49 protein-coding genes and 1 pseudogene (2 of these 50 only partly in view) are annotated in these 57671 nt (G+C 65.1%); 31 read left to right on the top strand and 19 right to left on the bottom strand.

Annotated elements, in window-relative coordinates:
• A protein-coding gene (locus ACV229_RS27685) for an enoyl-CoA hydratase (RefSeq protein ID WP_448086326.1) crosses the window boundary here: on the top strand, positions 1–193 show its end. It extends 599 nt beyond the left edge of the window; the window shows 193 of its 792 coding nt (coding positions 600–792); the start codon falls outside the window, past its left edge; the stop codon is at positions 191–193.
• Entirely contained in the window at positions 190–1329 is a 1140-nt protein-coding gene (locus ACV229_RS27680; RefSeq protein ID WP_448086297.1) for an enoyl-CoA hydratase/isomerase family protein, read from the top strand. Before ACV229_RS27685 ends, ACV229_RS27680 begins: the two co-directional genes overlap by 4 nt.
• A gap of 130 nt (positions 1330–1459) precedes the next feature.
• Here the strand turns inward: ACV229_RS27680 and ACV229_RS27675 are convergent, their stop codons facing one another.
• Positions 1460–2365 carry a LysR family transcriptional regulator gene (locus ACV229_RS27675; RefSeq protein WP_448086296.1) on the bottom strand — a complete coding sequence of 302 codons (906 nt, stop codon included), beginning with the start codon at positions 2363–2365 and terminating at the stop codon, positions 1460–1462.
• Between the two features lie 189 nt (positions 2366–2554).
• Between ACV229_RS27675 and ACV229_RS27670 the strand changes: the two genes are divergently transcribed.
• The gene (locus ACV229_RS27670) at positions 2555–4093 is read left to right on the top strand and encodes an MFS transporter (protein WP_448086295.1); all 1539 of its coding nucleotides are present in this window, start codon (positions 2555–2557) and stop codon (positions 4091–4093) included.
• A gap of 126 nt (positions 4094–4219) precedes the next feature.
• Here the strand turns inward: ACV229_RS27670 and ACV229_RS27665 are convergent, their stop codons facing one another.
• Entirely contained in the window at positions 4220–4864 is a 645-nt protein-coding gene (locus tag ACV229_RS27665; RefSeq protein WP_448086294.1) for a hypothetical protein, read from the bottom strand.
• A gap of 309 nt (positions 4865–5173) precedes the next feature.
• Between ACV229_RS27665 and ACV229_RS27660 the strand changes: the two genes are divergently transcribed.
• Both ACV229_RS27660 and ACV229_RS27655 read left to right on the top strand, forming a co-directional pair.
• A complete protein-coding gene (locus ACV229_RS27660; RefSeq protein ID WP_448086293.1) occupies positions 5174–6589 on the top strand; it encodes a serine hydrolase domain-containing protein in 1416 nt (471 codons plus the stop codon).
• Between the two features lie 133 nt (positions 6590–6722).
• Positions 6723–7454 (top strand): ribonuclease T2, encoded by a 732-nt coding sequence (locus ACV229_RS27655; protein WP_448086292.1) that lies wholly within the window; start codon positions 6723–6725, stop codon positions 7452–7454.
• Positions 7455–7604: 150 nt separating this feature from the next.
• Here the strand turns inward: ACV229_RS27655 and ACV229_RS27650 are convergent, their stop codons facing one another.
• Positions 7605–8294, bottom strand: coding sequence for a TetR/AcrR family transcriptional regulator (locus tag ACV229_RS27650; RefSeq protein WP_448086291.1), 690 nt, complete (start codon positions 8292–8294; stop codon positions 7605–7607).
• Here ACV229_RS27650 and ACV229_RS27645 point away from each other — a divergent pair.
• The 3 genes from ACV229_RS27645 to ACV229_RS27635 all read left to right on the top strand — a co-directional run bounded on the left by ACV229_RS27645 (position 8285) and on the right by ACV229_RS27635 (position 13720).
• Positions 8285–10510 (top strand): alpha/beta hydrolase fold domain-containing protein, encoded by a 2226-nt coding sequence (locus tag ACV229_RS27645; protein ID WP_448086290.1) that lies wholly within the window; start codon positions 8285–8287, stop codon positions 10508–10510. The genes ACV229_RS27650 and ACV229_RS27645 overlap by 10 nt on opposite strands.
• 163 nt (positions 10511–10673) lie before the next feature.
• Positions 10674–12350: a long-chain-fatty-acid--CoA ligase gene (locus tag ACV229_RS27640; RefSeq protein WP_448086289.1), complete on the top strand. Its 1677-nt coding sequence runs from the start codon at positions 10674–10676 to the stop codon at positions 12348–12350.
• Between the two features lie 233 nt (positions 12351–12583).
• Positions 12584–13720 carry a porin gene (locus tag ACV229_RS27635; protein WP_448086288.1) on the top strand — a complete coding sequence of 379 codons (1137 nt, stop codon included), beginning with the start codon at positions 12584–12586 and terminating at the stop codon, positions 13718–13720.
• Positions 13721–13823: 103 nt separating this feature from the next.
• Here ACV229_RS27635 and ACV229_RS27630 read toward each other — a convergent pair whose 3' ends face one another.
• The 5 genes from ACV229_RS27630 to ACV229_RS27610 form a co-directional block, all read right to left on the bottom strand.
• On the bottom strand, positions 13824–14978 hold the full coding sequence (locus ACV229_RS27630) for a porin (protein WP_448086287.1): 1155 nt from the start codon (positions 14976–14978) through the stop codon (positions 13824–13826).
• A gap of 126 nt (positions 14979–15104) precedes the next feature.
• A complete protein-coding gene (locus tag ACV229_RS27625; protein ID WP_448086286.1) occupies positions 15105–15962 on the bottom strand; it encodes an SDR family NAD(P)-dependent oxidoreductase in 858 nt (285 codons plus the stop codon).
• 13 nt (positions 15963–15975) lie between these two features.
• Positions 15976–17280: an MFS transporter gene (locus ACV229_RS27620; protein WP_448086285.1), complete on the bottom strand. Its 1305-nt coding sequence runs from the start codon at positions 17278–17280 to the stop codon at positions 15976–15978.
• A 118-nt stretch (positions 17281–17398) separates the two neighbouring features.
• Positions 17399–18448 carry a 3-keto-5-aminohexanoate cleavage protein gene (locus ACV229_RS27615; protein ID WP_448086284.1) on the bottom strand — a complete coding sequence of 350 codons (1050 nt, stop codon included), beginning with the start codon at positions 18446–18448 and terminating at the stop codon, positions 17399–17401.
• Between the two features lie 26 nt (positions 18449–18474).
• Positions 18475–18870 (bottom strand): carboxymuconolactone decarboxylase family protein, encoded by a 396-nt coding sequence (locus tag ACV229_RS27610; protein ID WP_448086283.1) that lies wholly within the window; start codon positions 18868–18870, stop codon positions 18475–18477.
• Positions 18871–19035: 165 nt separating this feature from the next.
• On the opposite strand from ACV229_RS27610, the gene ACV229_RS27605 reads away from it, so the two are divergent.
• The gene (locus ACV229_RS27605; RefSeq protein WP_448086282.1) at positions 19036–20103 is read left to right on the top strand and encodes an AraC family transcriptional regulator; all 1068 of its coding nucleotides are present in this window, start codon (positions 19036–19038) and stop codon (positions 20101–20103) included.
• A 248-nt stretch (positions 20104–20351) separates the two neighbouring features.
• On the opposite strand, the gene ACV229_RS27600 is transcribed toward ACV229_RS27605, so the two are convergent.
• The 3 genes from ACV229_RS27600 to ACV229_RS27590 all read right to left on the bottom strand — a co-directional run bounded on the left by ACV229_RS27600 (position 20352) and on the right by ACV229_RS27590 (position 23595).
• Positions 20352–21275, bottom strand: coding sequence for a glutaminase (locus ACV229_RS27600; protein WP_448086281.1), 924 nt, complete (start codon positions 21273–21275; stop codon positions 20352–20354).
• Between the two features lie 354 nt (positions 21276–21629).
• On the bottom strand, positions 21630–22418 hold the full coding sequence (locus tag ACV229_RS27595; RefSeq protein ID WP_448086280.1) for an enoyl-CoA hydratase/isomerase family protein: 789 nt from the start codon (positions 22416–22418) through the stop codon (positions 21630–21632).
• A gap of 256 nt (positions 22419–22674) precedes the next feature.
• Entirely contained in the window at positions 22675–23595 is a 921-nt protein-coding gene (locus ACV229_RS27590; protein WP_448086279.1) for a LysR family transcriptional regulator, read from the bottom strand.
• A gap of 542 nt (positions 23596–24137) precedes the next feature.
• On the opposite strand from ACV229_RS27590, the gene ACV229_RS27585 reads away from it, so the two are divergent.
• From ACV229_RS27585 to hpaB, 11 genes are all read left to right on the top strand, one after another.
• Positions 24138–24476, top strand: coding sequence for a P-II family nitrogen regulator (locus ACV229_RS27585; protein ID WP_448086278.1), 339 nt, complete (start codon positions 24138–24140; stop codon positions 24474–24476).
• Positions 24477–24508: 32 nt separating this feature from the next.
• Positions 24509–26023 carry an ammonium transporter gene (locus ACV229_RS27580; protein ID WP_448086277.1) on the top strand — a complete coding sequence of 505 codons (1515 nt, stop codon included), beginning with the start codon at positions 24509–24511 and terminating at the stop codon, positions 26021–26023.
• A gap of 513 nt (positions 26024–26536) precedes the next feature.
• Positions 26537–26740 (top strand): hypothetical protein, encoded by a 204-nt coding sequence (locus ACV229_RS27575; RefSeq protein ID WP_448086276.1) that lies wholly within the window; start codon positions 26537–26539, stop codon positions 26738–26740.
• A gap of 125 nt (positions 26741–26865) precedes the next feature.
• On the top strand, positions 26866–28032 hold the full coding sequence (locus tag ACV229_RS27570; protein ID WP_448086275.1) for a porin: 1167 nt from the start codon (positions 26866–26868) through the stop codon (positions 28030–28032).
• A 178-nt stretch (positions 28033–28210) separates the two neighbouring features.
• The gene (locus tag ACV229_RS27565; RefSeq protein WP_448086274.1) at positions 28211–28921 is read left to right on the top strand and encodes a response regulator; all 711 of its coding nucleotides are present in this window, start codon (positions 28211–28213) and stop codon (positions 28919–28921) included.
• A gap of 107 nt (positions 28922–29028) precedes the next feature.
• Positions 29029–30147, top strand: coding sequence for an ATP-binding protein (locus tag ACV229_RS27560; RefSeq protein ID WP_448086273.1), 1119 nt, complete (start codon positions 29029–29031; stop codon positions 30145–30147).
• A 1157-nt stretch (positions 30148–31304) separates the two neighbouring features.
• On the top strand, positions 31305–31997 hold the full coding sequence (locus ACV229_RS27555) for a hypothetical protein (RefSeq protein WP_448086272.1): 693 nt from the start codon (positions 31305–31307) through the stop codon (positions 31995–31997).
• A gap of 85 nt (positions 31998–32082) precedes the next feature.
• Complete coding sequence (locus ACV229_RS27550) at positions 32083–33753, top strand: ATP-binding cassette domain-containing protein (RefSeq protein WP_448086271.1); 1671 nt, start codon at positions 32083–32085, stop codon at positions 33751–33753.
• 1 nt (position 33754) lies between these two features.
• Complete coding sequence (locus tag ACV229_RS27545; protein ID WP_448086270.1) at positions 33755–34627, top strand: JmjC domain-containing protein; 873 nt, start codon at positions 33755–33757, stop codon at positions 34625–34627.
• Positions 34628–34636: 9 nt separating this feature from the next.
• The gene (locus ACV229_RS27540) at positions 34637–34870 is read left to right on the top strand and encodes a DUF2164 family protein (RefSeq protein ID WP_448086269.1); all 234 of its coding nucleotides are present in this window, start codon (positions 34637–34639) and stop codon (positions 34868–34870) included.
• Between the two features lie 387 nt (positions 34871–35257).
• A complete protein-coding gene (gene hpaB, locus ACV229_RS27535; RefSeq protein ID WP_448086268.1) occupies positions 35258–36763 on the top strand; it encodes a 4-hydroxyphenylacetate 3-monooxygenase, oxygenase component in 1506 nt (501 codons plus the stop codon).
• A gap of 222 nt (positions 36764–36985) precedes the next feature.
• On the opposite strand, the gene ACV229_RS27530 is transcribed toward hpaB, so the two are convergent.
• Positions 36986–39331 (bottom strand): patatin-like phospholipase family protein, encoded by a 2346-nt coding sequence (locus ACV229_RS27530; protein WP_448086267.1) that lies wholly within the window; start codon positions 39329–39331, stop codon positions 36986–36988.
• Positions 39332–39630: 299 nt separating this feature from the next.
• On the opposite strand from ACV229_RS27530, the gene mreB reads away from it, so the two are divergent.
• From mreB to ACV229_RS27510, 4 genes are all read left to right on the top strand, one after another.
• Positions 39631–40665, top strand: a complete 1035-nt coding sequence (mreB, locus tag ACV229_RS27525; protein ID WP_448086266.1) for a rod shape-determining protein MreB — start codon at positions 39631–39633, stop codon at positions 40663–40665.
• Between the two features lie 366 nt (positions 40666–41031).
• Positions 41032–41646, top strand: a complete 615-nt coding sequence (locus ACV229_RS27520; RefSeq protein WP_448086325.1) for a YdcF family protein — start codon at positions 41032–41034, stop codon at positions 41644–41646.
• A gap of 128 nt (positions 41647–41774) precedes the next feature.
• Complete coding sequence (locus ACV229_RS27515) at positions 41775–44012, top strand: amylo-alpha-1,6-glucosidase (protein WP_448086265.1); 2238 nt, start codon at positions 41775–41777, stop codon at positions 44010–44012.
• A gap of 141 nt (positions 44013–44153) precedes the next feature.
• On the top strand, positions 44154–44405 hold the full coding sequence (locus ACV229_RS27510; RefSeq protein ID WP_448074834.1) for a hypothetical protein: 252 nt from the start codon (positions 44154–44156) through the stop codon (positions 44403–44405).
• 526 nt (positions 44406–44931) lie between these two features.
• On the opposite strand, the gene penR is transcribed toward ACV229_RS27510, so the two are convergent.
• Complete coding sequence (gene penR / locus ACV229_RS27505) at positions 44932–45822, bottom strand: beta-lactamase transcriptional regulator PenR (protein WP_448086264.1); 891 nt, start codon at positions 45820–45822, stop codon at positions 44932–44934.
• A gap of 115 nt (positions 45823–45937) precedes the next feature.
• On the opposite strand from penR, the gene blaPEN-bcc reads away from it, so the two are divergent.
• Entirely contained in the window at positions 45938–46840 is a 903-nt protein-coding gene (blaPEN-bcc, locus tag ACV229_RS27500; protein WP_448086263.1) for a PEN family class A beta-lactamase, Bcc-type, read from the top strand.
• Positions 46841–47251: 411 nt separating this feature from the next.
• On the opposite strand, the gene ACV229_RS27495 is transcribed toward blaPEN-bcc, so the two are convergent.
• The 3 genes from ACV229_RS27495 to ACV229_RS27485 form a co-directional block, all read right to left on the bottom strand.
• On the bottom strand, positions 47252–47452 hold the full coding sequence (locus tag ACV229_RS27495; protein ID WP_448086324.1) for a hypothetical protein: 201 nt from the start codon (positions 47450–47452) through the stop codon (positions 47252–47254).
• Positions 47453–48006: 554 nt separating this feature from the next.
• Positions 48007–49377, bottom strand: a complete 1371-nt coding sequence (locus tag ACV229_RS27490) for a sensor histidine kinase (RefSeq protein ID WP_448086262.1) — start codon at positions 49375–49377, stop codon at positions 48007–48009.
• Complete coding sequence (locus tag ACV229_RS27485) at positions 49374–50039, bottom strand: response regulator (RefSeq protein ID WP_448086261.1); 666 nt, start codon at positions 50037–50039, stop codon at positions 49374–49376. The genes ACV229_RS27490 and ACV229_RS27485 overlap by 4 nt, the downstream gene beginning before the upstream one ends.
• A gap of 344 nt (positions 50040–50383) precedes the next feature.
• On the opposite strand from ACV229_RS27485, the gene ACV229_RS27480 reads away from it, so the two are divergent.
• The 5 genes from ACV229_RS27480 (at position 50384) to ACV229_RS27460 (ending at position 54544) form a co-directional block, all read left to right on the top strand.
• Entirely contained in the window at positions 50384–50737 is a 354-nt protein-coding gene (locus ACV229_RS27480; RefSeq protein WP_448086260.1) for a YgiW/YdeI family stress tolerance OB fold protein, read from the top strand.
• Positions 50738–50792: 55 nt separating this feature from the next.
• Positions 50793–51653, top strand: a complete 861-nt coding sequence (locus ACV229_RS27475; protein WP_448086259.1) for a MurR/RpiR family transcriptional regulator — start codon at positions 50793–50795, stop codon at positions 51651–51653.
• Between the two features lie 131 nt (positions 51654–51784).
• On the top strand, positions 51785–52657 hold the full coding sequence (locus ACV229_RS27470) for an isocitrate lyase/PEP mutase family protein (RefSeq protein ID WP_448086258.1): 873 nt from the start codon (positions 51785–51787) through the stop codon (positions 52655–52657).
• A 333-nt stretch (positions 52658–52990) separates the two neighbouring features.
• Entirely contained in the window at positions 52991–53257 is a 267-nt protein-coding gene (locus tag ACV229_RS27465; protein ID WP_448086257.1) for a YodC family protein, read from the top strand.
• 81 nt (positions 53258–53338) lie between these two features.
• Complete coding sequence (locus ACV229_RS27460) at positions 53339–54544, top strand: cytochrome P450 (RefSeq protein ID WP_448086256.1); 1206 nt, start codon at positions 53339–53341, stop codon at positions 54542–54544.
• 21 nt (positions 54545–54565) lie between these two features.
• Here the strand turns inward: ACV229_RS27460 and ACV229_RS27455 are convergent, their stop codons facing one another.
• A complete protein-coding gene (locus ACV229_RS27455) occupies positions 54566–54889 on the bottom strand; it encodes a superinfection immunity protein (RefSeq protein ID WP_448086255.1) in 324 nt (107 codons plus the stop codon).
• An 84-nt stretch (positions 54890–54973) separates the two neighbouring features.
• Positions 54974–55399, bottom strand: coding sequence for a rhodanese-like domain-containing protein (locus tag ACV229_RS27450; protein WP_448086254.1), 426 nt, complete (start codon positions 55397–55399; stop codon positions 54974–54976).
• A 122-nt stretch (positions 55400–55521) separates the two neighbouring features.
• Here ACV229_RS27450 and ftrA point away from each other — a divergent pair, with 122 nt between their 5' ends.
• Positions 55522–56487 (top strand): transcriptional regulator FtrA, encoded by a 966-nt coding sequence (gene ftrA, locus ACV229_RS27445; RefSeq protein WP_448086253.1) that lies wholly within the window; start codon positions 55522–55524, stop codon positions 56485–56487.
• 142 nt (positions 56488–56629) lie between these two features.
• On the opposite strand, the pseudogene ACV229_RS27440 reads toward ftrA, so the two are convergent.
• Positions 56630–57671 (bottom strand): annotated as a pseudogene (locus ACV229_RS27440) (Orn/Lys/Arg family decarboxylase); its annotated part runs 53 nt beyond the window's last position; the annotation flags it as partial.

Below are 57671 nucleotides of genomic sequence, written 5' to 3'. Positions count from 1 at the left end.
CCCGCACGCGGTGGCGTTCAGCAAGGAACTGATCGGCCTCGCGCGCCGCGGCGTGCCGCGCAGCGCGGCGCTCGCGGTCGAGCGCGAGCGCTTCGTCGACCTGTTCGACACGAACGATCCGCGCGAAGGCGTCGCCGCGTTTCTCGGCAAGCGCGCGCCGCAATGGCAACCCGATGGAGAGCAAGACCGATGAGCACGCCGATGACCACGCACGACGCATTGGCCGACGCCGCGCCCGAAGTGCTGTTTCGCGTGCTGAACCGTGTCGCGCTGATCACGCTGAACCGGCCGGCCGCGCTTAATGCGCTGTCGCACGGGATGGTGCGCGAGCTGGCGGCGCTGATGGAACGCTGCCGCGATGACGACCAGATCGTCGCCGTCGTGCTGCGCGGCGCGGGCGAGAAGGGCTTCTGCGCGGGCGGCGACGTGCGCGCGCTGTACCGGATGGCGTCGCAGCGCGACACGTGGCTGCCGTTCTTCGTCGACGAGTACCGGCTCGACTACGCGATCCATACGTTCCCGAAGCCGGTCGTCGCGCTGATGGACGGCGTGACGATGGGCGGCGGGATGGGGCTCGCGCAGGGCGCGGCGCTGCGCGTCGCGACCGAGCGCAGCAAGATCGCGATGCCGGAGACGCGCATCGGCCTGCTGCCGGACGTCGGCGCGACGCATTTCCTGTCGCGCATGCCGGTCGAGCTGGAGCTGTACGTCGGCCTGACGGGCGCGATGCTGTCCGGCGCCGATGCGCTCACCGCGAAGCTCGCGGACCTGTGCGTGCCGTCGTCGTGGCTCGACACGTTCGAGACGCGCATCGAGAACGTGAAATGGGACGGCGATGCGCTGGCCGCGCTGCGCAGGGTGTTCGAGCCGCCGTGCAACGTCGTGCCGCACGCGGCGCTCGATACGCAGATGCCGTGGATCGTCCGGCACTTCGACAAGCGCTCGACGGTCGAGCGGATCGTCGCGACGCTCGCGCAGGATCTCGCGCGCGACGAGCTGTCGCGCGAGCATCGGCAGTGGCTGCAGGCGACGCTCGACGCATTGCGCGGCCATTCGCCGACGATGCTCGCGGTGACGCGCGAGGCGCTGCTGCGCGGGCGGCAGATGACGCTCGCCGAATCGTTCCGGATGGAGCTCGGGATCGTCGCGCGCGCGATCGAGGACGGCGATTTCCGCGAAGGCGTGCGCGCGCATCTCGTCGACAAGGATCGCAAGCCACGCTGGGCGCCCGCGTCGCTCGTCGAGTTGCGCGCGGAACGCGTGCGGCATTTCCTTACGTCGCCGTGGAAGCTGTTCGCGCATCCGCTCGTCGATCTCGGCGCGGCTTGACGCGCAAACACGCCGCGAAGCGTGCGGCGTGGCGATGCCGGTGCGAACGCGATGCGTTGCACCGGCATCGTTCATTCCGGGCGGGCAGGATGCCCGAGCGGCCGGCAACCGGACGACGAACGCGCGTCCGTCATCGCTCGATCATCGGCGGAATCTGCTGCGCGAGCGCGTCGATCACGCAGCGCGTCTTGCGCGGCAGGTAGCGTGTCTTCGGCCAGATCGCGTGGATGTCCCCTTCGCAGACGAAGCAGCGGTCGAGCACGACGGCCAGCTCGCCACGCCGCACGTAATGGGCGAGCAGCCAGCTCGGCAGCCACGCGATTCCGAACCCCGACGCGGCAGCCGCCGCGATCGCCTGCACGTCGTCGAAACTGAGCTGGTGCTGCATGTCGACGCGCACGGTCGAGCCGTCCGGCGCGCGCAGGTCCCACGGCTGCGGCACGCCCGCGCGCGAGTACGCGATCGTCCGGTGATCCTTCAGCGCGTCGAGCGTCGCCGGCATCCCGTGGCGCGCGAGATACGACGGCGCCGCACCGAGGCTGCCGTACTGCGTGCCGAGCCGCCGCACGGCGAGGCTCGTGCTGTCGGCAAGCGTGCCGATTCGCACGGCGAGGTCGACGCCTTCCTCGACGAGATCGACGAAGCGGTCCGTGATCGATACGTCGATCCGCAGGTGCGGGTAGGTGCGCGCGAGGTCGAGCACGATGGGCGTCACGCAGTGATGCCCGAACGCGAGCGGCACACTCAGGCGGAGCTTGCCGCGCGGCTCGTGGCGGCCGCAATCGAGATCGGCCTCCGCCGCTTCCAGCTCCGCGAGCGCGCGCACGCAGCGGTCGTAGTACGCCTGGCCGTCGTCGGTCAGGCTCTGGCTGCGCGTCGTGCGCTGCAGGAGCCGCGCGCCGAGCCGCTTCTCGAGCCGCGCGATCGACTTGCCGACCGCCGAGCGCGTCATGTCGAGCCGCTCCGCGGCGACCGCGAAACTGCCCGATTCCACCACCTGCACGAAAGTCGTCACACCGTCGAGTTTGTCGGTCATTGCGGGTCTCGCCGATTGGTTCCTCTGGGTCCCGAGTCATGAGAATCCGGTGATTCAATCGGGAACTAAATTCTCACTATAGTACCGATTCCCGTTCATCGCGTGCGACGCCGCGGCCGCGCGCAGCGAACGCCTTATTCGACCCTGGAGGCGTGCGCCGTCCGGCCGCCGGGCGGCGCCGCAAAATCGATGACGCTATCCGACACCCGCCGCAATGCGGTCGCGCTCGCGGCCGTCTGTCTCACTTCGCTGATGTTCGGCCTCGAGATCTCGAGCGTGCCGGTGATCCTGCCGACGCTCGAACACGTGCTGCATGGCGACTTCAACGGCATGCAGTGGATCATGAACGCGTACACGATCGCCTGCACGACCGTACTGATGGCGGCCGGCACGCTCGCGGACCGCTTCGGCCGCAAGCGCGTGTACGTTGCGGGCACCGCGTTGTTCGGTGCGACGTCGCTTTTGTGCGGGCTCGCGCCGGACGTGCCGGTGCTCGTCGCGGGCCGGCTGCTGCAGGGCGCGAGCGGCGGCGCGATGCTGATCTGCCAGATCGCGGTGCTGTCGCATCAGTTCCGCGAAGGCCGCGAGCGTGGCCGCGCGTTCGGCATCTGGGGGATCGTGTTCGGGATCGGGCTCGGCTTCGGGCCGATCGTCGGCGGCGCGATCGTCGCGCTCGCGAGCTGGCCGTGGGTGTTCCTCGTCCATGCGCCGCTTGCGGCCGTCGCGCTCGCGCTGATCGGCGGCGCGGTGCGGGAGTCGCGCGATCCGCACGCGGGCGCGCTCGATGTCGCGGGCATCGTCACGCTGTCGCTCGCGGTGCTCGGTCTCGCGTTCTACATCACGCAGAGCGCCGAACTCGGCCTGACGAGCGACGCCGGCCTCGGCGTGCTCGGCGCGACCGTGCTCGCGCTTGCCGCATTCGTTTTCGCCGAGCGCCGGAGCGCGCGACCGATGTTCGACTTTTCGGTGTTCCGGATCCGTGCGTTCACGGGCGCGATCTTCGGCTCGATGGGGATGAACTTCAGCTTCTGGCCGTTCATGATCTATCTGCCGATCTTCTTTCAGGTCGGGCTCGGCTACGACAGCGTGACGGCCGGTCTCGCATTGCTCGCGTATACGCTGCCGACGCTGATCGCACCGCCGTTCGGCGAGCGTCTGGCGCTGCGCCACGGGCCGGGCGTCGTGATTCCGGGCGGGCTGTTGACGATCGCGGCGGGCTTCGCGCTGATGCGGCTCGGCAGCGGGGCCGCGCATGCCGACTGGCTGACGATGCTGCCCGGCTGCGTGATTGCGGGCATCGGGCTCGGTCTGACGAACACGCCGGTCACCAACACGACGACAGGCGCGGTGCCGAGCGCGCGCGCCGGGATGGCATCGGGCATCGACATGAGCGCGCGGATGATTTCGCTCGCGCTGAACATCGCGATGATGGGCTTCGTGCTGGTCGCGGGGATCGTCGCGAGCCTGAAGGCGAGCGTCGCGGGCGGCGTCGGCGACACGGCGCTGCGCGCGCTCGCTCAGGAAATCGCCGCCGGACGCGTCGACGGGTTGCGTGCGCTGGCGCCGGAACTCGCGCGTGCGGATCCGTCGGGGGCCGCGTTGCACGCGGCGCTCGTGCATGGTTTCGGGTGGGTGATGGTGTACGGCGCGGTGGGCGTGGCCGTGCTGGCGACGGCGAGCGCGTTGGCGTTCGCGCCCGCGCGGCGGCGGGCGGCGGTCGCGGAGTGACGGATGAAGCGACGCGGCAGCCGCCAGCGTTTCAGCAGCGCGCCGAGCGGGGACGAATGCAGCGTCGGGTCGGCCATGTCGATGCTCCGGTTGCGGCCGTCGCGTCGGCGCGTGCGTCGCGAACGGTCAGGGGATGTGGAGGCCGCCTTGTGCCTGGATCACGACGAGCGCGACCGGAAGCAGCACGACGCCGCCGAGCACGAGCACGCCGTCGGCCGCGACGGTGACGGGCGTCGCCAGCAAACGAAGGCCCTTGTCGAATGCGGACAGCGGTTCCGTGATGGAGACCTGGTAGCGCTCGTTGAACGGCAGGGCGGCCGTTTTCTGCACCTGCGCGAAGCCGTTGGCGGAATAGCGCTTGCCGCTGATCTCGCCGTTGAGCGCGAGACCGTTCCCGTCATCCTTGAAACCGTCGGCGGCGGCCGCTTGCTGGGTCTCGGCAGATGCGTTGCGCGGCAGCGCGGTCTGGTAACGGCCCGTCACGGCGCTGCCGTCGGCGTAGAAGCTGTAGAACGACGAGCGCAGCGATTTCCGGTAGCCGGACAACAGCACCGGCCGCAGCTTGTCGGGCATGTCGAAGATGTAGTGGTATTGCTCGCCCAGCACGACGAGCTGCTTGCCGTCTTCGGTGATCATGAACGCGGACACGGATTCGAGATACTGCTTGTCCTTCCGTTCGTACAGGTCTGACGTGAAACAGCCGGACAGCGCGAAGCTGCTCGCGATCATGCCGGCGGCCAGCAGGCGCCGGCGCATCATCGATGTTTTCATTTTTCGTTGTTCCGTCTAGCGCGGTTAAGGTGGCTTTCGCCCTCGGAGGCGATGATTCTGGCGCATTTGCCGGATGTTGTCGAACGGAGCGCATTCGCTGTTGGAGCGGCGGGTCGCGCCCCGTGTCGCGACGCGCCCTAACGATGCGGCCGTTGCGCGGCCGTGCCGCCGTGTACCTCGCGCCTCCGTGACGCGCATTCTGTCACCGATAGCCTTTAGAATCGGCGCGCGGTAGCCGCTTGCCGCGACCGGCTCGCGCCGGTCCGTGCCGCCTTCGACATCCCCGCTTGCCGCGTACCCGAACGCCTCATGAACCGAATGCTCCCGCTCTCCGTGCCACGCCGTTTCGCGATCCTTGCGTTGTGCTTCGGCATGGCCGGCTGTGCCGGATCGGGTCCCGACCGCGCGCTGCATGTGGCGACCGGCACGGTCGCGCACAACCTGTGCTCGGAGACGTTCGTGAGCGGCCTCGATCCGGACCGCGCGTATGCCGAGGGCGTCGCGCCGATGCCCGGTTTCGGCCTGGTGCGCTGGGGCATCCGCTATCACGTGGACCGCACGCAGCAAGCCGTGCAGGCGACGTTTCTCGGCGGCTTCCGCAGTCGCGCCGTCTATCGCGGCGCGTACGGCTGCATGCTGACGTACACATCGCGGGATGCGTCGGCGGGCGTCGATGATGCGGCGTTCCCGCGCGTCGTGCGTCATGCTGAGCCGCCGCCGGTCGAGACGACCGATCCGCGCCTGAACGCGGCGCTCGACGCCGCATTCTCCGAATCGGCGGCGCCACCGTACAGCGGAACGAAGGCGGTCGTGGTGCTGCACGACGGCAAGCTCGTGGCCGAACGCTACGCGCCGGGCTATGCGCCCGATACGCCGCTCCTCGGCTACTCGCTGACCAAGTCGGTGACGAACGCGCTCGTCGGCATCCTCGTGCGCGAGGGCCGGCTGTCGGTCGACGCGCGCGCGCCGCTGGCCGCGTGGCAGCACGATGGCGATCCGCGCGGAGACATCACGATCGCGCAGCTGATGCAGATGACGAGCGGTCTCGATCTGGACGAGACGGGCAGCGGTTTCGATCCGTCGAACCGGATGTTCTTCGACGAGCCGGACATGGCGGGCTTCGCGGCGCGCGCGCGATTGATCGCAGCGCCCGGCACCCGATGGGCGTACAGCAGCGCGAGTACGCACCTGGTCGCGCGCATCGTCCGCGATACGGCCGGCGGCACGGGCGAAGCGGTCCAGCAGTTTGCGGCCAGCGCGCTGTTCGGGCCGCTGCAGATGCGCAACGTCACGCTTGAGATGGACGAGACGGGCACGCCGGTTGGCGCGCACTACATGCTGGCTTCCGCGCGCGACTGGGCGCGCTTCGGCCAGCTCTACCTCGACGATGGCGTGATCGACGGCAAGCGCGTGCTGCCGGACGGCTGGGTGCGGTGGTCGACGACGCCGGGCGCCGGCACGAACTACGGCGCCGGATGGTGGGCCAACCGGCGCGATACGCGTGCCACGCCTGCGCCGGGCGAGAAAACGGGCATGCCGTTGATGACGTCCGTGCCGCCGGACGCGTTCTACGCGCTCGGGAATCTCGGGCAATTCATCGTGGTCGTACCGTCGAGCCGGCTGGTTGTCGTGCGCCTCGGACGATCGCACCGGCCGTTCTTCGGTATCGCGGACGTCGAGCGGCTCGTCGCCGCGTGCGTGGCGGCGGAGCGGCCGGGCGGATAGCGCGTGCATGCGCGTCATCTCCGCGCGTCGGGCCCGTTCATATTCATGCAACGTTGCACAAGCAACAATCGGGCAGACGTACAACACTCTCGCGGCGCATCCGGCGACCGCGAGCCTTTTCCGACGGAATGCCATGTTCAAGACGCTCATCCGCGCCGCGGCCGCGCTCGCCGTGACGACTGCCGCGACGTTGGCCTGCGCGCAGACCAGCTACGACTACCTGTTGCTCGCCACGTCGTGGGAGCCGGGATTCTGCGCGTCGCACGATACGCCCGAATGCACGAACCTCGCGGGTTCGTACGCGGCGACCAGCCTGTCGCTGCACGGGATGTGGCCGAACAACTACAACGGCAACCAGCCGTTCTTCTGCGGGGTGCCGCAAAGCGACATCGACCTCGACAACGCGCACCAGTGGTGCAGCATGGACGCGTACCCGATCAGCGCCGCGACCCGCAACACGCTGTCGACCTACATGCCGGGCGTCGCGTCGTGCCTCGACAAGCACGAGTGGTTCAAGCACGGCACCTGTTCGAACGCGGCGTCGCCCGATGCGTACTGGAACCAGGCGACCGGCATGGTCAGCCGCCTCGCGAACACGTCGTTCAACGCATACCTGCAGGCGAATGCGGGCACGACCGTGACACGCAACCAGTTGCTGTCCGCGTTCGAAGGCGCGTTCGGCAGCAACACGCGCAGCGCGGTGTCGCTGAAATGCACGAAGGTCAACGGTGTCAGCTATTTCACCGAGGCGTGGATCGCAGTGCAGACGAACGCGACCGCGCAGTTTCCGAGCGCCGCGTCGCTCGTGACGGACGGGAATACGCAGGGGACGTGTCCGACGTCGGGGGTGTACATCGCGAAGTAGCGATGCACTGACGCCGGCGTATCCGGCAAAGGATCGGGGCGGGCGGCTTGACGTGAACACCGTGCAAGCAATCGCTCCCCCGCAACGCGTTGCGCTTTCCATCGGAAGCGTCACGACGCATCAACGGTCACCGGTCCGTCGGCGAGACGCTCAGCGCGCGCCGTCGGATCCGCCCAGCAGGGACTGCGTCTCCTCCGAGGGCTCCGCGCAAAGCACGCTCTCGAACGTGTCGATCATGCCGGATATCGCATAGCGCGGCGACCACAGCCGATCCGGTTCGGCGTCGTCCCGGCTCGCCTCCCAGGCCGCGAGTGCGCTGTTGCCGTAAATGCCGACGAGTGACAGCCGGTGATCCACGATCGCCGGCGGAAGATGCGGCAGCAACGTTCTCAGGTGCGCATTGCAGCGCTGATAACCGAGATTCCACTTGTTTTCCAGCGCCTCGCGCAAGAACGCCCGGTTGTTGAGTTGCAGATTCGCGATCATCCGGATGTACGTCGCCTGACCGGTGCGCTCCGCCAGATCGAGCATCGGAAAGATCAGTGCGCCCAGCACGGCCCGCAGCGTGATCCCGCCCGCCGCCTCCAGTTTGTCGAGCCGCGCCTGCCGGTCTTCGTCGATGAGCCGTGCGCCGTCGACGACGAGCTCGCGCGCCAGTTCGAGCTTGTTCCCGAAGTAATAGCGCAGCGACGCGCTGTTCCGCTGCCCGGCGGCGGAAATGATGTCCTGCACGGACACCCCGTCCAATCCACGTAGCGCGAAAAGTCGTTGGGCTTCCTCTTTCAGACGAGTCCGCGTCTCGGCCCCGTCCGACCGAAGGGTTTTCCCTGATGTGCTCATTACTTTACCGTGTCTTGTTAACTAACTACACTGAGATAACTAACTCAGTTGGAGAAACTAGCATGAAGGTGATCGTTGTCGGAGGCGGCATTGGTGGGCTCACGACGGCTCTGGCGCTGCTGCGCCACGGAATCGAGCCGATTGTACTGGAGCGTGCACCGCGATTGACGGAGGTGGGGGCGGGCGTCCAGATCGCGGCGAACGGCACGATCGTGCTGCGCGAATTGGGGCTGGAACCCGCATTGGCGGCGATTGCGACGGTGCCCGAGCGGTTCGACTATCTCGAGCTGTCGACGGGACGCCTGTTGTACGTGGCCCCGCTCGGCAAGGAGGCCGAGGCGCGCTACGGCGCGTTGCTCTACAACGTTCACCGTGCCGACCTGATCGACCTGCTCGCGAAGGCGTTGCCGCCCGACGTGGTGCGCCTCGGGGCCGAATGCGCGTCGATCTCGCAGGATGACGATGGTGCATCAGTCACGCTTCAGAACGGCGAGGTCATTCGGGGCGACGCGGTGATCGGCGCCGACGGCATTCATTCCGCCGTGCGGACGGCCCTCAGGGGGCCCGAAGAGAAGCAGTTCGCGAACATCCTGATGTGGCGCTCGCTGATTCCCGCAGACCGGCTCGCCGGGCTGAAGCTGCCGGTGGCGGGCAACAACTGGTTCGGCGTCGGCCGGAATATCGTGTCGTATTGGGTTCGCAAGGATCTGTACAGCATTCTTGCGTCGGTGCCGGCCACCGAGGTGAGCCGCGAATCGTGGACCCAGTCGGGGGACGTCGCGCAACTGCGGCGCTCGTTCGAGGGTTGCGAGCCGACCGTGCAGGCGATGCTGGAAGCCGTGGACTCGGCGTTCATTACCGGCATGTATCACCGCGATCCGATCGCCCAGTGGAGCACCGGAAGGATCGCGCTGCTCGGCGACGCCGCGCATGCGATGGTGCCGTACCTTGCGCAAGGCGCCTGCCAGGCCATCGAGGACGCGTGGGTCGTCGCTACCTGCCTGAAGCGGCACGGCCCGGCCGGCGTCCAGGATGCGCTGCTCGAATATGAACGGCGCCGCCAGCCGCGTACCACGCGCATTCAGGCGGGGGCGCGATTCGTCGTCGATTGGGCGCACGAACCCGACGAAGCGCGCGTACGCCAACGTAACGGACGCCTGAAGGGGCTCTCCCGTATCGATCCGCTGGCCGAGGCTTCGTGGTCGTTCGCTTGGGGGCACGACATCCTCGACGCAGTGAAATTGCCGCCCGGCGAAGTCGTGGGCTTGAGCGCGGCGCGCGAAGGGAAGCGGATGGCGCGCCCCGAGAGCCAGCGCGCGTTCGATCTGTGGAAGGGCGTGTTTGCGCCCGATGACATCGCGCGTGGCGACCGCGGGCAACGCGCGGCCTACGAACGGTTCCTGCTGGAGCAGTTCCCGGTGCCGGCCGGCACCGACGTGACGGATGTCGACCTTTACGGGACGAGCGCGGCGCGGGTGGCGGCTGGCGTGGGACTCAATGCCGCCAACAAGGCCGCCGCCAGGGCCACCGTATTGCACTTCCACGGCGGCGGCTATGTGCTCGGTTCGGCCAGGAGTTCGGTCGAATACGCCAGCCGCCTGTCGCGCGCGCTGAATGGCCCGTGCTACACGGTCGACTATCGACTTGCGCCCGAGCATCCGTATCCGGCGGCGTTCGACGACGCGTTCAGCGCGTACCGCGGCCTGCTCGCGTCGGGTGTCGATCCGTCGACGGTGTTCCTGAGCGGCGAATCGTCCGGGGGCGGCCTCGCGCTGGCGCTGGCGGCTGCGTTGCGTCGCGCGGGCATGCCGTTGCCGGCTGGCGTCATCGCGATCTGCCCGCTCACCGACCTGACCCTCGGCGGCCCGTCCGTCACGGCGAATTCAGGCAATGACCCGGCGGCGAATCGCGAGACGCTGTCCAACCTGGTCGCGTCCTACTTCCAGGGCCATGAGCCGACGGATCCGATGGTGTCGCCGCTGTTCGCGGATCTCGCGGATCTTCCGCCGGTATTCCTGTCGGCCGTGCGCGGGGAAGTGCTGGAAAGCGACACGACGCGCTTTGCGGAGCGGGCGCAGGCAGCCGGCGCCGACGTGACGCTGAAGATGGTGGACGACTCGGTGCACGTCTTTACGCTGTTCCCGTTCCTGCCGGAAACCGCCGAGACGCTGGAAGAAATCGGGCAGTGGAGCCGTCAATTGCTTCAAAAGCGTTGAACCGCGATTGCCCGGCGCTCGAAGCGTCGTCCATCGGCGGCCACGCTTTTCGTCTGGATGGATCGTGACTTCTGTCGCGGGCGCGTTGCCCGCGGCGGAAGCGATCCGGCTCGACGCGCGACGCCATCCCGCTGCATTTCATCGTTCTATGCCTGGAGTAGACATGACGGCAACATCAACGCGTCAGGAAGTCGGCGTGCCGCGCCATTTGTCCGTGCCACCGACGTCGCTGTACGCAAATCTCGAAGCCTGCGCAAGCCGCCATCCGGAAAAGTCCGCGATCCTTTACTACGGCAATTCCGTCAGCTATCGGCAATTGCGGCACGAAGTGGACGGGATGGCCGGCTTTTTGCAGCAGCACTGCGGCATCGCCCGGGGCGACCGCGTCGTGCTGTACATGCAGAACAGCCCGCAATTCGTCGTCGCCTTCCATGCGATCCTGCGCGCCGATGCGGTCGTCGTGCCCGTCAATCCGATGAACCGGACTTTGGAACTGGAACACATCCTGGAAGACAGCGGCGCCCGCGTCGCCTTTGTCGGCGACGAACTCATGGAACACGTCCGGCCGCTGTCGGGCCGCCACCTGGACCATGTGATCCGCGCACGTTACGCCGACTATCTGCGCAGCCAGACCGATCTGCCGCTACCCGAAGTGCTGACTCGGGCCGAGCCGCAGCCTCATGCCGCGCCGGTCGATGACCAGGTGGCCGTCACCGACTGGCGCAACGCACTGACGCGTGAGTGCATGCCGCGTCCCCACGGCTCCGGGCCCGAAGATCTGGCGGTCGTTCCCTACACGTCCGGCACCACCGGACGTCCGAAAGGGTGTATCCATACCCATCGAAGCGTGATGCATTCAACGGTTTCGTGCGCGGAATGGCCGAACCTCGCGAGCGACAGCGTGATGCTGTGCTCCGTGCCGCTGTTCCATGTCACCGGCATGCAGAACTGCATGAACATGCCGATCTTCATCGGCGCGACGATGGTGATCATGACCCGCTGGGATGCGGGATGCGCAGCACACCTGATCGAACGCCATCGGGTCAGCACGTGGGTCACGGTTCCCACGATGGTGATCGACCTGCTGAACCTGGCGGACATCGACGCATTCGACCTGCGTTCCATCACGTACCTGAGCGGGGGCGGTGCCGCGATGCCGGCGGCCGTTGCGCAGCGGATTCAGGCGCGTTGGGGCATCCCGTACATCGAAGGGTACGGCCTCACCGAAACGATGGCGGCGACCCACATCAATCCGCCGCGGCACAGCAAGCCGCAGTGCATGGGCGTTCCCGTTTTCAACACGCAGTCGCTCGTCGTCGATCCGGACACGCTGAAGCCGCTTGGCGAAGGAGAAACCGGTGAAATCCTGGTGAACGGGCCGCAAGTATTCGACGGGTACTGGAATGCGCCGGAAGCCACGCGCGATGCGTTCGTATCGATCGACGGCAAGCGGTATCTGCGGACCGGAGATCTCGGCTATTTCGACCGGGACGGCTACTTCTTCGTCGTCGACCGGCTGAAGCGCATGATCAACGCATCCGGCTACAAGGTGTGGCCGGCCGAGGTCGAGTCGATGCTGTTCGAGCATCCTGCCGTACAGGAGGCATGCGTGATTGCGACTCACGACCCGCGTCGAGGCGAGTCGGTCATGGCTGTCGTCGTGCTGCGCAACGGTGTGCATGCGACGGCGGAGGAGATCGTGTCGTGGGCTCGCGAGCGCATGGCGTCCTACAAGGTTCCGCGCGTGATCCGGTTCGCCGACAGCCTGCCCCGTACGGCAAGCGGGAAAATCCATTGGAGGCTGCTGCAGGAAGACGAGAAGCGGCATCGGGAACCGTGATCCGGAGGCGGGCAGGGACGCGATACCGCAAAGTGAAATAGATAATTCGCAGTACGACATAATCACAAGATCGGAGTCTGTGCATGAGGATGGTTCGGAGAGTGTTCAGCGGGTTCGTTCGGAGCAGCGGAAATCGGCGTGATGGAGCGGAAAATTGCCGCACGGCAATGCCTTGCCAGTCGGGACGGGCAGCGTCGTTGCGGGCCCGGTTGCCTGACCGACGGCACGCCCGCTTGCGCGCGCTCGGCGTATCGTGTTCGGGCAAGGCCGGGCTATTGGCCGGCGTGATCTCCACGGCGGCGCTTTACTCCGTTTCGGCGGCAGCCCAGTCGTCGGTCACGCTCTACGGGCTGGTCGATGCGGGGATCCGCTATACGACGCATGCGAATCCGGCAGGCGATTCGCAGATCCGGCTCACCAGCGGCGAAAGCGAGAGCCACTTCGGAATCAAGGGCGTCGAGGACATCGGCGGCGGCACGAAGGTTCTGTTCCAGCTGGAAGATCGCTTCTTTCCGAATTCGGGGGCCAGCGATCCCGCCTATCCGTTCTTCAACACGGCGATCGTCGGCGTGCAATCGAACCGCTTCGGAACGCTGACGATGGGACGGCAGTTCAATCCGCTTTCCGACGTGGTGATGCGCGCGTTTGTGACCAATCGCTGGCTGCCGACGTTTTACCAGTTCCGGCCGGAAGTGATGATGGCCCAGGGCGTATGGACAAGCAACATGGTCAAGTACGCGGCGCGATGGCAATCGCTGACGGTCGAGGTGTCGTATGCGTTCGGCGGCAATGCCGGCGCGTTCGGCGCAGGGAGCCAGATCGGGGCGTCGGTGCTGTATCTGCCGGGCGCACCGTTGAGCCTTGGGGCCGCGTACCTCGACTCACGGGATGCCGTAAACGGTTCCGCGCATTTCAAGTCCTGGGCTGCCGGCGGGTCATATACGTTCGACAGTACGACGCTCATTGCCGGCTGGGCCGTGAACCGGCAGGACGCCGGCTTCGTCGGCAACTTCCCCAACGGCCCGTTCAGTGGGCCCGAATTGACCGCAATCAAGTTCAATACATTCAGTTCCCGGCAAATGTTCTTCGGCGGGGTGACGCAGGCGGTAGGCCATGCCGCTCGTTTTTCTGCCAATGTGTGGCGCACGATCCAGACCGGGAAGAACCAGCCGGCCGATGGCAACGCGACGCAATTCCAGCTGCTCGCGGACTACAACTGGTCGAAACGGACGGATACATATCTCGAAGTCGATTACTCGCTCTACCGGGGCGGCCTGGTCGGCGCGCAGTTCCAGGGCGTGAACGCGCCGAGTTCCGCGTCCGGTACGACCCAGTTGGGCGTCATGGCCGGCTTGCGGCATCTGTTCTAGGTTGCCGGCGGCAGGATCGTTCACGTCACGCCGGGGACGCGCCGTGCGATCTCGGCGCCCTTGTTTGAGTCATGAAATGCCCCGGTTGTCGGGTTGACGGAGATCAGAAGCTGTGGCGAATGCCAATCATCGCTGCGGTGGTCGAGCGGCCCTCGGGAACCGGCGAGCCGTACGTGATCGTCTGGCTCATGTTGCCGTGGTTGTCGACATACCCGGCCTGCACGTAGGCGAGCGTGCTCTTCGAGAGGTTGTATTCGGCGCCCACGGCGAATGCGTCGGAGTGATTGGCCGAGTTGTTGCGGTCCTTCAGGTAGTAGAAGCCCGACGTGACGCGCAAGAACGGGCTGAACTTGTACCCGACGCCCGCGGAGATCATCTCCAGGTTGACGCCTTTGGGCCCGCTGCTGTTCGACGGGTTCTTGCCGATGCTGTAGGAGGTCGACACGGAGAAGTCGTGGAATGTATACATCGCGCCCAGATACCAGAAGCGGTTGTTGTTCACACCGGTCGAGGGCGCGGTGACGAGCGCCCCGGTGGCCGTCTGCATGGTGGGGTTCGTGTCGTGTCCGTTGTAGTACACGGCGGCAAGGTTCAGGCCTTCGTTCGAGTACGTAAGCACGGCCGACTCGCGCGTGCCGCCCTGGAACGTGCCGGGGACACCGCCCGGCGCATACTCGAGCGCGAGCGCGGCGCCGTAGAGCCTGGGCGACTGGTAGACGATGGCGTTGTCGTCATAGAGCGCCCCGATTGGGCCGTTCGTGCTGAGGCCCTGCCAGTTCGCGGCCTGGTTCAGGCCGAGCCAGGCGGTCAGGATGGAGCCGAAGTACTTCGCGTTGCGAACGTCCGTGTTGGCCATCGCGTAGATCATCGGCACGATCTGGCGGCCCGCGTCGATCGAGCCGAACGGGCCGGAGACGCCCACGGTCGTCTGCTGGTTGAACATCGCGGTGGCACCCGGCGTGTTGGACAGTCCGGTCTTGCCGTTGCCGCTGTTGAAGGCCCCCTGAAGCTTGAAGTTGACCTTGTAGCCTCCACCGAGGTCTTCGGTGCCCTTCAAGCCCCAGATGCTCGAATAGATGCCGCCGTCCTTGAGCCCGTAGACATGCCCGAGATTGACTTTGGACTGGAAGTTCGCGGCGTTTGCGCTCTGATAAAGGAAACCGGTATCGATGACGCCATACAGCGTCACCGACGATTGCGCGTGTGCCGCACTGGCGAACACGACAAGCGCTGCAGCGCCACTCCATTTGAATTTCATTTTGTCTCCAATATTAATTAGATATGCAGATTGAATCAGGCGAACTGGTCGGCCAGTGTTGCAATGAAACCGGGCCGGCTGTTTGTGCCGGCAGCAGATGGACGGAGCGCGCAGTGGCTCCGGTGCTCAGATCACCGCTCCGCCATTCGGGCTGATCACCTGCCCGACCAGATAGTGATCGCCGGCCAGATGGACGACGGTGGCTGCGTATTCCTCGGGCGTACCCAGGCGGCCCGAAGGGACCATTTGCCAAAGCCGGTTGCGAGCCTCGTCGCCCATCGAGCCGAGATACGCGTTGAACTCCGGCGTCGCGACCCCGCCGGGCGCCAGCACGTTGACGTAGACATTTGCGCCAGCCACCTCCGCCGCCAGCGCCTTGCTGAACGCTATCACCGCGCCCTTGGTCGCGCTGTAGTGCGGGCTGTGCGCGCTCATCGCGCTGATGCCCGCAATCGAGGCGACATTGATGATCCGGCCGTAACGCTGAGGCTCCATCAGCCTGAGCGCTTCCCGAACGCAATAGAACACGCCATCGACGTTCACGCCCCAGTAGCGATGCCAGTCCTCGTCGCTCATGCTGCTGGTGAAGCCCAGCGACTGCCGCGGCACGGGCGTCGTGATATAGCGGTAGTGAAGATTGCGCCGGCGCGTATCCTCCGGCCGGTTCGGCGTCAGGGCCGCATTGTTCACGAGGATATGAAGCGTGCCGAAGCGCTCGACCAACTGCGAGAACATGCGTCGCATGTCGACACTCGACGACACGTCGCAGCGAACCGCGAGACATTGCGCGCCCTCGGCGACGACCGCGGCGCGCGTTGCCTCCAGGGTCTCGGTGTCGACATCGCAGATCGCAACGTGGGCGCCGGCTTGGGCCAATGCCACTGCGCATGCCCGGCCAAGGCCGGGGCCGACGCCCGTCACCAGTGCCACGCGCTCCGCCAGCGGACCAGCGCTGGGTCGGGATTGCTCGATGGCGCTTTTCATGATTGGACCTTCTTCAGTTTTGGGGTTGCTGCCGGGACGACCTGGTGCACGCTTTCTCCCGCTCTGCGTCGCCGTGCGCCTCCCGCGAGCGGGAGCGTCGAGCAAGTGCGAGGAAGCATGGCAACGACGCAACGGCAAGCAAGTCGGTCCCGAGCAGAACCAGGGTCAGCGGCCCGTGAATGCCAGCCGTCGCAAGCCGGTCGCTCAGCGCGCCGACAGCAAAGTTCCCGAGTGCGATTGCGAATATGTTGATGAGCGTCATCGTCAAGCCCGTGATCGTCGAGCGCATTCGCGTCGGCACGTGGCCCTGGATAACGGTAATCGCCGGCCCGTAGAGCGCAAGCGGCAGGAAGGCGCCCGCGCACATCCCGGCGTAGAACAACGGTGAGCCCGCCGGCGCGAAGCGGTATGCAATCATCAGCGGTGCGCAGATGGCTACGAGCATCGCCATGAAGCCCTCGTGCCCGCAGGCGAAGCGCCGCGCGAAACGATCGCCGGCTGTGCCGCCAACGACTGCGCCGAGCGTGCCGAAGACGATCTGCACGTCGCCGATGATGTGCGTGATCCCGGCGGGATCCAGTCCCCGTTCGCGCACCAGCCACAGCTGGGCGAACGAGAGGCTGGCAAATACCAGATGCGCAAGGACAAACCCGGTGATCGCCAGTTGGAGTGCGTGGTTGCCGCGCACCATGAGCAGGACTTCGCGCAGTTGCTCGGCGAAGGGCGCTCCGCGATCGGCTGCCACGTCTTGCGCGCGATCGTCCTTGAGGAATGCGAGGCACACCGCCATGACGGCGCCGATTGCGCCGAGCGCATGGAACGTCGTGCGCCAGCCGTAAGCGACGCCGAAGGTTCCGGCCAGCAGGAAGCTGAAGCCGACCCCGAGCGGAATGCCGATGAAGAACAGTCCGAGCGCGGTGCTGCGGCGACGCGCCGAAAAGACTTCCGCAAGGATGCCGACCGCTGCCGGGACCAGCGCCGCTTCGCCGGTCGCCACCAGAAAACGGGCGGCCACCAGTTGCTCGAAGCTATCAGCGGAGCCGGACGCAGCTGTACAGAAGCTCCAGACGAGCAGTCCTGACGCGATCACGCGGGTGCGGCTGAAGCGATCCGCGAAGGCGCCGGTCACGACGGCCATCACCGCATAGCTGAGGACCCAGACAGCCCCCACGAGAAGCCCGTACTGCGCGTTGCTGAGCCCGAGGTCGGCGATCAGGCTCGATGAGAAGCCCAGCAGGATGTTGCGGTCGATGTGCGCGAGGATATGCGTGAGCAGCAGTGTCGCCAATGCCGCGCAGGGGTAGTTCTTCCAGGTCATGCGTGTCTCCACGAATCCGCACCGCTCGAGCGATGTCTTGTCATGTTTTCCGACAGCGGGTGTGCATCGGGACTGCGAGGCGGGCGCGCCTCCGGGGCGCACCCGCAGCAGCCGCGCTTCAGGCCGCGATCTGGAAACCGCGCTGGCCGGGCCGGCGGTTCGGCGCAAGCCCAAGCGCGCTCAAGGTCTCGCCGGCGCTGCCGTAGTGCTCGCCGATCTTGTAGATGCGACGCGCATCCTCGCCGCTCGCCACGTCCCGATGAAGCTCGCGAGCAATGCGAACCATCTGCTCGACCTGCTGCACCGATGTCATGCGCTCGCCGGGCCTGCCCCAAAGGTTGTCCTCGATGCCGACCCGCACATGCAGGCCCATGGCGATGGCCATCGTGTTGAGCGGCAGCACGTGGCGCATGAGGCTTTCGACGGTCAGCACCGCGTTTTGCGGGCATCGATTGATGAACTCCATCAGGTTGCGCGGATGGGGGCCGTCGGCGCCGCCTCCGATGGCGACCCAGTTCAGCACCAGCGGACCGGTGTAGTGGCCTCGCCGGATCAGCCTTTCCACGCTCTCGAGCTGGCCGACGTCGCCGAGCATGAAGTGAGGCTGGATGCCCGCGGCCTGCAGGCGCTTCAGGTGCTCCTCGACGAAGGTCGGCCCAGAGGGAATCCACATTTCCTTGTAGGCCTGGAAATACGCGGGGTGACCCATCGAGGTATCGCCGCAGTCCTCGGGCGTGAGCAGCTCGGTGACGTTCATCTGGTTGGTGTTGATGGCGATGGTCACCTGGTCGGGCACGGGCGTGAGCTCGGCGAGCATGTGGCGCGTGTCGTCGTTGAGCCACTTTGCCGCTTCGCCTTCGCTCTCCGGTGCAAACGAGATCGAGCCGCCCACTTGCAGCACCATTCCGGGCACCGCTTCGCGCAAGCGCGCGAGCATCTCGTTGAACTTCGACAGGTGCTTCGAGCCCTTGCCGTCTTCCTCGCGCACGTGCACGTGAAGCACGGTGGCGCCCGCGTTGTAGCAGTCGACGGCCTTCTGAATCTGCGCGTCCATGCTCACCGGGATGTCGTCGGAATCGCTCGGCAGGAACTGAGGGCCATAGGGCGCGACCTGAATCACGAGCTTTTCCTGGTGCTCAGGCAGCAACGAATCGTCGAGAAAATGCATGATCTGTCCTTCTGGAGTCGGAGGGGTTATTTCTGGCCGTCGCCGGCGGTGCTTTCAAGCGCGGCCGCTTCTTCGAGCAGGATCGGCGCCGCGAGGCTCATCGAGTGGATCCCGAGAACCGAGACGCACTGCAGGATGGCCGCGATCTCCTGCCGCGTGGCGCCCAGCTCGAGCGCCTTGCGGATGTGGCGCCGCACACCGGGGGCGTACATGTGCGTGCACGACGCGTCGACGGCAATCGCGATGAACTCGATCGTCTTGGGGTCCAGCACGCCGGATATCATCGGTGCCGCCCCCATTGCCATGAATTTCTCTGTCCAGTCGGGATCGAGTTCCGCGAACGGGTCCCAGTTCGGGTTCCAGTTGCCGCTCGCGCGCAGCGCATCGCATACCGGGGTGGCCGTGGCGCCGTTGGTATTCATCAGAAATCGTCCTTCGCGTTCAATGGGTCAAGGCGACGAGGCCTGCACGGCGCGCCTGGGCGATAGCCGTGCAGGAGATGGACCGATACTAGGCCGCGCGCCTGTTGGTCGCTTGACTTTACGGGTCAATTTATTAACATCCGGGGACATCACGGGAAGACCCTAATGCGCAAACTCATTCGCAGCGCCAGCCTCACCCACTACGCGGAAATTGCGCGCGCGTCGGGGCTCGATCCGTACCAAATGCTTGCCGAAGTCGGGCTGCCGGCCGAGAGCCTGAGCGAGGTCGATCTCAGGATCCCGGCCGAAAAGGTTGCGTTGCTGCTCGAACTGTCGGCCCAGAGGAGCGGTGTCGAGGCATTTGGATTGCGCATGGCCGAGACGCGCCGGGTGTCGAATCTCGGTCCGCTTGCGCTCGCGGTGCGCGACGAGCCGACGCTGCGCCACGCGCTGAACGCCGCGGCGCGCTACAGCCACCTCCAGAACGAGGCGGTGTTCATCGGCGTTGAGGAAGAGGCAAATGTCGCGATCATTCGCGTGGAGCTGCTGGCAGGACAGGGCGTGCCGGTGCGGCAGGGCGATGAGCTCGCGCTCGCGGTCATGTTCCGCTTGCTGCGCTTTTTCCTCGGTGAGAATTGGCGTCCGAAAGCGGTCTGCTTCACGCACGGGCCGCCCGCCGACCGCACCGTCCATTCGCGCGTATTCGGGCCGAACGTCGAGTTCGGCCGTGCGTTCACGGGCATCGTTTGCGACGTCAACGACCTTAAACTTCCGCTACCTTCGGCCGATCCCGTCATGGGTCAGTATGTGCGCCGCTATCTCGGCAGTGCGGACGAAGCGGCCGATCTCCCGTTGTCCGACGAAGTGCGCAAGCTGGTCTTTCTGCTCCTGCCGTCAGGTCGAAGCTCGATCGACACGGTCGCTCGGCAGATGGGCATGAGCCGCCGCACGATGCATCGCCATCTCGCCGAGGAAGGTGTGACGTTTTCATCGATACTCGACGCGGTGCGCGGCGAACTGGCGCTGCGTCATCTGGAGCGGCGCGAGCGGCCATTGTCGGAAATCTCGGGCTTGCTCGGATTCTCGGAGCCGAGCGCGTTCACGCGGTGGTTCAGAACGCGGTTCGGATGCAGTCCGAGCCAGTTCAAGGCGTCAGCGCAAAATCCGCGTGCGAAGCAGGGGAGGAGGCGGGTCACGGCCGAGTCGTCGAAGCACAAGGACGCCGGACGCTGAGCGTTCGTTGTTTTGCTGTCGGGTGTTCAGGGTTCGGCATGCATGCAACGTGGGACGCTATATCGTCTCGCGGCTGTCGTGGTGTCAATGTCCGGAAAGCAACCCGTAGCGGCCTCACCAATGCGGATACCAGATGTCGGCATCGGGTCGATCGCCGCCGAACGACGATTTCCCCTTTGGCGTGCCGACGCGCACCACCACCAGCACGCGGCCGCCGCGCCGGGCGAGTCACGCCCGACTCCGCCGCCTCAAAAGATCGACCGCCCCGAATACGTCGTCAACCATTCCAGCGCGAGCGTGCCCGCCAGCGAGTTGCCATTCGCATCGAGCCCCGGCGACCACACGCACACGGCCATCTCGCCGGGCAGCACTGCGATGATGCCGCCGCCGACGCCGCTCTTCGCGGGCAGGCCGACGCGGTACACGAAGTCGCCGGCCGCGTCGTAGGTGCCGCAGGTCAGCATCAGCGCGGACAGCCGTTTCGCGGAACTCGAATCGACGATGCGCTCGCCGGTGACGGGGGCGACACCGCCGTTCGCAAGGAACAGCGCCGCGCGCGCGAGCTCGACGCAGTTCATCGTGATCGCGCACTGGCGGCAATATGCGTCGACGACGGTTTCCGGCGGCATCTGCATGTTGCCGAAGCTCGCCATGAAATGCGCCATCGCGCGGTTGCGCTCGGCATGCTGCAGTTCGGACGCCGCGACGCGCGAATCGTAGTCGATGTCGTTCGTGCCGATCAGCCGCCGCACAAATTCGACGAGCGCGGTCTCGGCCCTCACGAAGCGGCGGGACAGCACGTCGGTCACGACGAGCGCGCCGGCATTGATGAACGGATTGCGCGGCTTGCCGCGCTCGCTTTCGAGCTGCACGAGCGAATTGAACGCTGTGCCGGACGGCTCGCGTCCGACCCGTTCCCACAGCGTGTCGCCGAGCAGCTGGAATGCGAGCGTGCACGCGAACAGCTTCGAGATGCTCTGGATCGAAAAGCGCTCGTGCGCGTCGCCGACCGTGTAAACGTTGCCGTCGAGCGTCACGACCGCCATGCCAAAGCGCTCGGCGGGCACTTTCGCAAGCTCGGGAATGTAGTCCGCGACGTGGCCGGTGGTGCGCCATGGTTCGATATCGCGATAAATTCGTTTGAGGATTTCCTGATAGTTTCGATCGGTCATTGACGGGTGCGTCCGAGAGCCCTTGAGCACGGCCGCGATGATACCGCAGCCCGTCACTCACCGATACGCGTGCCGTAATCGACGGCTATGTGAAGGCCGGTACCGCGACGATCGGTGCGGGTTTCCTTCACCGAATCAGCCACGGGGCGCGGACGCCGTCCCTTTTCGACGCGACCGGCAATGACCGGTGGATCGGCGGAATTTGTCTCCCCATACCAGCGCAACGGCGCGTTCACGATCGACGGCGGCGTGATCCCTCTCGCATCGTCCCCGTTGCCTGGCGTGGATCAAACAGATGTGATGGTGGGTATGCGCCAGCGGTTCCAGGTCGTCAGCGGCCCGCCGGGCAGCAGATCAGCGTCCGATGAATACAACGGGCTCTGGCTGGACCCCTCGCCTGATGGCTTCGACGCGTGCGGTTCGACCCTTGCGTGCGTCTTCCGTACCGTGCAGCCCCATCGTGATGTCCAGCAGTACGGCGTCGGCGGCGGGCACGCCGCCCCCCGCCCACGCCTTCAGCAGTGCACGGATGGCTGCATACGAGCGGGTCGGCCCATTGGACAGCCGGGTGGCCAGCGATGCTGCCGTGGTCTCGACGTCCGGATCGGGACAAACGAAAGCCGCTACGCCGAGTTCGCCGGCCGTCTTGCCGGTCATCGGTTCGCCCAGCATCGTGAACCGAGCGGCCATCGCGCGGCCGGCGCGTTCTGCCAGGCGCTGAACGCCGCCTGCCACCGGCGCAGAACCGACGGAAGCCTCAAAGTGGTGAAAGACCGCGTTATCGGCAGCGACAATGAAGTCGCAGGCCAGCGCAAGCTCGAATGCGCCACCGAAGCACGCACCGCGAACGGCTGCGACGGTCGGAATCTGTAGCGCCTCGATCGCGCGGTAAGCCTGGTTCATCTCGCTGATGAAGGTGCGCCAATCGTTGAAGTCCTTGTCGATGAAATCAAGGACGTCTCCGCCATGACTGAAATTCGCTCCTTCGGCGCGCACCATCAGAGCCCGAATCCCGGAGTTGCTGGCCTCGTGTACGGCACTCTTGAGTGCTTCGCAGAACCGGTTGTTGATCAGGTTCAACGGGCCATCGGCCATCACGATGTGTCCAACGTTGTCGTCGCGTTCGAAGCGGATAACCGACATGTCAAGTCTCCTAAATGTTTTGGGATGTCGCTCGTAACGAGGCTCGCGCCAATACGGCGGAGCAAGCATGAATCGACGGGCTCTGTATCGGGGCAGGCAGATCCGGGCCGGTTCGGCTCCAGGCGAACTTGCTTGAAGAGCAGGTGCGACGAGTGTCGCGCCAAGGCGAACATTCGACAAGCCGATCTCACGAATAACGCTCTTCCACAAGGCTGATAACCTGCATCCGGACCCCATGGCGGCCGTCAGCGAGGCTTCAGTCAGGCTTCGATCGGGCCTCGTGCATGAATAGTTCGTGCACGAGGCCGCGCATCCAGCGGTTACCGGGATCGTCATGCTGCGAGCGGTGCCAGTGTTGCTTGACGTCAAAATGCGGCAACCTGTACGGAGGTTCCAGAAGCGCGAGATCGGCGATGCGCGCAAAGATCTCGCCGACATCGCTGGAAACCGTGACGACCAGATCCGTCATCGCGATGGTCATCGGGATGCTCAAGAAATGCGGCGTTTGGAGGAGCACCCTGCGCTGGATACCGTGTCCTTTGAGGAATTGTTCAACGATTTCCTGGCGGCGGCCCTCGGCCTGAACCACCGCATGGGGCAATTCGCAGAAGAGCTTCCTGGTCAGCCGCCCCTGTACCGCCGGATGATTCTTCCGGACAAGACACACGAACGAATGCCGAACCAGGCGTTGCTGAAAGACGTCTACGCCATCGAGATCCGGAAAATATCCGATCGCAAGATCGACCTCGCTTCGCTGAAGTGCGGACAGTAGCTGTTTGGGCGCCAGGGACACCGTCGTCACATTGACGCCGGGAGCGAGGCTGGTCATCCGCTGCAGCAATTTCGGAAGAGACACCATCTCTCCGACGTCCGACATCGCAATGTTGAATGTGCGCCGAGCCTTGTCCGGCTCGAAATTCGGCGCCGTCAGCACGCGTTCACGAATCTCGGCCAGTACCGACTGAACCACGGGCGCCAACTGCATTGCACGTGGCGTGGGTTGCATGCCGGACCGGGTTTTGACGAAGAGTGCGTCGCCAAGCTCTTCGCGCAGGCGCTTCAACGCATAGGACGTGGCAGGCTGACTCAGATTCAGCTCCACGGCCGCTTTGCCCAGATGTCCGTGACGCTGTAACGCGTCAAAAACGCGCAAAAGGTTGAGATCGAAGTTATCCATTTGACGAATCGACCGGACCGAGGAGATCTGTTCGGCAAATCATGCTCCGTTTCCGGCGTGCTTTCCATCTTCCCCGGCGGCGGCGGGGCGCGGGCACGTTCCCGCACGGGCGCACCGGGAATCCCTCGGGGCTTGCCGGATCCGCAATCGGTATGGCGGGAAGCCGACCCGATCGAATTGAAACGAAGGGCTTGGAAAGGCGAATGTCGATGAAATGTAATTTTTATTGGGCGCGCACGACGAAACCGAGCGCGGATGCACGTTATTGGGTCGGCGGAAACGGGGCTTGCTTGACCGTGGTGCATACGTTCCCACCGTCAATCAATATGGAATCCAAATCAATTATTCAAAACCGGGAGTAAGGGCGATTCTCCGGGATCGCAGTTCCAATGCCGCTTCGTGGCCAGTCCGGGCACCCGAAAACGGGCGACTGCAAGATCGTTTTTGCGAGAACGGCCAGTGCTGGCACGGCAGTTGCTCAATCACTCGTCGAGTCGGATCGCGGCATCGACGTTTGACAGCAAAACGAAAGAGGAGCCCACATGAAATTGATCAGCGCAATCATCAAGCCGTTCAAGCTCGATGAGACGCGGGAGGCGATCTCCGCCCTCGGCGCGTCGGGCATCACGGTGACGGAAGTGAAGGGGTTCGGTCGCCAGAAAGGGCACACCGAGCTGTACCGGGGCGCCGAATACGTCGTCGATTTCCAGCCGAAGGTGAAGATCGAGGTGGCCGTGCCCGACGATCTCGTCGACCAGGCAGTGGAAGCGATCGAGCAGGCTGCACGCACCGGCAAGATCGGCGACGGCAAGATCTTCGTCACGCCGATCGAGCAGGTGATCCGGATCCGCACCGGGGAGACGGGCGCGGACGCGCTGTAACAGACAAGACGAGTGACAAGAGGAAAACCACGATGCGTAAACTTCTGATGTCCCTGCTGATGGCTGGCTCGCTGATCGCGGCCGGCGTTGGTCCCGCGCTTGCGGACGACGCGGCGTCGGCCGCGGCTGCGCCTGCCGCCTCGGCGCCCGCCGACGCATCGGCCGCTGCCGCTGCGCCGGCCGCTTCGGCGCCGGCTGCGTCCGAGGCCGCCGCTTCCGCCGCCGCTGCGGCACCGGCTTCGGGCGCCGCCGACGCATCGGCCGCTGCCGCCGCGTCGGCCCCGGCCGCGCCTGCCGTCCCGACCGCGCCGTTCTCGGTCGATGCGTCGAAGATCAACTCGGGCGATACCGCGTGGATGCTGACCTCCACCGCGCTCGTGCTGTTCATGACGGTGCCGGGCCTCGCACTGTTCTACGCGGGCATGGTCCGCAAGAAGAACGTGCTCGCGACGGTGATGCAGAGCTTCGCGATCACCGCGCTGATCACGGTGCTGTGGACGGTGGTCGGCTACAGCCTCGCGTTCACGCCGGGCAACGGCTTCATCGGCGGCCTGTCGCGCGCGTTCCTGCACGGGATGAACTACATCCACGGCGACAAGGCGACGACGCTGACCGTCAGCCACCTCGCGCCGACGATTCCCGAGACGGTCTACTTCGTCTACCAGATGACGTTCGCGATCATCACGCCGGCGCTGATCTGCGGCGCGTTCGCCGACCGGATGAAGTTCTCGGCGATGCTCGTGTTCATGGCGCTCTGGTCGCTGATCGTCTATGTGCCGATCGCGCACATGGTGTGGGAACCGACCGGCTGGCTGTCGGCCGACGGCGTGCTCGACTTCGCGGGCGGCACGGTCGTGCACATCAACGCCGGTATCGCGGGCCTGATGTCGTGCCTCGTGCTCGGCAAGCGTGTCGGCTACGGCCGCGAAGCGATGGCGCCGCACAATCTGGTGCTGACGTTGATCGGCGGCTCGATGCTGTGGGTCGGCTGGTTCGGCTTCAACGCGGGCTCGGCGGTGGCGGCTGACGGCCGTGCCGGTTTCGCGATGCTGACGACGCAAGTCGCGACGGCCTGCGCGGCGCTCGGCTGGATGTTCGCGGAATGGGTTGCGAAGGGCAAGCCGTCGGTGCTCGGCATCGTGTCGGGCGCGGTCGCGGGTCTTGTGGCGATCACGCCGGCCGCCGGCTTCGTCGGCGTGACGGGTGCACTGGTGATCGGCATCGCGGCGGGCGTGATCTGCTTCTGGTCGGCGACGTGGCTCAAGTCGAAGCTCGGCTACGACGATTCGCTCGACGCGTTCGGCGTGCACGGCGTGGGTGGGATTCTCGGCGCGCTGCTGACGGGCGTGTTCGCTGTCAAGGATATCGGCGGCGCGGACGGCAACGTGATGCTTCAGCTCAAGGGCGTCGTGATCACGCTGGTGTACAGCGGCGTGCTGAGCTTCATCCTGCTGAAGCTGATCGACCTGACGATCGGCCTGCGCGTGACGGAAGAAGAGGAGCGCGAGGGCCTCGACGTGATCCTCCATGGCGAGGCGATCGAGTAATCGCAACGGGGCATCGATCTGTCAGTGAGCGCGGACGCCATCGATCGCGCCTGTTGAAGCGGGCAAGCGATACCGGCCGGCTGCTGCCGGCCGGTCGGTGAGCGCGCACGCGGAATCGCGGCGGGGACTTCGCGATTCCGGCAAACCCCCTGGCATGCAATCGGGACGCAAGCGCGGCGAGCGGCAAATCGTGCGAACCGGGTGACGGGCCAGGGTTGCGTGCGGGCCGTAGCGCGTCCGCCGTGACGCCGCCTTTCGGCAAACGCCGACGTCGATTGACTGCCCCGGCACGCAACGAGAAACGGGCGGCCTGAGCGGCGGTTGGCGGCTGCGAATCGCAATGCGGCGCACGATGCGTGCGGTCGGAAACATGCCCGCTACACCACCGGATGAACCGGACATCGCGAGAGCGGGTTCATGAAAGACAACGATCGGTGTCATCCCGCCGTATGGGTCGTACTCGCTTCGCAGCTTGCCTGTCTGACGATATTCGCAGGCGCAGAGGATTTCGTGATGAGAAGCAGATGGATGGGCGCGTGGTTCGGATTCAGCTTTCTGTTCGGCCTGATCCTGACGCGCGGCTACATCGGCATGTGGCGCAATCGCAGCGATGAAACAAGCATTGTCGGCTTCTTCCTTGACCACCCCACTTATCTGGCGATCGTCGTCGCGACGCTCGGCCAGGCGATCGCGATCCTGGTCGGCCATCCCGTTTGACGGCGCCGTCCCGTGCGCGAATGCGTAGCCCGTAGCCGTCGCCACTGCGACGAGCGGGCTTCCGATCAGGCATCGGGCATCAGACATCCATTTTCATTGTGTGAATCAATCGTGGAGCTCAGAAAATGAAAAAATCGTTGTTGGCACTCGCAATTTCCGGTGCGTTTTCAATAGCGGCACACGCGCAAAGCAGCGTGACGCTGTACGGCCTCATCGATACGGGCATCGTCTATACGAACAACCAGAACGGCCATAGCGCGTGGCAGATGGGGACGAGCTCGACGCAAAACACGGTGTTCGGTCTCAAAGGCACCGAAGACCTCGGCGGCGGCCTGCATACCATCTTCAAGCTGGAGCAGGGTTTCAACCTGAACAACGGTACGCAGGCGTTCCCCGGCGACGGCTTCGGCTCGCAGGCCTGGGTCGGCCTGCAAAGCGATCCGTACGGCACCGTGACGTTCGGCCGGCAGTTCGACGTGCTGAACGACCTGCTCGGGCCGCTCTCGGCCGAAAGCAACACCTGGGGCGGCAACCTCGCCGCGCATCCGTTCGAGAACGACAACCTGGCGGCCGACTCGGTGGTCGTCAACAACACGGTCAAGTACGTCAGCCCGACCTTCTACGGCGTCACCGTCGAAGGCATGTATTCGTTCAGCAACAAGGCCGGCGGCTTTGCCAACAACCGCGCGTACGGGTTCAGTGCCGGGTTCTCGCAGGGCCCCGTGAACCTCGCGGCCGGTTACCTGCAGTTCAACAGCGCCGGCGGCGGCGTGGCCGGCAGCAACCTGAACGGCGCGATTTCGCAGGGCGACGGCAGCGCGAACTTCATCGCGGAGCGCCAGCGCATCTGGGGCGCGGGCGGCAACTACACGTTCGGCCCGGCCACCGTCGGCCTCGTCTGGAGCCACACGCAGATCGACGACATGGCCAGCGTGATCTCCCTCGGCAGCGGCAGCTACATGCCGCTCGGCGGCACGCTGCGCGTCGACAACTACGAAGTCAACGCCAAGTACGCGATCACGCCCGCATGGGCCGTGTCGGCCGCCTACACGTTCACCGACGGCGCGTACTCGAACGGCGCGACGAACGCATCGCCGGCATGGAACACGGTGATGCTCCAGACCGATTACTCGCTGAGCAAGCGGACCGACTTCTATCTCGAGGGCGTGTATCAGCACGTGCATGGCGCGCCGGCCGGCTCCGTGCTCGCCAGCGCGATGATCAACACGCTGTCGCCGTCGTCGACGGGCACGCAGGTCGCGGTGACGGCCGGCATGCGTCACGCGTTCTGACCACCCGGTCCGGATCGCGGTCGACCGGACGGACGCGCCTGCCATCGCACCCTCATTTTCGAGATAAGAAGGTCAACGATCGGCAGGCGCAGTATCATGCGGTACGTTTCGGTTGACGAGGTTGCCCCGGCGCACGCCGGCTTCGTCGCCGCGTCCCGTATGAATCGAACGTTTGCCCATGTCCTTCCGGATCCTGCTTGTCGAAGACGACACCCGCTTATCCACGCTGATCGCCGGCTACCTGCGCAAGAACGACTACGAAGTCGACACCGTGCTGCACGGTGATGCCGCCGTGCCGGCGATCCTGTCCATCCGCCCGGATCTCGTCATTCTCGACGTGAACCTGCCGGGCAAGGACGGCTTCGAGATCTGCCGCGAGGCGCGCAGGGAGTACGACGGCGTGATCATCATGGTGACGGCGCGCGACGAGCCGTTCGACGAGCTGCTCGGCCTCGAGATCGGCGCCGACGATTACGTGCACAAGCCGGTCGAGCCGCGCATCCTGCTCGCGCGGATCAAGGCGCAGTTGCGCCGCACGCCGGCGCGCGCCGCCGACACCGCGGCCGCGCAGCCCGAGCGCTTCACGTTCGGCAAGTTCACGATCGACCGCACCGACCGCACCGTCGTGCTGCCGGACGGCGCCGTGCCGGACCTGACGTCGGCCGAGTTCGACCTGCTGTGGGTGCTCGTCTGCCACGCGGGCGAAGTGGTCAGCCGCGACGACCTGATGCTGCAACTGCGCGGCGTCGAATTCGACGGACTCGACCGCACGATCGACGGCCGCATCTCGAAGCTGCGCCGCAAGCTGCGCGACGACGCGAGCAACCCGCAGCGGATCAAGACGATCCGCAGCAAGGGTTATCAGTTCAGCAAGCATGCTTGGGAATGATTCGACCGGAGCAACGACGCACGGCTCACGGCTCACGCGTTGCGCGCGCGGCTGACCGGCCGGGACCGGAAGTGCGCACCCAGCCTGCCCGATAGCGGATACCCGCAATGACCCAACACCTCGACTCCCCCTCACTGTCGCCGCTGCGCTACGTCAAGTGGCGCTGGCTGCACTTCCGCCGCTCGTGGACGGACACACGCGCCGACCGGATCCCGAGCTGGTCGCGGCTCTACTTGCGCACCTACCTGCACCTGCTCGGCCTCGTGCTGCTGACGGCGCTCGTGCCGGCGCTCGCGCTCGGCGTCGTGCTGTCGCCGCAGGTCGTGTGGCATGCGTTCGATGCGTTGCCGGGCGACATCTGGATCGTTCTCGCATTCGTGCTGGTCCTCCCGGCGCTCGCCGCGTATCGCTGGATGCGGCCCGTGTGGTCGGATCTCGTGATGGTGCGCGAGCGCGCGATCGATTTCACCGGCGGACGCTTCAATACGCGTGCGCGCGAATCGCACAGCGTGATCATCGGGCCGCTCGCGCGCACGCTGAACGCGCTCGCGATGCGCATGGAGCGCCTGATCGCCGCGCAGCGCGACCTCACGAACGGCATCTCGCACGAACTGCGCACGCCGCTCGCGCGCGTGCGCTTCGCGCTCGAGATCCTGCGCGAGCCCGGTTCCGCGGCCGAATACGAAGGCGCGCTCGACAGCATCGCGCAGGACGTGACCGAGCTCGACGAGCTGATCGACATGAGCCTCACGTACGCGCGGCTCGAATACAGCTCGCTGCAGTCGAACCTCGAGCCGACCGCGCTCGCCGCGTGGTTCGAGCATCAGGTCAACGATGCCGCGCTGCTGTATCCGGAGAAATCGATCGACACGCGGATCGCGATCGCGTCCGACGTGCGCGTGAAGATGGACCGGCGGCTGATGTCGTACGCGATGCGCAACCTGCTGCGCAACGCGACCAAGTACGCGCGCTCGCAGATCGCGGTCGGCATCGCGATCGGGCACGGCAACATCTGCATCTACGTCGAGGACGACGGCCTTGGCGTGCCCGAGCCCGAGCGCGAGCGGATCTTCGATGCGTTCGTGCGGCTCGATCGCCGCACCGGCGGCTACGGGCTCGGCCTCGCGATCACGCGCCAGGTGCTGCACGCGCACAAAGGCCGGATCGCGGCCGTCGATCCGGTCGAACTCGGCGGCGCGCGCTTCGAGGTCAGCTGGCCGGTGTAGCAGGCTGTTGAAATCGGGTGTCGTGTAAACGGGCGTAGCAATCCGTGCATTATGAATAACGACCGCGAGATCTTTGGCGTTGACCTCGATGCGCGGATTGGATGAGATGCAAGTATCGCTCGCTGTTCACGACGGTGAAGCTGAAAGGCTATGTCCCAATTGATCACCCTCGTCGGCATATGTGATCGTTGGCGACGCGGGATCCGGCTATGCGGTAAGCCCGGGTCCAAGCCATACCCGACAGTCGTGCGAGCTATCGACACGCCGAGTTTCAGGCACGACGGGATCGGATGCTCGCGTGCTGCCTCGTCGTATTCTCGCCGATGTCCTGCTTCTGGTCGCTTACCGGACGGCTTCGCAATTCCGCTTTTTCTGTCATCTCCTCAGACGCTGCGAGTCCACGGGGACACGCAGCGTCCTTGAGTTGTGCGCCCGATTCCAGAAAACCAAACAGGCTTCGAATTCCGGCGGATCGAGCGCCGCGAACATCCGGCAGACGTGTCGTGCGACGGAATCCTATGCTCTGGCGACAGGTATTGGCGCAGTCAGTCGAGCTTCGATTCGTCCCAGATCTAGATGGCGCCCCAGCTATCTGCCACAGACAAAATCGTGTACAGCGCGATCATCGGAAATTCCCGCAAATCGTGCCGGGAAGGTCGGCTACGCGGATCCGTCAAACCGCCGAATACTTCTTTGATACTCAACACGTCCTGCTTCAAAACGGGCTGTCGCACGGGCTTCCCACCGGGCAAAACCATGACTACAACCCGTCACGTCAATCCTTTCAAGCAAACGGAAGCGCTTTTTAACGATTTACACAGTTCGTGCGGTTACCCCGGCTTTGCGAAATGACGTCCCGAAAATTCGAACTCGTCCCATAGACACCTAATGCGAGAAATAGCAGCATCTCGACAAAGATTCTAACGGTGTGTCAACAGACGTAATACCGAAGACCGCTGGTTGCTACCTCCGTTGCTCTGCTGTTTTCCGCTCTGTATGGGAAACGGCCGCTCGCCATATTGTGAGTGTTTGCAATCGCCATGCGGTTTCTGAGGAGGCGCTGAACGAAATTTCAATCGCTGACGGGAGGTCACTACACGCTACGAAATAAGCAACGCCACATTTTCCTTCAGAAGAATCAGTGAACAGGAGGCTTTATGAGTGAAGTCTTGGATCGCCAAACTGATGTTGTCGGATTTGTGTATCCAGCAGATTTGGAGCGATACGAGCATGAAGGCGTCATTGGCAAGTTCAGAGACGAATGGGATGTAGAAGAGGCGGAAGCGCTCGACATATTCTCGGAGATGAAGAAATTTCTGTTCGTGTCGGAGTACGCACAGAAGCAGTGCGTGGAGTTCGAGATCGACGAACCCATCTTGATGATCGACAAGATGTGGCACCATTTCATTCTGTTTACCAACGATTACGAAAAGTTCTGCAATCGATTTTTTGGGAAGATGCTCCATCACATACCTTTCTGTTCTGCACACCTTACCCAGAAGATTCAGATACTTTCCAGAAATGGAATCACGCTGAACGATCACAAGCTCGATCGACTTGAGAAACAGCTTCAAGTCGTCAGTTTGACGTTTGGAAGTGAAACTCTGAAGAAATGGTATGTGGAATACGGCAATAAGTACTCACCTGAAAAGGTAAACATGTTGCAAAGACCCCCCTATCATGGAGGTCTCGAAAAACTGGGGGCACCAATCGATCCAAAAATTGCAACGGAAATAACGGGCAACGAACTGGTCCAGGGCATCATTCAGCAGATATCACCGTCGATGTACTGTGGTAGGAACTGCGGCATGTACTGCACCTGCAACTCCTCCGGTAATATTTACGCCTAAGACATCGCCAGTAGTAAAGCCTGACACCCCGGTTCACGCAGGTGCACGACTGAATTCGGAGAGAGGCCCGTCATGGAGTCAATAAATGGATCAAGGAGCAGGGGTGTCCCACTATATCGGGCGGTTGCTGGCCCGTTACAGGTGCTATTTTTTGAGCGTAGTTGTCCTCGCGTGCATGAGTGCAATGCTGAACACATCGTTCGGTGCAATGCTGAAATGGCTGGCAGACGGCTTGCAGCACGAAAAGCGAGATGTGTTATTCCTCTTTATTGCATTGTTCTCATTGCAAAGATTTCTGCTTCCGATTGTGGGAGCTGGCGGCACGCTGATTTCGAATCGGCTCGCGAACCGGATTGAGAGCGACATTCGCAAAAGCTGGTATGAGTACGTTGTCGGACTGGACTATGGCAGTGCTGGGCTGAAGAATTCCGGGGAGTTTCAAAAAAAAATACAGGAGGCCGTCGTTTCAGTGCGGACCCTTCTAAACAATACACTAAGATCGCTGCTTTCCATTACACTTGAGATTGTCTCCATCGCTCTGTTTGCGGTTATTTTTGTAGATTGGGGAGCAGGGTTGGTTTTGCTATCTTTTGCTACCTTCTATTCAGTATTCGTCATCTATGTCACGAAGAAAAGAGTTCCAGTTATGCGGGATATCGTTCAATCGGATGCCGAATGTGCAGCTTTCATGCATGATAGTTTTATCAACTCAGGATCTATTTCTCCCGATGTTAGAAATAGGAGAGTAAATCACCACGAGATGTTGCTTGGTAGACTAGAAAACAAAAAGAATATTAACTCTCGGAAGCTGTTTGTCGATAGCGCTGCTTCTTCTGTCATCTGTCTGGCAGCCTGCTTTCTGACTCTCATGGAGTATTACGGTCAGAGAACGAGCTCGACTGGCACCATCATCATGTTGGCGACCGGACTGGCACAACTGATCATTCAGATCAATACACTCGGCTTCAACTATCGCAACATCCTCAGTGCAAAGATCGATATCTTGCGGATCTCGGAGGGGCTGAAGATCAAGGATGGCATCAGCGCAGATGTGTCGTCTTCGATGTTTAGTGCAGGGCGCTATAAATTTTCCTTTCAGGACTTCAGGGCTACGAGTGTTGCTGCAAATGGCATGCCGCCAATAGATGGGGTAGTCAGGATCAGTCCGGGAGTCGTGAACACACTGCGCGGTCCCAGTGGCATTGGCAAGAGTACCGTCGCGCGTGCGATGCGCGGGGAGATCCGGCCGTCAGCGAGACAATTACTTGTCAACGGCACCGATGTGATCAGTATGAACTCTGATCTGCTACAGGAGAAAATTGCTTATGTTTCCCAGGACAATACTATCTTCAATGAGTCGATCATCCAGAATCTTCGGTATGGGAAACGTAACGCTACGCACAGGGAAATTGTCGACACGCTCTCAAAGGTCGGATTGCAGAAGTTCATCGACAACTTGGAATATGTCGTTGGAGAAAAGGGGGGGAGACTTTCTGGTGGAGAGCGCCAGCGATTGGTGATCGCTCGGGGGCTGCTACAGGAATGCGATATCTTGATTCTGGACGAACCATTTTCAGGACTGGATGAAGAGAGAGCTAGTGACCTCGCGGTCATGATAGCTGCTCTCGCGAGTGGTACCTGCATTTTCGTGATAACGCATCAGCGTCCGGAGGTACTTTTTGGTAGCGCCTCCATAGTTAACCAGCACGTAATGGAGATGTCTGGCGGAAAGATCCACATTGCAAACCGGAGGTAGCATGCTGAGTTCGCCCGATTTCCTGTCCGGAGGCTTGCATTTGGGCCCCTATATTTTCGATTCCATCCGAGTCGATGAGATTGCCACCTGGGGTGAAGTCAATTCGCTTTTGTCCAGCGGCCTGATCGATTACCCCAGAATCCGAATTGCCGCCGCAGATAATGACTACAGTCGAAACTATAACGGATTCCTGCGCTATTCGCTCTCCGAGAGAGGAGAAAGGAGGCCCCGAATAGTTCCCGGGGCATTGCATAAGGCAATGCGTGATGGCTGTGCGATCATCATAGACCATTGCGAAGCCTTCTTCCCGGGGATCACGGCGCTGACCAGTGAAATCAGTGCCACGCTTGGCTGCCGGGCATGGGCCAATCTATACATTTCCCCCAAGGGTCCAGGTGGATTTGGCTGCCACTTTGATGATCACGATATCGTCGCGTTGCAGATTCATGGTAGCAAGCGCTGGATAATATACGCTCCTACATACCGCTCACCAAATCGTGGGGATAAGAGCTTCCACCTGCCATCTCCCAAAGGCAAGCCGCTGAAAGAACACGTGTTGTCCCCAGGAAATGGCCTGTACTTGCCATTCGGCTATTGGCACGCTGTTGAAGCGATGAGCGAGATCTCCATGCATGTCACGATTGGCCTGGACTTCATCAGGAAGCTAGACGCTCTTAAGCTGATCTCCGAGGAGCTTGCCAAAGATCGGTTTTTCCGCGACAAGATCAATTATTCGATGGCTGAGGTCGAGGCCTTTGAGTTGAAGGAGCGGCTCGTTGAGGCGATACAGGGGCTGGATATGGAGAAATTTCTCGCAAGGCTACGTGAACAACGCCGCGAAAAAGAATCAAGGTTCAATTTTCCAGAATACTAGAGATGCGTTATGCATAACGGCAACTTCGATTTGATAAAATTTTCATCGCAAGTACGTGATCTGCTGGATCGCGAACTCGAAATTGTGGTTGGTAACATGGAGGTTATGCCATTTGCCGAGAAGCTATACGGCTTGGTGAGCACTCAGGCTTACAACGAAGGAGTGCTTGACGCGAAGCGCGTGGCGGACCGCAAACTGTCCGAAATTTCGGAGCAACTTGATATTTTGTTTCGGTATGAATAAAAGATATTCTCTGAAACAGATAAGGGAGGTGTGGGTTAACGCTTATCTGAATGGGGAGGTGGATTGGTTGGCGTATCTGGAGATCCCTTCATTCTTTGTAAATAGGAATGGTGAATTAATATCAAAATCTGATCAAATAGCGTACATCGAGCGAAGTCGAAAGAAATTTCCGAGCAAGAGAGCGGGGGAGGTAGAGTTCAGGGAAACTGTCACCGAGATGCAAGAACACATAAGTTGGGCCACTGTGTCAGGTTCGGCGCGGTTCAAGAGGAACGGAGAGATCGTCAACCAATGTAATTTTTTCGAGCAGTGGCTGTTTGTCGACAGCCGATGGCAGATCGCGTCGCTGTGCATCGAAGATATCGATCGTGCCGAGGAGACGTAACGATGACAGATGAACACCAAGACGTTACCGAAGCCGTGTCCAAGATTGCCGCTTTTGATGGTGAGTACCGAGGTGCAAGAAAAGGAGCAGATTTTCTTAAGCGCCTTGAGAGTTGCCCACCTGAATTTTGGTATCGAGGAAAGCGTGTTCAAACTGTTCGGGACTTTGCGCCACTCAAGAACGGCGTAGAGACCCTGGCGGCGCTTTATGACCATCAATGGGATCGCAGCGAACTGATGCTGGAGACGGTTGATGGCAGGAAGGTGAGTCGGTCGTTTTCCATCACGAAAGACAGGAGCGATTTGCTTGCTTTGGGGAAGGCGCTTCTCACTGGCGCGGAGTTCAGTCAGGGTATGCTCGGCCGCGATCCCGCCTACCTCAACAGGTCAATTGCTTCGTTTGCGGGATGTGCCGATTTTTTCGATATCGGAGGCAGGACTTTTTCGCACAACGTCAAGGCGTACTTCAGGTTCGTTCGCGACAACGACCTTGCCCTTACTCACACTATATTGAATCCGCGGGTCAATCGGCGTGTCGGACCAGCGTTTCAAGATGAACCGACGGTGTCGGCCCATGTCACCAGGGAAACGGATGCCGGTATCTATATCACGGGCGCTCGACTGGTTGCAACGCTTCCTTTTGCCGATGAATTAGCGGTCTTCCCGGCACGGCTGCTGGACGTCTCGGATGCTTCGAAAGAGTACGCATTTGCATTCGTCTTGCCGACCTGTACCCCGGGTTTGAGGTTCATCTGCCGCGATTCCATTGATTACGGATTGGGCCGCAGGAATCATCCGCTTGGTGCACGATACGAGGAAATGGATGCTGTTGTGCTATTCGATAACGTGTTCGTTCCGTGGGAAAGAGTGTTTTGCTATCGAAACATTGACATCTGCAATCGATTCTATGACGCGACAGGGGCAACAGCTCACATCACCTATCAGGTTGTCTGCAAAAATATCGTCAAGATCGAATTCTTTCTGGGCCTCATTTCGCTGATGATCCGCGGATCAGGGCTGGAGTCGTTCCCGCATATTCATGAAAAGATGGCCGACATCTGGGCCGGATGGCAGACGATGAAGGCGTTCAAGTCGGCAGCCGAGGCCGGGGCAAGACTCAACGATTTCGGCATGCTGGTTCCAGACTGGAATCCGCTGGAGACTGCCAGGTTCATGTTTCCCCGCATGTATCCCCGGATCGTGGAGATCGTCCAGCAGATTGGCGCCAGCGGTTTGGTGACATTGCCGACGCGCGAGGATCTGGATGGGCCACTACGCAGCGAAATCGATAAGTACTTCAAAAGCATGAGGCTGGAGGCCGCGGATAAGATCGATCTGTACCGGCTGGCGTGGGATGCCTCGGTTTCCGCGTTTGCCGGTCGACAGGTCCTCTATGAGCGATTTTTCTTCGGTGATCCCGTGAATATGGCGACACGCATATTCAGGAACAACCCTTGTTCCGACTTGATGGACCGGGTGAATCATTTTATTCACGATAAGGATGCTTAAATCCTTCAGGTTTCTCAGGGCGCTGGCGGCCGCTTCGATCAACGTTCTTCTCACAAGCGCCAATATGCACAAGAACACTGGCTAGATACTGCGCAGCACATGAGTTCGTTTCGAGTTGAGCGTAATCTTATTTGATGCAAAAGCTGATCCGGCGCGCGCTTCGAAATCAGCTGGCCCGTAAAAGGCGGCTCGCCGCGATGCGGCGGCCGCTCCGGGCGCCGTTCAATACGTGCGGCCGAGCTGGAAGTAGATGTTGCGCCGCCCGCCCGGCGCGAGCGCGACACCGACGTAGAGCGGCCCGAACGACGTCGTCAGGCTCGTGAAGAACGAATAGCTCTGCTTCAGCGGCCCTGAGCTGAACGAATCGTCGAACGTCCAGACGTTGCCGAGTTCCGCGCTCGCGCCGACGAACAGCGCCTTGACCGGCGACGCGTTGAACGTCATCAGCTGGTTCATGTAGGTGACCTGGCCGTAGACGAGCGCGTTGCCGTTCAGCTGGTCGGCCGCATAGGCGGCCAGGTGCTGGAAGCCGCCGAGCGTGAAGTCGAGCAGGTTGACCGGACTCACGCCGCCGAAGCTCTTGCCCGCCTCGATGCCCGCGCTGACGCTGTGCCGCCCGAACTGCTGCGCGACCATCGTCTTGCCGAAGACTTCCGTGTACTGCCTGCCGCCGCTCGACACGAACGAGCGCTCGGCGCGCAGCTCGCCGAAATAGCCCTTGCGCGGGAACAGCGGATCGTCGAGCTGGTCGATCACGAGCCGCGCCCGCGCGCTGAGCTGCCGGCCGCTCTGGCTGTCGAACAGGAAGTCGGTCGGTTGGCCATTCGGCCCGAACGCGATCGGGATGTTGTAGTTCGGCGACGCATAGCCGTGCGCGTATGCGAGACCGATGCGGAAATCGCCGAGCCGCCGGATCGGCACGCCGAAGTCGAAGCCGACGCGCTCGGTCTGCAGCCGGAACTGGGTCAGCTTGATGTCGTCGTCATAGAAGTTCGCGTAGCGCCGCTCGTATTCGGCGTAGGGCGCGACGTACAGGCCCGTGCTCGACGACAGCGGCTGGCGCAACTCGACGCGCACCGATTGCAGGTCGCTGCCGAGCGTCGTGTCGGTACGGAATTCGAGGCCGGAATCGGTGAGCCACGGCCGGCGATAGCCGAGGTGCAGCCGGAAGCCGCCTTCATCGGTCGAGCTGCTCGACATGCCGAGCCCGAACAGCAGGAAGTTCGGTCCCCAATACTTCTCGCGCGCATCGATCACGAGCCGGTTCTCGTTGCCTTCGCTGACGACCTGCTGCGTGACGCTCTCGAAATTGCCGCTCGTCGTCAGCGCGAGCAGGTCCTGGCTTACCGCGTTCGGATCGTAGAGATCGCCGGGCTTCACGTGCAGCGCGTCGACGACGACCCGCTTCGGCACGCCGCCGTTCGTGTGGACGTCGATGCCGGTGATCCGGATCGGCGGTGGCAGCGGTTGCGTGTGCGCGGACCGGTACGCCGCGTACTGCTCCGGCGTGAGCGCGTACTGCTTCAGCCGCGGCAGCGCCGCGTTCGCGGCGGCCTCGCCGGCGGCGATCGCCTGCTTCGCGTTCTGGAAATCGGTAAACGACAGCGCGCCGAGCTCGGGCGTGAGCAGCACGTCCTGCGGGTTGGCCTGCTTGCGCTGCGACGCGACGTTCTGGCGAATCAGGATGCCGACCATCTGCTGCATCACGTCGGCCGGCGACGCGAGCGCGTCGAGCGGGCGCAGCGGCGAGCCGATATCGACCGCGATCACGACGTTCGCGCCCATCGCACGCGCCGTGTCGACCGGCAGGTTGCTGACGAGGCCGCCGTCCACCAGCGCACGGCCGTTGATCTCGGCGGGCGCGAACAGGCCCGGCATCGCCATGCTCGCGCGGATCGCGAGCGGCAGCGAGCCGTGGTCGAGCACGACCATCTGCCCGGTCTGCAGGTCGGTCGCGATCGCGCGGTACGGGATCGGCAGCCGGTCGAACGGCTGGTTGGTCGGCACGGAGGCAGTCCAGTCGGCGAGCAGCGCCTGCAGCCGGTTGCCCTGCACGAGGCCCGCCGGCGCCTTCACGCCCTTTGCGCCGAAGCCGAGCGTCAGGCTGTTCACGTACAGGCGCTCGTCCTCGCGGCGGCTCTGCGGGAGGTCCGCGCGCTCGGTCACGTCGAACGCGATGTCCGCGAGGTTGGTCTCCGACAGGCGCTTCTGCATGTCGGCGGCGGGCATCCCGCTCGCGTACAGGCCGCCGACCACGGCGCCCATGCTGGTGCCGGCGATGCAGTCGACCGGGATGCGGTTTTCCTCGAGCACCTTCAGCACGCCGAGGTGCGCGTAGCCGCGCGCGCCGCCGCCGGACAGCACGAGGCCGATCGCCGGCCGGCCGGGCTGGCCGCCGTCGGGTGTGCAGGCGTGCGAAGCAAGCGGGGGCGCGGCGGGTGCGGCAGCCGGCGTGGACGCATCGGCGGCCGGCAAGGGTTGCGCGGCGGCAGAGCAGCACCAGACGGCGACGAGCATCGGACACAGGCGGCGCAACCGCTGCCAGCGGAGAGAATCGGGCGCTGTCATCGTGCTCATCGTGTCGTGGATTGCTTGGGGGTTTCGGGCGTCGGCTATCTGCGCGGCGCAGGCAAAACCGAGAGATTAACGTGTTTTGCGCAGGCGGCGCGAGACGCGGGAGCGTGTCTTCAGGCAGAATCGCGGCGTTTTCGGCAATTTCGTCGCGAAAAAAACATAAGAATTCCCTAAAGTATCGGCATCATTTGCCGCTATGCCGGGATACGCCGGCACCCACCATGCGCAGCCGGACCGGATTGCGCTGGGCGGCGCCGGCGGCGTTCCGCCCGTTCGTTCGTAAAGGCCAGATCATGTCGACCCCGCTGTTAGGAAAGTTGTTTGCGCGACCCGTGGCGATCGACCCTGGCACGGCGAGCACGCGCATCTACACGCCCGAGCGCGGCGTGGTGCTGAACCAGCCGTCGGTCGTCTGCTTTCGCAAGCGCGACGGCGCGGCTGCGCGTCCGACGCTCGAGGCGGTCGGCGAGGTCGCGAAGGCGCTGCTCGGCCGCGCGCCCGGGCATCTCAAGGCGGTGCGGCCGCTGCAGCACGGCGTGATCGCCGATGCGCACGCGGCGGAGCAGATGATCCGCCAGTTCATCGACATGTCGCACACGCGCGCGTGGTTCGGCCGGCGCGTCGAGGTCACGCTGTGCGTGCCGTCGGGGGCGACCGCGGTCGAGCGCCGCGCGATCCGCGACGCGGCTCATGCGGCCGGCGCGTCGAAGGTCGAGCTGATCGAGGAGTCGCTGGCGGCCGGGCTCGGCGCGGGCCTGCCCGTGACCGAAGCGGTCGGCTCGCTCGTCATCGACATCGGCGGCGGCACGACGGAAGTCGCCGTGATCGCGCTCGGCGGGATCGTCTACCGTGAAGCGATCCGCGTCGGCGGCGACCAGTTCGACGCGGCGATCGTCAACTACGTGCGCAACGTGTACGGCGTGCTGCTCGGCGACCAGACCGCCGAGCACGTGAAGAAGACGATCGGCTCGGCGACCGGCGCGGTGGCGCGCGAGACGATGCGCGCGGTCGGCCGCGGCGTCGAGGACGGGCTGCCGCGCACGGTGGAGCTGTCCAATCACGACGTCGCGGACGCGCTGGCCGGTCCGCTCAAGCAGGTGACGGGCGCGGTCAAGTCGGTGCTCGAGAACGCGCCGGCCGAGCTCGTGACCGACATCGCGCACCGCGGCGCGGTGCTGACGGGCGGCGGCGCGCTGCTCGCGCATTTAGGGCGCCTGCTGCTCGACGAAACCGGGCTCGCGGTGCGGATCGCCGACGAGCCGGCGACCTGCGCGGTGCGCGGGGCCGGCGAAGCGATGGGGCGGCTCGCGATGTGCGGGCCCGATTGATCTGGTGAGCGGCCCACGGCGGTCGCGCAGGGTGTGTCCTGATGCATCGCCTGTCGCGTTGGGCGGCGACCTGTAACGCCCATCCGCCCATCCGCCTGACCGTCCGACCGTCCGCCCGTCTGTCCGTCTGTCCGTCTGTCCGTCTGTCCGACCCGACCGTCCGACCGTCCGCCGGCCCGCCATTCGCGCGAACCGCGCGTCGCCTGATCCGGCGATTCTGATCCCGCCGAGTCGACATCCTTCCATGCGCCGTGATAGCGTGACGCGCCGCGCGCGGACCGAAGCCGCCGCGCGGCAACGGATCCGGGAGGCCAAGGACAATTGAAAAGAAATATCGAGCGGGGCGTCGTGGCCCGGGCCGGCCGCGTGCTGGCCGTCGTGGCGCTCGTCTGGGTGCTGGCTGCCGTCGTGCTGGCCGTGCACGGGATGCGCATCCCTGACGGGCGGGCGGACGTCGCCGTGATCTTCGGCAATGCGCTGGATCCTGACGGGACGCCGAAGCCCATCCTCGCGTCGCGCCTCGACGTCGGCGTGCAGTGCTACCGGTCGGGACGATGCCCGGCGATCTTCGTCAGCGGCGCGATCGACGGCCCCGGGCTGGACGAGGCCGCGGCGATGCGCGATTACCTGCTCGCGCGGGGCGTGCCGGCCGACCGGATCGCCGTCGACAACCAGGGCGACAACACGCTCGCGACCGCGCAGCACGCGTTCGTGTACATGCGGGCTCACCGCGCATCGAGCGTGCTGCTCGTCAGCCAGTTCTACCATCTGGCGCGTGCGCAGCTCGCGTTCGAACGGGTCGGTGTCGATCGCGCGCAAATCCGTGCCGCGTATCCGCGCCGGTTCGAGTGGCGCGACCTGTATTCGAGCTGGCGGGAAGTGCCGGCGTACGCCGTCTACGCGATCCGCCTCTGGTTGAATCCGGATGCGCGGCCGATGTCGTTCCGGCCGATGCTCTATCTGGAGCGGCTGTTTTCCTGATGCGCAGGCGCGGCACGACGGCCGCGCCTGCCGGCGGCATCGCGCCGCTGCGCGCGCGCCCGGTTCTGTCCTATCCTGTGCGAAAAACGCGACGTGCGCCGCGCGTCGCGTCCGACCCAGGAGCATCGATGCACAAGCCAGCAGACGAGTCTTCTCCGCGCGCGCCGCAAGCTGCGCCGCCATCCCCGCCGCAGTCCGCGACGGCCGCGCCCGGCGCGCCGTTCATCGCCCCCGAAGCCGATTCCCAGAAGCCCGAACGCGGCAGCCAGTACGTGCTGAAGGCCGGTGGCGCGTTCGTCGTCAGCAATGCGCTTGGCGACATCGGCGGACACGACGACGGTTTCTTCGTCGACGACATGCGCGTGCTGTCGCAATGGCGGCTGACCTTCGGCGGCCGCGCGCCGTCGCTGCTGTCGGGCGCGACGAGCGCCGACAACGCGTCGTTTACCGCGCACCTGACCAACCGGCCGTTGCCGCCGCTCGGCGGCCACGAGACGCCCGAAGGCGTGATCCATATCGAGCGCACGCGCGTGCTCGCGGACAACGTGCTGTACGAAGCGCTGACGCTGACGAACTACGGCGCGAGCGAAGCCGAGGTGCCGCTGTCGCTGTCGTTTACGGCGGATTTCAAGGACATGTTCGAGGTGCGCGGCACGCACCGCGAAGCGCGCGGCGCGATCGCGGAGCCGAGCCTCGACGCGGGCGCGGGCGCGGTACGGCTGCGCTACGACGGCCTCGATCGCGTCGAACGCACGGTGTCCGTGCAGTTCTCGCCCGAGCCCGATGCGCTGTCGGTCAACCGCGCCGACTACACGCTGACGATCGCCGCGCAGGCGTGCGTGTCGATCTACGTGACCGTCGAGGCGACGGTCGGCCCGTCGCACGGCGACTCGCCCGCGTGCGGTCGCAACGCGCTGCGCACCGCGCTCGTCGCCGTGCACCGCGAGATGCGCGCGCGCCGCGAGACGATGGCCCGCGTGCGCACCGGCAACCCGCTGTTCAACGCATGGCTCGACCGCTCGCTGGCGGATCTCGGCCTGTTGACGACGCACCTCGACACGGGGCCGTACCCGTATGCGGGCATTCCGTGGTTCTCGACCCCGTTCGGCCGCGACGCGGTGATCACGTCGATGCAGATGCTGTGGCTGCAGCCGTCGCTCGCGCGCGGCGTGCTGCGCTTTCTTGCCGCGCATCAGGCGCGGGAGACGTCCGCGTTCCGCGACGCGGAGCCGGGCAAGATCATGCACGAGTTCCGCAAGAGCGAGATGGCCGCGACGGGCGAGGTGCCGTTCGCGCTGTACTACGGCGGCGTGGACACGACGCCGCTGTTCGTCGTGCTGGCGGGCGCGTACCTCGAACAGACGGGCGACGACGCGCTGATCGACGAACTGTGGCCCGCGCTCGAGCGCGCGATCCAGTGGGTGAGCGACAAGTGCGACCGCAATCCGTACGGACTGCTCGACTACCAGCGCACGTCGGAGCGCGGCCTCGCGAACCAGGGCTGGAAGGACAGCCACGATTCGGTGTTCCATGCGGACGGCCGTTTTCCCGACGGGCCGGTCGCGCTCGTCGAAGTGCAGGCCTATGCATGCGCGGCGTTCGACGCGATGGCGGAATGCTCGCGGCGGCGCGGCCATGCGGCGGATGCGACGCGCTATTCGCTGCGCGCGAAGCTGCTGCGCGAGCAGGTCGAGGCGCTGTTCTGGATGCCGGAAGCCAGCTTCTACGGGATCGCGCTCGACGGTCACGGCGAGCTGTGCCGCGTGCTCGCGTCGAACGCGGGGCATCTGCTCGCGTTCGGGCTGCCGGATGCGGCACGCGGCGCGGCGGTCGCGGACGTGCTCGGCTCGACGCTGTTCCAGACCGGCTGGGGCGTGCGCACGCTCGCGGCCGGCCAGCCGCGCTTCAACCCGATGGCGTATCACAACGGCTCGGTGTGGCCGCACGACAATGCGCTCGCCGCGCGCGGGCTCGCGCGCTACGGCGACAAGGCCGCCGCGCTGAATCTGCTGGGCGCGCTGTTCGAGGCGGCCGTGAGCTTCGAGATGCGGCTGCCCGAACTGTTCTGCGGGTTCCCGCGCCGGCGCGGCGAGCCGCCGACCGCGTATCCGGTCGCGTGCCTGCCGCAGGCGTGGGCGGCGGGCGCGCCGTTCATGATGCTGCAGGCGTGCCTCGGCGTGAGCGTCGACACGGCGCGCCACGAGGTACGCGTCGAGCGCCCGGCGCTGCCCGAAGGCGTCGACTGGCTGCGGATCGACGGGCTCGCGGTCGGCGACGACAGCGTGTCGCTGACGTTCCGCCGGGTCGACGGGCAGGTGGTCGCGGCCGCGGAGCCGGGGCGCGTGAAGGTCGTCGCGGTGCTGTAGGCGGTGCTGTTGGCACTGAACGCAATGCAGGCAGGAAACACGCAACCCGCCGCCCGCGCGAACGTTGAGCGATGTCGTGCCACGTTCGCGCGGGCGGCATAGAATCCCGACATGACCCTCGAACCTTCCCGGAGGCACACGATGACGACCGACAAGCGGCCCGACGACGGCGAGCAGAAGCTCGAGCATCTCGAAGCGGCGGTCAACCACGTGCACGAGTCGATCGAATCGCAGAGCATCGCGGTCGGTGCGGCGAAAGGCATTCTCTTCAGCCTGATCGAAACGCTCGGCGCGCTGATCGGCGATCCCGACCTGCCCGAGCATGCGCGCTCCGGCTACGAAGCGCTGCGCAACAAGGCGAACGAGTTGCGCAGCACGCTCGAGAAGCACTGAGCCCACACGCGGCGGAGCGAGCGCTTCGCCGCGCTTTCCTGCGCTTCCCCGCGCTTTCAATTTCTCCTGCCCATTTGTGCGCGTGCGGCGCAAAGCGCCGTGCGTTCAATGAGTTACGCCGCGCATGCGCAGGATATCCACAAGCTTGCCAACACATTCTGTGGAGAACACCCGCGGCGCAAGTGGCGCGGGTGCCGCGCGCCGCGATCGATGCGCGCGTGCCTCGTCGCTGCCCGGCCCGCGTTCGCGGACAAAATGTCCCGTTGCATCAAGGTGTTACGCGATGCGTCGGCAGGATATCCACAGGCTTGCCAACAAAATCTGTGGAAAAGGGGCGCGCTATTGTGTCGTCACGGTTGGCAATGCGCAGCGGTTGCGCGGCGCTTTCGGGGTGGGCTGCCCGATACGCGCATCGCAGCGGGAAATCATGCGCGATCAATGAGTTAGCTGCCGGGTACCCAGGATATCCACATCCTTGCCAACAAAAATTGTGGACAAGCGGCCGGTGTGGAGCTTGGCCGCGTGTTCACGCAAGCGGCGCCGCGTCTGCCGCTTCGCCGACGATCCAGTCGCGAAACAGCGTCATCGCCGGCGTGAGGGGCTTCGACTTCAGCGACGTGAGCCAGTAGCCGCCCGCCTGCACGTCGATGTCGAGCGGCCGCACGAGCAGGCCGAGCTGCAGCTCGCGCGCGAACATGCACGCCGGTGCGAGCGCGACGCCGGCCCCCTGCATCGCCGCCTCGACCATCAGCCGTGACGAGTCGAACACGGGGCCGTTGACCGGCCACGGCTCGAGCAGCGCGGCCGCGAACCAGCCGAGCCACTCGTCGGTGCGATACGAGCGCAGCAGCGTTTCGTTCGCGAGATCTTCCGGCCGCGCGAGGCGCTTGCCGATCTCCGGCGCGCACAGCGCGGTGAGCGGCGCGTCGAGCAGCCGCTCGTTGCGGGTCGCCGGCCAGTTGCCAACGCCGAAGCGGATCGCGAAATCGAGCCCTTCGGCGGCCAGGTCGACGACGTTGTTGTTGGTGCGCAGCCGCAGCTCGACGAACGGGTGGGTATCGCCGAAGCGCTTCAGGCGTGGCATTAGCCAGCCTATGGCAAACGTGCCGACAACGCCGAGCGACAGCACCTCGCGGAAGCGCCCGCCGTCGAACTGCTTGAGCACCGTCTCGATCCGGCTGAACGCGTCGCTCAGCACCGGCAGCAGTGCGCGGCCCTCGTCGGTGAGCCCGAGCCCGCGCGGCAAACGCGTGAACAGCGTGCAGCCGAGCCGTTCCTCGAGCATCCGGACCTGCTGGCTGACGGCGGCCTGCGTCACGCTCAGTTCGAGGCCTGCGCGCGTGAAGTTCAGGTGGCGCGCGGACGATTCGAACGCGCGCAGTGCATTGAGCGGAAGGTGGGGGCGGAGCTTCGTCATAAGAAATTCTTTCGTCAGCGCTCAATTATCGTTGCTTGTCAGCTAACCGTAAAGTCGCGATAGTGCGTGTCGCCGGGCCGGCATCGAACCACCATTCCACCACGAGACAAACGACATGACCCATTCATCGCAACGTCGAACCCTGCTGTTGGCCGCCGCGACGGCGCCCCTCGTGCTGACCGTGAGCGCGTGCGCGTCGTCGCGGGCGGGCGCGGTGTCCGACGCATCCGTGCAGCCGCTTGATGCACTCGCTGCGCTCGAACGCGCGGCGGGCGGACGCCTCGGCGTATGCGCGATCGACACCGCGACCGGCCGGCGCGTGCAGCATCGTGCCGACGAGCGGTTCCCGTTCTGCAGCACGTTCAAGGCGATGCTGAGCGCGGCGGTGCTCGCGCAGAGCGTCGAGCGTCCGGCACTGCTGCAGCAGCGCGTGACGTACCGGCAGGCCGACCTCGTCCGCTATTCGCCGGTGACGGAGCAGCACGTCGGCGCCGGAATGACGGTTGCCGGGCTGTGCGCGGCCGCGGTCCAGTACAGCGACAACTCGGCCGCGAACCTGCTGCTGAAGCTGATCGGCGGGCCGCCCGGGCTGACCGCGTTCGCGCGCTCGATCGGCGATGACATGTTCCGCCTCGACCGCTGGGAGACCGAGCTGAACACCGCGTTGCCGGGCGACCTGCGCGACACGACGACGCCTGCCGCGATGTCGGCGAGCCTGCGCGTGCTCGCGGTCGGCGACGCGTTGCCCGCGCCGCAGCGGGCGCAGCTCGTCGACTGGCTGCGCGGCAACAAGACCGGGGACAAGCGGATTCGCGCGGGCGTGCCGGCAGGATGGCAGGTCGGTGACAAGACCGGCACCGGCGACTACGGGACGACGAACGACGCCGGCGTGTTGTGGCCGCCCGCGCGCGGGCCGGTCGTGCTGACGGTGTATTACACGCAAGCCAATGCGGACGCGAAGGCGAAGGACGACGTGATCGCGTCGGCGACGCGCATCGCGATCGCGGCGCTCGGTTGATCGACGCGTCACGCATCGTGTTGGTGGCGCGGCGCCGTGCCGCAAACGTGATGCGTGCGTCGAAACGTTGTGGGATCAACCACTTAGCTCAAGCATGCTCAGGATATCCACACGCTTGCCAACAAAAACTGTGGAAAAGACGCTGGCGGGTATCTGAGCATGCGCGCGCGACGCGGGGCGACGGTGCGCGGCATCGGGTTGGCACGCCGCGTGCCTCATTCGCGACGATGCAAGGAAAGCCTTTCCGATCAAGCATTTGCCTGCGCTATGCGCAGGCTATCCACATCCTTGCCAACAAAATCTGTGGACAACGGACGTCGCCGCGAACGGGGCGTCGCGTCGGGTGCGAAGCGCAAGGCGATGCGCGCGATGCGCCGGGTACGGCCGGGAGCGTCACGACGCGGCGAACGGTCAGTCGCGCCGGTCGTCGACGGTAGGCCAGCGCGCGAACGCGAACACCCAGAGCATGATGATGTTCAGCAGCGGCACGATCATCGTCAGCACCCACCAGCCCGAGTGACCGGTGCGCCGGACGATGCGGACATACGGATAGACGCAGATCACGAAGATGACGAGCGTGACGAACAACTTCACGGCGGAGAAATGGTGCATGTGATGCATGGCCTTCTCCTCGAACAGGTGTTGTCGTTGTGCTGCTTGAACAGGGCGGGATGCGGTGTCTGGCGTGGTGCACGAGTCGCGGGCGGGGCGATCGGCCTGCAGCGACTAGCGCGATCTTGACGCCCGCGCGTGCGGTGCGTCAAGCCGATGCGGCGCGTGCCGGATGCGCATCGATTCGCCCGTGGCGTCGCCGATCGGCGCGCTGCATTGCCGCATCCGTGACGCCGATCGTGTTTCGCTGCGCGATCAATGAGTTATCGCACGCTTGCGCAGGATATCCACAAGCTTGCCAACAAAATCTGTGAGTAAGTGAAGTGATGTGCACCCGCGCGAGCAGGCGATGGCGGCGGTGGTGAACAACGGTGCATCGCCGGCGCATCGTGGTGCGGGCGATGCAAAAGCGGCGCGCATTGATCCAGATTCGCACGCGGCGTCTGCATCACGCGTGCCAAAGCCCGTCGGATCAAGGACTTGGCGAAGTGGTGCGCAGGATATCCACAACCTTGCCAACAAAATCTGTGGACAAATCGCCTGTCGCGCCGGCGTCAGGCTGGTGCATCGAAGTGCACCGCGACGGTGAGGCCGTGGCCGCCCGCGCTGGTGGCAAGCGTCACCGCCGCACGATGCTGCTCGGCGATCCGCTTGACGATCGACAGGCCGAGCCCGCTGCCCGAGTTCGTCGCCGTCTGCGCACCGGCGCCGCGATAGAACCGTTCCCACACGTTCGCACGCTCGCCTTCCGGAATGCCGGGGCCGGTGTCGGCCACCTCGAGCACCGCGGTGCCGCCTTCGATGCGTGCGCCGACGTCGACGCGCGCGCCATCGCCCGCATAGCGGATCGCGTTGTCGACAAGATTGTTCAGCAGCACGCGCAGCGTGTCGGCGTTGCCCGCGACCTTGACGGGCGTCGTCACGATCGCGCCGAGATCGACGCGATGCGCGTCGGCGACGCGCGCGCGGTCCGCGACCACCGAGCGGCACAGCGCGGCGAGATCGACCGGCGCGAACGCGGCCGTCTGCGCATCGGGTTCGATGCGCGCGAGCGTCAGCAACTGCTCGGCCAGGTGGCCGAGCCGCGTGGTGCCCGCATGGATCTGCGCGAGGATGCGCTCGCGCTCGTCCGCCGTCGCCGCGCGCCGCAGCAGCTGCGACTGGATCGACAGGCCCATGATCGGCGTGCGCAGTTCATGCGCGGCATCGGCGATGAAGTGCCGCTGCAGCGTGAACGAGCGATCGAGCCGCGTGAGCAGGTCGTTGATCGCTTCGGCGAGCGGCCGCACTTCGTTCGGCATCGACGCGACGTCGACCGGTTCGAGGTTGTTCGCGTTGCGGCGCTTGAGCCCGGCGGCGATCGCGGCGAGCGGCCGCAGCCCCTCGCCGATGCCGAACCACAGGCCGATCGCGAGCACCGGCAGCATCGAGAACACCGGCCACAGCAGGTGCACGGCGATGCCGGCGATCGCTTCCCAGCGTGCGCGGCGCGCCTGCGCGAGACGGATCGTCGTGCCGCCGCGCTGCGTTACGTAGGTGCGCCACGGCGTGCCGTCGACGTCGACGCCCGCGATGCCGGCCTGCGTCGGCGGCGGCAGCTTCGAGTCGCGGTCGGTCGAATAGACGAGCGTGCCGTTGCGCCAGACCTGCAGCAGCACCGCGTCGGGATCGTCGACCTTGAAGCCGTGTTCGCCTTCCGCATGGCTCTTGAACGACAGCTCGCCGTTCGGGCCGACGACGATCTGTTTCGACATGCTGCGCATCTGGTCGTCGAGCAGGTCGTCGAGTTCGCGCAGCGCGCCCCAGTAGGTGCCCGCGCTCGCGAGCAGGCCGATCACGCACGCGGCCGGCATCAGCCACAGCAGCAGGCGGCGCCGCAGCGATACGCCGCGCCAGCGTGAAACCGCGCGCTGCAGGCCCGTCATGCGCCGTCACCGATCCGGTAGCCGACGCCGCGCACCGTGCGGATCATGTCGTGGCCGAGCTTCTTGCGCAGGTTGTGGATGTGCACCTGCACCGCGTTGCTCTCGACTTCCTCGCCCCAGCTGTACAGGCGTTCCTCGAACTGCTCGCGCGAGATCACGGCGCCCGGTTCGCGCATCAGTTCGTGCAGCAGCACGAACTCCTTCGGCGACAGCGGCACTTCGTCGTCGTTGAGCCAGACCAGGTGCTTGACGGGATCGAGCCGCAGCGGGCCGATCGCGAGCGTCGTCTGCGCGCGGCCCGCATGGCGGCGGTTGACCGCGCGGATGCGCGCGAGCAGTTCCTCGAGCGCGAACGGTTTGACGAGATAGTCGTCCGCGCCGGCGTCGAGGCCGGCGATGCGGTCGGACAGGCCGTCGCGTGCGGTGATGACGATCGCCGGCAGGTTTTCGTCGCGGCGGCGTAGCGCGGCGAGCACCGACAGTCCGTCGCGGTTCGGCAGCCCGAGATCGAGCAGCAGCAGCCCGTAGCCGGTGGTCGTGCGCAGCGCGAGCGACGCGGCTTCGCCGTCCGTGACCCAGTCGACCGCGAAGCCTTCCTGTTTCAGACCCTGTTCGAGCCCGCTGCCGATCAGCGGATCGTCCTCGACGAGCAGTACGCGCATGTGTTCGTGTTTCTCCGTGAAGGCGCCGTACGGGCGCCCGGTCTGCCTATGATAAGCGCGCGCGTCTTAGGGGGAGCTTAAGCGTGGGGCGAGGGGGGATGTCCGGCGGGCGGGGCGGTACGAGTGTTGGTGCCGCCGCGGGCATGCCGGCACGTCGACGGTGGGTCGGCGCAATGGCGCAGCGGCCTGCTGCACACATTCCGGCTGACAAATTCGCATCTGTCCAACGCGGCACCCCGCCGCGTCGCCGCGATCTTCAGGTTTGCTTAATCTTACGGTCCGTAATCTGCGGACGTCGCGCTCATCGGGAGCGCGACGTCCTGTCAAGAAAAAGGAACGAAATCATGAAGCCACTGACCAGAATCCTGGCGATCGCACTCGCCGCGTTGCCGGCCGCCGTCTACGCGCAATACACAGGGCCGTCGTCGCTGACGACGACGACCGTGAAAGAGCTGCTCGCGAACGGCAAGGACGATCAGCACGTGCTGCTGCAGGGCCGCATCGTCAAGCACGCCGGCGGCGAGGATTACGACTTCGCGGACGCGACCGGCACGATTCGCGTCGAAATCGACGACAAGCTGTGGGCCGGCGGCCAGCCGGTCGGCGACAACAGCGAAGTGAAGCTGACCGGCGAATTCGAGCGCAAATGGTCGGGCCGCGTGAAGGTCGATGCCGACCGGATCGACGTGGTGCGCTGAACGGTGCGCGGGGAGCCGGTGATACCATGAGCGACCGGTTCCCGTTCTCTCCAAGATGGCCGACAATTTCGACGAACTCGCGTCCCGGATCCGGGCGCAATTTTCCGGGCTGAGCCCGCAATTCCAGGCCGGCGCGGCGTTTCTGCTCGATCATCCCGACGAAGTCGCCGTGTCGTCGATGCGCAAGGTCGCGCAGCGCGCGCAAGTGCAGCCCGCGTCGCTCGTGCGGCTCGCGCAGCAGCTCGGTTTTCCCGGCTGGAACGAGCTGCGCGACCTGTGCGTCGCGCGCGTGCGCACGCGCCCCGAGCCGCTCACGCAACGCGCGCGCTCGCTCGTGCGGCCCGACGCGAAGGCGTCGCTTGCGCACGACCTGCTCGCCGCACAGCAGCACAATCTCGCGGCGACCGCCACGCAGAATGCGCAGGCGCTCGCCGAAGCCGCGAAGCTGATCCGCAAGGCATCGCACGTGCATGTCGCCGGTTTCCGTTCGTGCTATCCGGTCGCGTTCGGGCTCGTCTACGGCTACCGGCTGTTCCGGCCGACCGTGTCGCTGCTGACGGGCGTCGCCGGTTCGCTCGAGATGGAGCTGCGCACGATCGCGAAGCAGAGCGCGACCGTGGTCGTCAGCTTCGCGCCGTATTCGGCCGAGGCGACACGTGTCGCGCAGGCCGCGAAGGCGCAGGGCAGCCGGATCGTCGCGATCACCGACAGCGCCGTGTCGCCGATCGCGCTGCATGCCGATGCGCAGCTGATCTTCACGCACGACAGTCCGTCGTTCTTCCCGTCGCTCGTCGCCGCGCATGCGCTCGCCGAGGCGCTCGTCGCGCAGCTGCTCGCGCTCGAAGGCAGCGATGCGATCGCCGCACTCGAACGCGCGGAAGTCGAGCTGCATGCGAAAGGAGCGTACGTGGTTTGATGAAGCGGGGGCGGTAAAGGAAGGCGGCGTACGGCGCTGTAAATCGCGCGCATCGATATTTCACCGCATGCCGAAACGTCGTCGCGGTGCACCCGCGTATGCTTGGGTTTCCCTTTCCGACGGAGCCCACGATGACCCCCGCGACGACCCATTCCGATCTGCAAGCCCGCCACGCCGAAGCCTTCCGCGCGCTGCACGCGCAACCCGGCGCCTTCATCCTCCCCAACCCGTGGGACGCGGGCACCGCACGGCTGCTCGCGATGGCCGGCTTCCGCGCGCTCGCGACGACGAGCGCCGGGTACGCGTTTTCGCGCGGCCGTCCGGACAACGCGATCGGTCGCGACGAAATGCTCGCGCACATTGCCGATATCGTGGCGGCGGGCGGGCTGCCGGTGAGCGCCGATCTCGAGAACGGTTTCGGCGACGCGCCGGACACGGTCGCCGAAACGATCCGGCTCGCGGCCGGGGCCGGCGCGGTCGGCGGCTCGATCGAGGACGCGACGGGCCGGGCCGACGCACCGATCTATCCGCACGACGCGGCGGTCGAGCGCATCGCGGCGGCCGTTGCCGCGGCGCGCGCGTTGCCGTTTCCGTTCACGCTGACCGCACGTTGCGAAAACTACCTGCACGGCCGCCACGATCTCGACGACACGATCGCGCGCCTTGTCGCGTATCGCGACGTGGGCGCCGACGTGCTGTACGCGCCCGGCCTGACCGATCCCGGCGAGATCGAGGCCGTCACGCGCGCGGTCGATGCGCCGGTCAACGTCGTGATGGGCCTGCAGGGCGCGACGCACAGCCTCGATGCGCTTGCGGCGCTCGGGGTGAAGCGCGTGAGTGTCGGCGGCGCGCTGGCGCGCGCAGCGCTTGGCGCGTTCCTGCGCGGCGTGACGGAGATGGTGCGCGATGGCACGTTTTCGTTCGCGGAAGCAGCGGTGCCGGGACGCCAGCTCAATCAATGGTTCGCTGCGGAGAACAATCCGCCCGTCTCGTTCGGGAAATGATGCATGAAAATGCGTGGGATCGATTCCAGCCCGTGCATCGATTGATGTGAATCAGTTCATTTTGCTTTCGATTAAATGATGGCTGAACAGGCGGGATGCATGACACGTTCATTGCATCCCGTTTTTTATTCCGGATATTTCGTGATTCCATGTCGATGCGCTTGACGTATCCTGACAAACCACCTGCCGGGCGGGCGTTCGCGGCTTTTTTCCAGGATTTTTTCTGCGCGCGGGAGTTGCCGGTTTATTTTGTGATTGATAATCTTCATTCCATCTGAAAAATACCGGCGGCTCCGGCTTCCGGAAAATCAATATAAATGTGCTGAGAGAGCCATGACGATCCGAGATATGCTACGTACCCGGTTTCGCGTCGGCGATGTCGTGACGCTGAAAACCGGCGGGCCGCGCATGACGGTCACCTACGCCGGGCCGGTCGTCTTCGACGAGGCCGACTGGCTGATCTGCCAGTGGTTCGACGAAGGTGGCCACTTCCGCCAGGAAATGTTCCATCACGAGACGGTCGTGCCGGAGCCGCGCGCGATCTCGGCCGGGCGCGTACGCGTGCGCATGCAGGGGCAGCGCTACCGGTCGGCGGCATAAGCGGCGGCACGGCGGCCCGCCGCATCGACGTTTCACGTCAGCGCGAAACATCCGGTGTGCGGCGGCGCCGATACTGCGTGCATGAACCCGAACCCGACCGATCCGATTGCCGCGGTCACGCACCGCGATCCCTATCCTTACTACGCAGCGCTCGTCGACGGGCCGCCGCTCGCGTTCGATGCCGCGCTCGGCCTGTGGGTCGCGAGCCGCGCCGCGAGCGTGAGCGCGGTGCTCGCCGATCCGGCGTGCCGCGTCAGGCCGCTTGCCGATCCGGTGCCGCTCGCGCTGCGCGGCACGACGGCCGGCGAACTGTTCGCGCAGCTCGTGCGCATGAACGACGGCGCGTTGCGGCACGATGTGCCGAAGCGCGCATTGCACGCGGCGCTCGCGTCGGTCGATACCGACGCGTTGCGCCGGCGCGCGGCCGTGCTCGCCACACGGCGCATGCCGAAGCAGGCCGCGCCGGAGGCGCTCGATGCGTGGTGCATGACAGTGCCCGTGTGCGCGGTGGCCGATCTGCTCGGCTTCGACGACACTCGGCTCGATGCGGTCGCGGAATGGGTGACCGATTTCGTCGCGGCGCTGTCGCCGCTGTCGACGGATTCGCAACTGGCGCGTGCCAGCGACGCGGCGGGTCGGTTGCTCGACCGGATGACGGCGCTCGTTGCTGCGACGGCTGCGACCGACGGCACCCTCGTCGCGGCGGTGCAGCGCGCGGCGCGGGACGCCGGCTGGCACGCGAGCGGCGCGCTGATCGCGAATCTGGTCGGGTTGCTGTCGCAGACGTGCGAGGCGACGGCGGCGTGGCTCGGCAATACGCTGGTCGCATGGCTCGACCCGGCCAAGCGGCCCGCAGGCGGAACCTGCATGCCGGACGACGCAACGCTCGACGCGTTCGTCGCGGAAGTAGCGCGCTTCGATGCGCCGGTGCAGAACACGCGGCGCTTCGCCGCCGCACGCACGACGCTTGCCGGCGTGACCGTCGATGCGGGCGCGGCGATCCTCGTCGTGCTCGCGGCCGCGAACCGCGATCCGGCGGTGCATCGGGATCCGCATCGCTTCAACCCCGGCCGGCCGCCGGACGCGACGTTCGGCTTCGGGATGGGGGCGCACGGCTGTCCCGGCGAGCGGATCGCGCGGGCGGTGACGGCGGGCGCGTTCGGCGCGTGGCTGCTTGAAGCGGGGGTGGGCGGCGCGGACGGTATACCGCCGCGCGACGCGTTGAGCTGGCGCTACCGGGCCTCGACCAACGTCAGGATGCCGAAGTTCGAGGCGGCGGCACGGTAACGCACGGGAACGGGAAGGGGGTTAGCGGCAGCCTTGCTTCTGCGCCCATTGCTCCTGGGCGACGCGGCGCTGCACGCGTTCGACGAGACCGGTGGAAAAGGTCCGCATGCTGATGCCGCGGCGCTTCGCGAGGATGGTCTGCGCGACGTCGGCTTGCGGGTTCGGCTGGCAGGCCCAGTACAGCGTCATCAGCCAGCCGATGCCCGTCCACGCGAACAGCGCGTTGAACAGCGCGATCGTCAGCTTGTCGTGACGGCCGCGCCGGTCGGCGATGATGGCCGGCAGAAAGTAGAGCGCGACCGCGGCGACTGAACCGGCGGCTTGAATCAGGACTTCGGTCTGCATGTTGCTGCTCCATCCGGACTGCAATGCGACCGATTGTCGCGCGTTTCGCGTTCTTGTGCTGGCAATTGATTGTTGCGTTTTTGATCACGATCGGGCGGCTTCGGGCGCTGCCTGGGCCGCATCGTTACTGAGCCTGAAACCCTCGTCGAGCCAGCCGGTGATGCCCCCGATCATCAGCTTGACCGGCTGCCCGAGACGCGCGAGGCGGATCGCGGCGCGGGCGGCGCCGTTGCAGTGCGGGCCGGCGCAATAGACGACGAACAGCGTGCCGGCCGGGTACGCGGCGAGCTTGCCCGCGACGATCTTGCGGTGCGGCAGGTTGCGCGCGCCGGGCACGTGCCCGGCGGCGAACAGGTCGGGGCCACGGACGTCGAGCAGCACGAAGTCGGGTGCACCCGATGCGAGCGCGTCGTGGACGTCCCAGCAGTCGGTCTCGAAGCGCAGCGACGCTTCGAAATGCGCGAGGGCGGCGGGGCTGTCGGCGGCGGGGACGTCGGTAACGTAGGACATGCGAAGGGTCTCCTGAAGGGGTGCGGATCACGGTGAAGCGTGCGTTGAAGATGGGGCCAGTATCGCGGTTCGCCGCGCCGCGCGGCAGTGGCGTGATCGACAAGTTCCGGTAACATCGCGCCATGAAAAATCATCTCGTCGTCGCGCTCGCCTACGATCGCCTCTGCACCTTCGAATTCGGCTGCGTGGTCGAACTGTTCGCGCTCGACCGTCCCGAACTGGGCGTCGACTGGTATCGCTTCGCGGTCTGCGCAAGCGAGCCAGGGCCCGTTCGCGCGGCGGGCGGCATCACGGTCGCCGCGCCGTACCGGCTCGCGATGCTCGATCGCGCCGATACGATCGTGATCCCCGGCTGGCGCGATCCGGACGAACTGCCGCCCGAACCGCTGCTGAAGAAGCTGCGGGCCGCGCACCGGCGCGGCGCGCGGCTGTGCACGATCTGCTCGGGCGTGTTCGTGCTGGCGGCGGCGGGCGTGCTCGACGGCCTCACCGTGACGACGCACTGGCGCTATGCGGACCGCCTGCAGGCGCGCTATCCGGCGCTGCGCGTGAATCCGGACGCGCTGTACGTCGACGAGGGGCAGATCATCACGTCGGCCGGTTCCGCGGCCGGGCTCGACATGCTGCTGCATCTGGTGCGTCGCGATCACGGCGGCGCGATCGCGAACCGCGTCGCGCAGCGGCTCGTGCTGCCGCCGCATCGCGACGGCGGGCAGGCGCAGTTCGTGCCGCGCCCGGTCGCGCCGGGTGGCAGCGACCGGCTCGCGAAGCTGATCGACTGGATGCGCGCGCATGCGGCCGAACCGCACACGCTCGCGTCGCTCGCCGCGCAGGCAGCGATGAGTCCGCGCACGCTGCAGCGGCAGTTCGCCGACGCGACCGGGTTGTCGCCGGTCGCGTGGCTGATCCGCGAGCGCGTGAACGTCGCGAAGGACATGCTCGAAGCGAATCCGGCGCTGCCGCTCGCGCAGGTCGCGGCGCGCGCGGGGTTCGGCTCGGAGGAGTCGCTGCGCCGGCATTTCCGGCGCATCGCGGCGACGAGTCCGGCCGCGTACCGGAAGGGGATGGATCGTGGCGTAAGGTCCTGATGGCAAGGCAAGGGGCGGAGGGCCCGCCTCACCGGATGCGCTTGCATCACGACGAAAAAGGAAAACATCTGATTCGCGACGCTTGCGACGCTGGTTGCGACGCTCCGCCGCAAGCCGGCGGGGCGTCGCTCGCGATGCGCGATCAGCGCGTGTTGGTGTCGCCGGCTTTCTTCTTGATGCACGCGACCCGGTACACGCCATCCTCGACCTCCACGCCATGCGTATCGTGCGTGAAGCCCGGGAAGCGCAGGTCGTACTGTTCGAGCGCCTTCAGGTAGCCGAGCAGCGGCCCGTCCGCCGGCCCCGCGTTCTCGCCCGGCATCAGCAGCGGAATGCCCGGCGGATACGGCACGACGCCCGTCGCGACGGTACGGCCTTCCATCTCCGACAGCTCGAGCATCTCGATGTCGTTGTGCACGAGATGCTCGAACGCCTCCGCCGGGCTGTAGTCCGGCTTCGGCAGCGTCGAGAAGCCGCGCGACATCATCTCGGTCGTCTTCAGGTCGCTCATCGCGCTGAACATCAGGTCGCACAGGTCGCGCAGGCCGAGCTTGCCATAGCGGTCCGGACAGCGCGCGACGAGATCGGGCAGCGCCTGTTCGAGCGGCGCGTTCGCGTCGTAGTCGCGCTTGAAGTCGAGCAGCGTGTTGACGAGCGTCCCCCACTTGCCCTTCGTCACGCCGAGCGAGAACAGGAACAGGATCGTGAAGTCGGTCGTCTTCTCGACGACGATCCCGTGCCGGTCGAGATACGCGGTCACGACCGACGTCGGGATGCCGACCGGCATCAGCCCGCCGTTCGGCGCGACGCCCGGCGTGAGGATCGACACCTTGATCGGGTCGAGCATGCAGTAGTCGTCCTCGATGTCGCCGAAGCCGTGCCACGCGTCGCCCGGGTGCAGCACCCAGCACGACGGATCGGTGACGAGCAGCGTCTCGTCCGCTTCATGGAAGCGCACGCGCCGGCCCGTCTTGCGGTCGACCACCGTGTCCGGCTGCCAGCCGTTGAAGAACCAGTCGTTGTTCTCCTCGCACTCCACATGCAGGCGGCCGAGCATCTGCCGGAATGCGACCGCCTCGCGGATCGCGTCGGTCGTCAGCGCCTCGCCGCCGGGGCCGTCCATCATCGCGGCGCTCACGTCGTTCGACGCGATGATCGCGTAGTTCGGCGACGTCGACGCATGC

It is taken from the genome of Burkholderia sp. MR1-5-21 (genome assembly GCF_053427715.1).
The sequence above is the reverse complement of the archived record's forward strand: the minus strand, read 5'-3'. Positions and strand labels throughout refer to the sequence as shown.

What these genes read in the sequence shown, in the direction of transcription:
- ACV229_RS27680 (WP_448086297.1), top strand. Translation starts at nt 190, where the DNA reads ATGAGCACGCCGATGACCACGCACGACGCATTGGCCGACGCCGCGCCC.
- ACV229_RS27675 (WP_448086296.1), bottom strand. Translation starts at nt 2,365, where the DNA reads ATGACCGACAAACTCGACGGTGTGACGACTTTCGTGCAGGTGGTGGAA.
- ACV229_RS27670 (WP_448086295.1), top strand. Translation starts at nt 2,555, where the DNA reads ATGACGCTATCCGACACCCGCCGCAATGCGGTCGCGCTCGCGGCCGTC.
- ACV229_RS27665 (WP_448086294.1), bottom strand. Translation starts at nt 4,864, where the DNA reads ATGAAAACATCGATGATGCGCCGGCGCCTGCTGGCCGCCGGCATGATC.
- ACV229_RS27660 (WP_448086293.1), top strand. Translation starts at nt 5,174, where the DNA reads ATGAACCGAATGCTCCCGCTCTCCGTGCCACGCCGTTTCGCGATCCTT.
- ACV229_RS27655 (WP_448086292.1), top strand. Translation starts at nt 6,723, where the DNA reads ATGTTCAAGACGCTCATCCGCGCCGCGGCCGCGCTCGCCGTGACGACT.
- ACV229_RS27645 (WP_448086290.1), top strand. Translation starts at nt 8,285, where the DNA reads ATGTGCTCATTACTTTACCGTGTCTTGTTAACTAACTACACTGAGATA.
- ACV229_RS27650 (WP_448086291.1), bottom strand. Translation starts at nt 8,294, where the DNA reads ATGAGCACATCAGGGAAAACCCTTCGGTCGGACGGGGCCGAGACGCGG.
- ACV229_RS27640 (WP_448086289.1), top strand. Translation starts at nt 10,674, where the DNA reads ATGACGGCAACATCAACGCGTCAGGAAGTCGGCGTGCCGCGCCATTTG.
- ACV229_RS27630 (WP_448086287.1), bottom strand. Translation starts at nt 14,978, where the DNA reads ATGAAATTCAAATGGAGTGGCGCTGCAGCGCTTGTCGTGTTCGCCAGT.
- ACV229_RS27625 (WP_448086286.1), bottom strand. Translation starts at nt 15,962, where the DNA reads ATGAAAAGCGCCATCGAGCAATCCCGACCCAGCGCTGGTCCGCTGGCG.
- ACV229_RS27620 (WP_448086285.1), bottom strand. Translation starts at nt 17,280, where the DNA reads ATGACCTGGAAGAACTACCCCTGCGCGGCATTGGCGACACTGCTGCTC.
- ACV229_RS27615 (WP_448086284.1), bottom strand. Translation starts at nt 18,448, where the DNA reads ATGCATTTTCTCGACGATTCGTTGCTGCCTGAGCACCAGGAAAAGCTC.
- ACV229_RS27610 (WP_448086283.1), bottom strand. Translation starts at nt 18,870, where the DNA reads ATGAATACCAACGGCGCCACGGCCACCCCGGTATGCGATGCGCTGCGC.
- ACV229_RS27605 (WP_448086282.1), top strand. Translation starts at nt 19,036, where the DNA reads ATGCGCAAACTCATTCGCAGCGCCAGCCTCACCCACTACGCGGAAATT.
- ACV229_RS27600 (WP_448086281.1), bottom strand. Translation starts at nt 21,275, where the DNA reads ATGACCGATCGAAACTATCAGGAAATCCTCAAACGAATTTATCGCGAT.
- ACV229_RS27595 (WP_448086280.1), bottom strand. Translation starts at nt 22,418, where the DNA reads ATGTCGGTTATCCGCTTCGAACGCGACGACAACGTTGGACACATCGTG.
- ACV229_RS27590 (WP_448086279.1), bottom strand. Translation starts at nt 23,595, where the DNA reads ATGGATAACTTCGATCTCAACCTTTTGCGCGTTTTTGACGCGTTACAG.
- ACV229_RS27585 (WP_448086278.1), top strand. Translation starts at nt 24,138, where the DNA reads ATGAAATTGATCAGCGCAATCATCAAGCCGTTCAAGCTCGATGAGACG.
- ACV229_RS27580 (WP_448086277.1), top strand. Translation starts at nt 24,509, where the DNA reads ATGCGTAAACTTCTGATGTCCCTGCTGATGGCTGGCTCGCTGATCGCG.
- ACV229_RS27575 (WP_448086276.1), top strand. Translation starts at nt 26,537, where the DNA reads ATGAGAAGCAGATGGATGGGCGCGTGGTTCGGATTCAGCTTTCTGTTC.
- ACV229_RS27570 (WP_448086275.1), top strand. Translation starts at nt 26,866, where the DNA reads ATGAAAAAATCGTTGTTGGCACTCGCAATTTCCGGTGCGTTTTCAATA.
- ACV229_RS27565 (WP_448086274.1), top strand. Translation starts at nt 28,211, where the DNA reads ATGTCCTTCCGGATCCTGCTTGTCGAAGACGACACCCGCTTATCCACG.
- ACV229_RS27560 (WP_448086273.1), top strand. Translation starts at nt 29,029, where the DNA reads ATGACCCAACACCTCGACTCCCCCTCACTGTCGCCGCTGCGCTACGTC.
- ACV229_RS27555 (WP_448086272.1), top strand. Translation starts at nt 31,305, where the DNA reads ATGAGTGAAGTCTTGGATCGCCAAACTGATGTTGTCGGATTTGTGTAT.
- ACV229_RS27550 (WP_448086271.1), top strand. Translation starts at nt 32,083, where the DNA reads ATGGATCAAGGAGCAGGGGTGTCCCACTATATCGGGCGGTTGCTGGCC.
- ACV229_RS27545 (WP_448086270.1), top strand. Translation starts at nt 33,755, where the DNA reads ATGCTGAGTTCGCCCGATTTCCTGTCCGGAGGCTTGCATTTGGGCCCC.
- ACV229_RS27540 (WP_448086269.1), top strand. Translation starts at nt 34,637, where the DNA reads ATGCATAACGGCAACTTCGATTTGATAAAATTTTCATCGCAAGTACGT.
- hpaB (WP_448086268.1), top strand. Translation starts at nt 35,258, where the DNA reads ATGACAGATGAACACCAAGACGTTACCGAAGCCGTGTCCAAGATTGCC.
- ACV229_RS27530 (WP_448086267.1), bottom strand. Translation starts at nt 39,331, where the DNA reads ATGACAGCGCCCGATTCTCTCCGCTGGCAGCGGTTGCGCCGCCTGTGT.
- mreB (WP_448086266.1), top strand. Translation starts at nt 39,631, where the DNA reads ATGTCGACCCCGCTGTTAGGAAAGTTGTTTGCGCGACCCGTGGCGATC.
- ACV229_RS27515 (WP_448086265.1), top strand. Translation starts at nt 41,775, where the DNA reads ATGCACAAGCCAGCAGACGAGTCTTCTCCGCGCGCGCCGCAAGCTGCG.
- ACV229_RS27510 (WP_448074834.1), top strand. Translation starts at nt 44,154, where the DNA reads ATGACGACCGACAAGCGGCCCGACGACGGCGAGCAGAAGCTCGAGCAT.
- penR (WP_448086264.1), bottom strand. Translation starts at nt 45,822, where the DNA reads ATGACGAAGCTCCGCCCCCACCTTCCGCTCAATGCACTGCGCGCGTTC.
- blaPEN-bcc (WP_448086263.1), top strand. Translation starts at nt 45,938, where the DNA reads ATGACCCATTCATCGCAACGTCGAACCCTGCTGTTGGCCGCCGCGACG.
- ACV229_RS27495 (WP_448086324.1), bottom strand. Translation starts at nt 47,452, where the DNA reads ATGCACCATTTCTCCGCCGTGAAGTTGTTCGTCACGCTCGTCATCTTC.
- ACV229_RS27490 (WP_448086262.1), bottom strand. Translation starts at nt 49,377, where the DNA reads ATGACGGGCCTGCAGCGCGCGGTTTCACGCTGGCGCGGCGTATCGCTG.
- ACV229_RS27485 (WP_448086261.1), bottom strand. Translation starts at nt 50,039, where the DNA reads ATGCGCGTACTGCTCGTCGAGGACGATCCGCTGATCGGCAGCGGGCTC.
- ACV229_RS27480 (WP_448086260.1), top strand. Translation starts at nt 50,384, where the DNA reads ATGAAGCCACTGACCAGAATCCTGGCGATCGCACTCGCCGCGTTGCCG.
- ACV229_RS27475 (WP_448086259.1), top strand. Translation starts at nt 50,793, where the DNA reads ATGGCCGACAATTTCGACGAACTCGCGTCCCGGATCCGGGCGCAATTT.
- ACV229_RS27470 (WP_448086258.1), top strand. Translation starts at nt 51,785, where the DNA reads ATGACCCCCGCGACGACCCATTCCGATCTGCAAGCCCGCCACGCCGAA.
- ACV229_RS27465 (WP_448086257.1), top strand. Translation starts at nt 52,991, where the DNA reads ATGACGATCCGAGATATGCTACGTACCCGGTTTCGCGTCGGCGATGTC.
- ACV229_RS27460 (WP_448086256.1), top strand. Translation starts at nt 53,339, where the DNA reads ATGAACCCGAACCCGACCGATCCGATTGCCGCGGTCACGCACCGCGAT.
- ACV229_RS27455 (WP_448086255.1), bottom strand. Translation starts at nt 54,889, where the DNA reads ATGCAGACCGAAGTCCTGATTCAAGCCGCCGGTTCAGTCGCCGCGGTC.
- ACV229_RS27450 (WP_448086254.1), bottom strand. Translation starts at nt 55,399, where the DNA reads ATGTCCTACGTTACCGACGTCCCCGCCGCCGACAGCCCCGCCGCCCTC.
- ftrA (WP_448086253.1), top strand. Translation starts at nt 55,522, where the DNA reads ATGAAAAATCATCTCGTCGTCGCGCTCGCCTACGATCGCCTCTGCACC.